Consider the following 56,379-nt stretch of genomic DNA (forward strand, 5'->3'; position numbering starts at 1 on the left):
GGGACCGACACGCCGCCATCACTTACACCACTCCCCGGGACGTTCCCCTGGCCGATGTCGCCGAGCAGTTCCGCCACAATCACGACTTCCTCTGGAAGACATACGGAGTCGACGTCCGGCCGTACTACCGGCCGCCGTACGGCGCGCACAACGAGCACGTCGACAAGGTGGCGGGTGAACTGGGCTATACCGCCACCACGCTGTGGTCGGGCGACCTGAAGGACCACGCGTGGATCCCCGCCGACGAAGTCCTCCGGCTGGCCGAGCGGTTCTTCACCCCGCAGACCATCGTGGTCGGCCACCTCAACCACGAACCCGTCACGCAGGTCTACGACCAGCTCGTCGAACTCATCCGCGGGCGTCGCCTGCGCACCGTGACGCTGGACGACGTCTTCCTGAGGCCCTGACCCCGATGGGCTAACGTCGATCGGGTGGCGGAGCCGGATCCGAAAGCACTCGACGAACTGTTCACCCGCGTGTTGAACACCGAAGACGCGGCGCTGACCGCGGCGCGCGAGTCGGCCGCCGCCGCAGGCATGCCCGCGATCGAGGTGTCGGCCCAACACGGCAAGCTGCTCAACGTGCTCGCGATGGCGACGCGGGCGTCTCGTGTGCTGGAGATCGGAACCCTCGCCGGCTACAGCACCATCAACCTGGCGCGCGGTGTCGGGCCGACCGGTCGCATCGTCACGCTCGAGTACGAGCCGGCGCACGCCGAGGTGGCACGCGAAAACCTGGCCCGCGCAGGCGTGGCGGATCGAGTCGAGATCGTCGTCGGCGCCGCGCTCGACACGCTGCCCACGCTGGCCGACCGCGACGAGAAGTTCGACATGGTGTTCATCGACGCCGACAAGGAGAACAACGTCGCCTACGTCGAATGGGCGATCGAGCTCAGCAACGCCGGCGCAATCATCGTGGTGGACAACATCGCTCGCTTCGGCCGCGTACTGGAACCCGCTCCGGACGACCATCAGGCCAAGGCCGTGCGCGACATGCTGGAGATGATGGGCGGCCACCCACGGCTGGAGACGGCCGCGATCCAGACCGTCGGGACCAAGGGCTGGGACGGCTTCGCGATCGCGATCGTGACGTAGTGGGTACACCGCCGGAATGTGGACGGTGAGCAGAGACATCCCGGCGCCCGCGGACACCGTGTGGCAGATCCTCGTCGACCTCGACGCCTGGCCGCGCTGGGGTCCGACGGTGTCCGGCGCTGCGCTGGACGGGCCGGGCTTCGAACTCGGGGCCACCGGGCGGGTGTGGACGCCGGTCGGGGTTCCGTTGCCGTTCACCATCAGCGATTTGGATCCGGGACGGATGTGGGGGTGGCGGGTGGCCGGAGTGCCGGCCACCCGGCACGGAGTCGAACCCGGCGATCAGCGCTGCCGGGCCTGGATGAGCGCGCCGCTGTGGGCGCCGGCCTATCTGCCGGTGCTGGCCGAGGCGCTGCGGCGGATCGAACGCCTCGCCGTCGCGGCGGCCGGTCAGGACAGCGCGCCGTCGCCGCCCGCGGGTGGACGCCCGTGAGTGCGCGTTTCGACCCGCCGACGGCGGGCTAATCGCCGACATGGCCATCACCGAGTCCCGCGAGATCGTCATCGAGGCGACGCCGGAGGAGATCCTCGCCGTGCTCTACGATCTCGAGACGCTGCCGGATTGGTCCTCGGCCCACGAGCGGGTCGAAATCCTCGAACGCGACGAGCAGGGCCGGCCGAAGCGATCGCGCCAGGTGGTCAAGATCGTCGGCATCAGCGACGAACAGATACTCGACTATAAGGTGCACGACGACGGCGTCAGCTGGACGCTGGTCACTGCCTCGCAACAGAAGGCGCAGGACGGTCGCTACACCCTGACCCCGGACGGAGACCGCACCCGCGTGCGACTGGAGCTGACGGTCGAGACGACGGTTCCGCTGCCCGGATTCCTGGTCCGCAAGGGGGCGCAGGGGTTGATGGACACCGCGACCAAGGGTCTGCGCAAGAGGGTGCTCGCGGTGCGCAGCCGCTGACGGGCTCAGTTCAGGTCGAAAGTCGTTGTCTCCGCGACGGATCGTCGGTCGACCGGCGGCAGTGGGTCATCGGCGGCGGACATACCGACCCGGATCAACGCCTGCGGGTGGGCCTCGGCGTCGAACACCTCGCAGGCCAGCGCCAGGCGGTTGCGCGTGTCGCGCAGGGGTTCGGTCAGTGGACACGAGGCCAGCCCCAGAGCGGCCGCCGCCAGCGTCAGATCGCTGAGCGCCTCGCCGGCACGCAGCCGCGCCGCGTCGCCGTCGGAATCGGTGGCCAGCACCAGCATCACGGCGTCGTCACCGGCATGCCCAGCAGCGTCGCCACCGTAGCGCAGCGCGAACTCGGCCTCGCCGAGTCGGGCCCACCGAATGCCGGGCACTGCGGCCACCCGCACGGCGAAGCGCTCCGCTCGCAGCGTCAGCAGTTCGAGCGTGCCGGCGGGCAACTCACCGCGGTAAGGCCGCCGGTCGGCGCGGCGGCGCCCGATTGCCTCGGCCAGCTCGAGGCTGCCGCTCCCCGGGGTCCGCTGTCCGAGCGCGAGGGTGGCAAGCAATCCGTCTTCGGGAAAACGGTGGATCCGGCTCGACCAGCCCGCGGCGAAGAACGCCACCGCGTAGTGGTGCAAGGACGGCGCCGCAGCTGAGCACCACATCGCGTCGGTCGGCGTCGCTGGTGCCGAGACTGCGCTCCCAGTCGGCGAACAGCTGGACACCGTGGCGGTCGACGTGCCACCGCCACGGCTGCGTGTTTCGGACCGACGGGGCACGCGCGGCCAGGTCCAGCGCGTGCTCGAGCACCGCGGCGTCGGGGAACGCCGGGGACAAACCCCTCACCTCCTGCTGCCGCAATCCGCCGGTACGGCGCCATTGTAGGAGGTGGGGGCGGTCAGGAAAGTGACGTCACGGGCGGGCCGAGGTCACCGGGGGCTCGGCGAGGTGACGCACCCCGCGGCGGTGCAACAGCCAGCCGACTCCGATCAGCAGGACCCCGGACAGCAGGAACCCGATGTCCCAGGACAGCGGGGCCCCGAGGTCGTCGCGGACGTGGTGCACGTTCAGCAGATGATGGTTGATCAGGCCCTCGACCAGATTGAAGATGCCCCAGCCCGCGAGAAGCAGCCCGACGTGGAACGACCAGTTCGGCGCCAGCTCACCGCGCCGCCAAGACCGCAGGGTCAGGAGCGAGCCGGTCATCACCAGCAGCCAGGTGCCGACATGGAAGAAGCCGTCCGCCACCACGTTGAGCTGCAGACCGGCCAGGGTGTCCGGTGACTCGGCGTGGCTGATCATGTGATGCCACTGCAGGATCTCGTGCAGCACGATCCCGTCGATGAAGCCGCCGAAGCCCAGTCCGAACAACAGACCCGGCCAGATGCCCGGCGTGCGCTTTGCCATGCAGGTGCAATGCCCGGCGGCGGCCCGGTTAAACCTCGCCGCAGTTCCTAAGTGCAAACGGCGCCGACGGCGGCCGAACCGACCAGCTTGGTGTACTTGGCCAGCACCCCGGTGGTGTATCGCGGCGGCAGCGGCACGAAACCTGCCTTGCGCGCCTCGAATTCGGCAGGATCCACGAGCACGTCGAGCGAGCCCTTGGCGACGTCGAGCCGGACGCGGTCACCGTCCCGCAGGAACGCGATCGGGCCGCCGTCGACCGCCTCGGGGGCGATGTGGCCGACGCACAATCCGGTGGTGCCGCCGGAGAACCGGCCGTCGGTCATCAGCAGCACGTCCTTGCCGAGACCGGCGCCCTTGATCGCGCCGGTGATCGCGAGCATCTCGCGCATGCCCGGTCCGCCCTTGGGACCCTCGTAGCGGATGACCACCACATCGCCCGGCTGAATCGTGCCGTCCTCCAACGCATCCAGCGCCGCGCGTTCGCGCTCGAACACGCGGGCGGTGCCCTCGAACACGTCGGAGTCGAAGCCCGCCGACTTCACCACCGCGCCCTCCGGCGCCAGCGAGCCGTGCAGGATCGTGATGCCGCCGGTGGGATGGATCGGATCAGTCAGCGCCCGAAGCACTTTGCCGTCCGGGTCCGGCGGCGTGATGTGGGCGAGGTTCTGCGCCATCGTCTCACCGGTCACCGTCAGGCAATCACCGTGCAGCAGACCGGCATCCAGCAGCGCCTTCATCACCACCGGGACCCCGCCGATGTTGTCGACGTCGGTCATCACGTGGCGGCCGAACGGTTTCACGTCGGCCAGGTGCGGCACCTTGTTGCCGATGCGGGTGAAGTCGTCCAGTGACAGCTTGACATTGGCCTCGTGGGCGATGGCCAGCAGGTGCAACACCGCGTTGGTCGACCCGCCGAAGGCCATCACCACCGCGATCGCGTTCTCGAACGCCTCCTTGGTGAGGATGTCGCGGGCGGTGATGCCTCGGCGCAGCATCTCGACGACGGCGGCGCCGCTGCGCCTGGCGAACCCGTCGCGGCGACGGTCGGTGGCCGGCGGCGCCGCGCTGCCCGGCAGCGACATGCCCAGCGCCTCGGCGGCGCTGGCCATGGTGTTCGCGGTGTACATCCCGCCGCAGGCGCCTTCGCCCGGACAGATCGCGCGCTCGATCGCGTCGACGTCCTCGCGGGGCATCAGGCCACGCGCGCACGCGCCCACCGCCTCGAACGCGTCGATGATCGTGACCTCGCGCTCGGTGCCGTCCGACAGCTTGGCGCGGCCCGGCAGGATCGACCCGGCGTAGAGGAACACCGACGCCAGATCCAGCCGCGCGGCGGCCATCAACATTCCGGGCAGCGACTTGTCGCAGCCGGCCAACAGCACCGAGCCGTCGAGGCGTTCGGCCTGCATGACGGTCTCCACGCTGTCGGCGATCACCTCGCGCGACACCAGCGAGAAGTGCATGCCTTCATGGCCCATGGAGATGCCGTCGGACACCGAGATCGTGCCGAACTCGAGCGGATACCCGCCCGCGGCGTGCACCCCGTCCTTGACGGCCTTGGCCAGCCGGTCCAGCGACAGGTTGCACGGGGTGATCTCGTTCCAGGACGAGCCGACGCCGATCTGGGGCTTGGCGAAGTCGTCGTCGCCCATGCCCACTGCCCGCAGCATCCCGCGGGCGGCCGCCTTCTCGAGACCGTCGGTGACGTCGCGACTGCGCGGCTTGATGTCGGGCTCGGTGGCTTCGGTGACGTGGTCAGGACCTGTGGGCATGTCCTTAAGTATGCCTTCGGTCCGCATCCTGCCAAAACCACCTGATACCCCGAGGGGGTATCAGGTACCCTGGCCGCATGACGTCTTTCGCAACCAGGATCTTCGCCGTTCTCGTCGCGCTCGCCGCCGCGCTGTTCGTGTCCGCGTGTGCCCGGTCGGAGACCTCCGATGGGCACACCGACCATCAGTCGCCGGACACCCCCGCCATCACCGGGCAGCCCGCAGGCTACAACGCCGACGACGTCGCGTTCGCCACCAACATGATTCCGCACCACGAGCAGGCCGTCGAGATGTCGGCGCTGGTTCCCGACCGTTCGACCAACCCGGAACTGATCGCGCTGGCCGAGCAGATCTCGGCCGCGCAGCAACCCGAGATCAAGGCGCTTCGGGTCTTCCTGGTGCAGTGGAACGAGAACCCCGACGCCGCCACCGACGAGGGGCACGCGCACCACGGCGGCATGCAGGGCATGGTCGACGAGGCCACCATGGCGAAGCTGCGCGAACTCAACGGCGAGGAGTTCGACACCCTGTGGTTGGAGTCGATGATCAGCCACCACGAAGGCGCCGTCGAGATGGCCAAGGCCGAGATCGCCAACGGCGAGAACGTCGACGCCAAGCGCATGGCCCAGACGATGATCGACACCCAGCAGGCCGAGATCGATCAGATGCAGCAGATGCTGAGGGGGCCCAATGGCTGACCAGACCACACAATTCGCTGCGCACGGCTACTCCGCGCAGAAAGACAATTACGCCAAGCGTCTGCGCCGCATCGAGGGCCAGGTCCGCGGGATCGCCAAGATGATCGACGAGGACAAGTACTGCATCGACGTGCTGACCCAGATCAGCGCCGTCAACAGCGCCCTGCAGTCCGTGGCGCTGGGTCTGCTCGACGAGCACCTCGGGCACTGCGTCGCCCAGGCGGTGGCCGAGGGCGGCGACCAGGCCGACGCCAAGCTGGCCGAGGCTTCGGCGGCGATCGCCCGCCTGGTGAGGTCCTGAGCACCGGGTCGTAACGTTCGGCGCCGGGAACCGATGAACCCTGCAGGTCAGCGCGATGTATTCGGCCATTCGCGCTGGTCCGGCGACCCCCCGACGGCCGGGGTGGATGTCGGCGCTGTGCCACACTGGACAGAAGTTCTGCGACTGGGAGGTCACGTATGCCGCAGCCGATGTTGAATCGACTGCTCACCGCGATTTTCGCGGCCGGGTTGGTCGGCGGAATGGTCTTGAGCAGCCCCGCCGCGCTGGCCCAGCCCGATGTTCCACCGCCGCCTGCGCCGGTTGACCCGGCCGCCGCGCCTGTTCCGCCGCCCCCGCCGCCACCCGCGGATCCGGTGGCTTTCCCGCCGCCTCCGCCGGGCCCGGCACCCGGGCCGGCGCCGGTGCCCGCGGCCGAAGCGGCACCGGCCCCCGAGCCGGCGCCCGCGCCGAACCCCTTCCTGCCGGCGGATCCGCTGGCCGCCCCGCAGCAGATTCCCGAGGGCACCCCCGCGGGCCAGAACCCGCTGCCCTACACGGGCCCGCCGGTGTTCGCGCCGCCGAGCTTCAACCCGGTCAACGGCTCCATCGTGGGGGCCGCCAAGCCGATCTACATCAACTTCCAGCGGCCGATCGCCAACCGCAAGATGGCCGAGGACGCGATCCACATCTCGTCCAATCCGCCGGTGCCGGGGCGGTTCTACTGGACCAGCGACACGCAGGTGCGCTGGCGTCCGCAGGATTTCTGGCCGGCAGGCACCGTCGTCCACATCGACGCGGGCGGCGCCAAGTCGAGCTTCAGCGTGCCCGAGCAGTTGGTGGCCACCATCGACGACAAGACCAAGCAGATGGAGATCATGCGCGACGGCGAGTTGGTGAAGACCTTCCCGGTGTCGATGGGCAAGAAGGGCTACGAAACCAGAAACGGCACGTACTACGTGCTGGAGAAGTTCAGCGAGATCGTGATGGACTCCTCCACCTACGGGGTGCCCACCGACGACCCCGAGGGCTACAAGCTCAAGGTCAAGGACGCGGTCCGGATCGACAACCAGGGCATCTTCGTGCACAGCGCGCCGTGGTCGGTCGGCGCCCAGGGCAACAGCAATGTCAGCCACGGGTGCATCAACCTCGCGCCGGCAGACGCCAAGTGGTTCTTCGACAACTTCGGCAGCGGCGACCCGATCGTCATCAAGAACACCAGCGGCGGGTGGTACAACCAGCCTGACGGCGGATCCGACTGGCAGATGTTCTAACGCCGAGCAGACGTGAAAACCCCATTCCGGAAGGGAAATGGGGGTTTTCGCGTCTTCTCGCGGGTGAGGCTAGGGCTAGTTCCAGATCCGCACCCGGTGTTCGGGCGCCAGGTACAGCTCGTCGTCCTCGGTGACGTCGAACGCCTCGTAGAACGCGTCCATGTTGCGGATCACGCCGTTGCAGCGGAACTCCGGCGGTGAGTGCGGGTCGATCGCGAGGCGCCGGATCGCTTCGGCGTCACGTGATTTCGTCCGCCACACCTGAGCCCAGCCGAAGAAGACCCGCTGCTCGCCGGTCAGCCCGTCGATCACCGGGGCCTTTTTGCCCTTCAGCGACAACCGGTAGGCCAGCAGCGCGATCGACAGCCCGCCGAGGTCACCGATGTTCTCACCGACGGTGAACGCACCGTTGACGCGGTGCCCGTCGCTGAGCTGTCGCGGCACGTACTCGTCGTACTGCTCGATCAGCTTCTTGGTGCGCGCGCCGAACTCGGTGCGGTCCTGATCGGTCCACCAGTCGACCAGGTTGCCGTCGCCGTCGTACTTGGCGCCCTGATCGTCGAACCCGTGCCCGATCTCGTGGCCGATCACCGCACCGATGCCGCCGTAGTTGGCCGCGTCGTCGGCGTCGGCGTCGAAGAACGGCGGCTGCAGAATCGCTGCGGGGAACACGATTTCGTTCATGCCCGGGTTGTAGTAGGCGTTGACGGTCTGCGGGGTCATGAACCACTCGTCGCGGTCGACCGGCCCGCCCAGCTTGGCCATCTCGCGGTCGTACTCGACGGCGTAGCCGCGCTGATAGTTGCCGTACAGATCGTCGCGGGTGATCACCAGCGCCGAATAGTCGCGCCACTTCTTGGGGTAGCCGATCTTCGGGGTGAACTTGTCGAGCTTGGCCAGCGCCTTCTCGCGGGTCTGCGGGGTCATCCAGTCCAGCGAGTTGATGCTCACCCGGTAGGCCTCGCGGATGTTGGCCACCAGCTCGTCCATCCGCTCCTTGGCGTGCGGCGGGAAATGCCGTGCCACGTAGAGCTTTCCGACCGCGTCACCCATCAGGCTCTCCACCACCGACACGGCGCGCTTCCACCGGTCCCGGATCTGCTCGGTGCCCGAGAGCAGGCGGCCGTAGAACGCGAAGTCCTCGGCGACCAGGTCGTCGGTCAGCAGGAACGCGCGGGCGTGGATGACCCGCCACCGCAGCCAATCCTTCCAGTCGTCGAGATCGCCGCCCGACCACTCGGCGGCGAACGCCGTCAGGTAGTCGGGTTGGCGCACAACGACTTCGGCGGCCCGCTCAGGGATCGTGCCCAGCGCGGCGACCCAGCCGGCCCAGTCGAATCCGGGCGCCTCCTCGGGCAGGTCGGCGAACCGGCGCAGGTTGTAGGTCAGGTCGGCGTCGCGCCGCTTGACGACGTCCCAGTGCGCGGCGGCCAGTTTGGTCTCCAGCGCCACGATCCGCGCGGCAGTGTCATCGCCGTCGCCGTCGCCGTACACCAGCGCGAACATCGCCGCGATGTGCTTGGGGTAGGCGGCCAGGATCTCGGCGTGCTGCTCCTCGCGGTAGTAGGACTCGTCGGGCAATCCCAGCCCGGACTGGTTCATGTGCACCAGGTATCGGGTGGAGTCCTTGGCGTCGGTGTTGACGTAGACGCCGACACCGCCGCCCACGCCGGTGCGCTGCAGCGCGCCGAGCACCCGGCCCAGCGCCTCGGGGCTGTCGGCGGCGTCGATCGCGGCCAGTTCGGCGAGCAGCGGTTGCACCCCCCGCGCGGCGATCGTCTCCTCGTCCATGAAGCTGGCGTAGAGGTCGCCGATGCGCTGTTCATCGGTGCCCTGGGCGGCCCCCGACGCGGCCGCCTCGGTGATCAGGTCGCGAACGTGCTCCTCGGCGCGGTCGTAGAGCGAGCGGAACGCGCCGTCGGTCGCACGGTCGGCCGGCATCTCGTAATCGGCCAGCCAGCGGCCGTTCACGTGGCCGAACAGGTCGTCTTGCGGGCGGGCGTCGGTGTCGACGTGGCTCAGGTCGATGCCTGATCGAATAGCTTCAACGGTCACCCCACCAGGGTGCCAGAACGCTGGCCGGGCACCGCCAGGCCTTCTTCGCGGCGCATCCCCGGTACCCTCACGCGCATGCCCGAGGACGAGCCCACCGACACCGACGACGGTCGCGTCTTCACCGGCTACGGCGTCGCGTCAGCCGTGCTGGGAGTGATCGCTGTCGTCGCGGTCGTGCTGGCAGCCCTGATCTGGGCCCAGCATCGCGAGAACGTCGGGGAGTTGCAGTACCGCACCCGCGTTCTGGCGACCGCCGCCGACTGGACCACCACGTTGATCAACATGAACAAGGAGACCGTGGAGACCAGCATGGTCAAGCTGCGTGAAGGAACGGTCGGGCAGCTCAACGCGGACTTCGACGCCGCCGTCAAGCCCTACCGCGAGCTGGTGCAGACGCTGCAGTCCAACACCCGGGGGCAGGTCGACTCGGTGGCGGTGGAGCAAATCTACCGGCCCCCGGCCGGTTCCAACCCGGCGCCGACGCGGCCGCAGCCCGAACTGTCCGAGTTCGCGTCGCGCACCGACACCGTGCTGGTGGTGGCGACCTCGGTCAGCGAGAACGCCGGCGACGACAAGCCGCGCACGGTGCGCTGGACCCTGCGCCTGGACGTCTCCGACGTGGACGGCAACCTGCTCATCTCACGGCTGGAACCGATCCGATGAGAAACGTGTGGCGGGTGGCCGCCTTCGACGTGGCCGCCCCGATCGCGGCGATCGCGGCGCTGGTGTACGTCGGGGTCGCGCTCGCGTGGCCGCTGTGGTGGGTGTCGGTGTGCTCGATACTGTGCCTGCTGATCGTCGAGGGCGTGGTGGTCAACGTGGTGCTGGCGCGCCGCGACGGGGTGACTCTGGGCACCGACGACGACGCGCCCGGTCTTCGGCTGGCGGTGGCCGCGGTCGCCACCGCCGCGGTGGTCGCGGGGGTCGCGGTCGGATACTTCCGATGGACGGTGCCCGACCGCACCCTGCACGACGACACCACCGAGGTGGTGGGCATCGCCACCAGCATCGCCGAAGCCTCAGCGACGTTCACCCCGCAAAACCCGACCGCGTCGATCGACCGCGCGGCGGCCATGATGTCGGCACAGAGCGCCGAAGCGCTCAAGAACCAATTCGCCACGGTCGCAAAGGAATTGACCAGTAGGAATGTCTCTGCCCAGGCCAGTACCATCTCCGCGGGGGTGGAGGCGATCGGTCCCGGCGCGGCCAGCGTCGCGGTGATACTGCGCGGCACGCAGAACGCGCCGGGTAAGCCGCCGGAGAACGCGGTGCTCGCGCTGCGGGTGCAGCTGAGCAAGCACGACGGCCGCTGGCTGGTCGACGACCTGAGCCCGATCCACTCCCGCTAGCCCGCGATTTGTGTGCGTTCGGTTGCGGTCATCAGCGCGCCTGAACGCACACAAATCACCGGCGGGCATGCTCGACCTTCAGGCAACGGTCCATCACCACCTGCAGGCCGGCCGCCGCACCGTCGCGGGCCACCTGCTCGTCGCGCAGGCCCAGTTGCAGCCACAGCACCTTCGCGCCAACGGCGATGGTGTCCTCGAGCACCGAGGGCAGATGCTCACGGCGGCGAAACACATCGACGAGATCGGGTACCACGGGCAGGTCGGCAAGCGACGGATAGACCGGGGTGCCGTCGACTTCAGTGATCGTCGGGTTGACCAGATACAGCTCGTAATCGCCGGCCGACTTCAGATACGTCCACACCTCGTGGCTCGCCCTGGCCGGGTTCGCCGAGGCGCCCACGATCGCCACCGTGCGGGTCTTCCGCAGGATCTCCTCAAGATCCATCGGCCCGCGCTGACCGCATCTTGGCGAATCGATCCGCGAGCTTGCTCATCCGCACCATCAGCGACGCCGTCGGGCTGACCTCGCCGCGCAGATACGTGCTGAAATCGGCGTTGGGCACACCGATCCGCGACGCGAACTCCTGTTGACCGAGGCCGGACTTCTCCAGCAGCGCACGGATGTGGCGGGCGACCTCGGCGCGCTCGTTGGCCTCCATGTGTTCGCGGGTGCGGCTGAGCACCTCGGTGAGCGCCTTGGAAAGCCCGTAGGGGCGAGCGGTTTCGAGCACCTCCTCGACCTGGCGCGCGGTGCGGCCGAACGGGTCGCGCTTGATCGCCGCGACGATGCGCTGCCAGACGGCGAGGTCGTCGGTCTCCAACGCGGCGCGGATCGCAGCGGTCGGCCAGAACTCCACCGGCCGATCGTCGAACACCGGGCGCTGCGGACCGTCGGAGGCAGTCTCGCGGCTGTCGTCCCGGATCTCGGAAGTCACTGTCACCTCGCCTCCTCCAGCATCGCCACGGCCACCGAGAGGCAACGCTGCCTGACCCTGGCCCACTCGGCCTCTGCCTCAGGGCCCGACGCCCGGGTGTCGTCCTCATCCGAGGGTCGGGGGTCGGCCAGCCGGCGCACCAACTGGGTGGCCACCCATTGCTCTCTTGCCTGCTCTCCAGCGTAGTACCGGTCCATCTCCGCCAGCACCAGTGCGGCCGTTCGAATCTCCAACGCGTCGGCCAGTTCGGCGAACTCGGCGAAGTCACGTGCGGTGTTCCGGCACATGATCAGGTAGCCCTTCAACCGCAATGTCTCGGCGCCGGTGGGTATCTGGAGTCGATCACCGGTCGGCAGCTGAACGTTGGTGGTCTCCACCGGCCGGGACCGCTTGAGCGGAGCGCCCTCGTAATCCGAGGCCGCCTCGAGCGCGTCGAGCGCGACCGCGAGCCTGCCCCGCCACACCGTCACCGGATGCACCGGCAACGTCGCGGGCGCCAGTATCCTGGTCGCGGTCTTGGTGCCCGCGCCGTTGCGATGGCCACCGTTGAGCCCCTCGGCGGTGCGCAGTTTGGTGGTGACGGGCTCACAGCCGCTGAGCGCCAGCGGGTCGGCCACGGTAACTGCTTGGGGCGCAAGTGTTTTCAGGCGAGCCGCGGACTTGACCACCATGCGCAGGTCCGATCCGGACGGGCCGAGCGAGGAGATGTCGTCGGGGATGATGACGAGATCGGGGGCCTCGACCTTGGGCAGCGGCTTCTCGAAGTCCACCGACGGCAGGATCCGGTCCAACCAGCGGGGCAGCCACCAGTTCCACTCGTCGAACATCGCCATCAATGCGGGCACCAGAACCAGCCGCACCACGGTCGCGTCGACGGCGATGGCCACCGCGCACGCCACCCCGAGCTGGGCCACCAGCGGCATGCCGGCGAACGCGAACCCGATGAACACCGCGATCATGATCAGCGCGGCGCTGGTGATGGTGCGGGCGCTGGTGCTGACCCCGTACGCGACGGCGTCGCGGGTGTTGTGGGTCTGCAGGTACCGCTCGCGGATCCGGGTCAGCAGGAAGATCTCGTAGTCCATCGACAGGCCGAAGGCGATCGCCAACACCAGCGGCGGAATGGTGCTGTCCAGCGACGAGAGCCGCTCGAAGCCGAGCACCTCCAGCCAGCCCCACTGGAACACCGCGACCAGGCTGCCGTAGGCCGCCGCCACCGACAGCACCGTCATCAGCACGCCCTTGATGGCCAGCACCGGGGAGCGGATCGCCACCAGCAGCATCACGAACGCGATCAACGCCACGAACACGAACACCAGCGGCTGGATCGCCGACACCCGGTCGTCGAAGTCCTTGATCAGCGCCGTCGGCCCGCCCACGTCGATCCGGGCGCCGTCAAGTCCCGGCGTTCGCGGAAGCTCCGCACGCATCCAGTCGACCGCGTCGCGGGCAGCCATGTCCTCGGGGTCGACGGAAAGCACGGCCGAGAGCAGGGCATGGCGATAGTCCTCACCGAACACCGGCGCGGAAACCGATACGACGTTGGGGCCCTTCGCCATCTGCTGCCGGATGGCGTCGAGAAGCGGTTCTTTGGACGGCGCCGAAGCCGCGTTGCCGTCCGGGAAGCTCACCAGGACCCGCACCGGGCCCAGCGCGCCGGGTCCCAGCGCCTCGGCCGCGGCGTTCACGCCGCCGCGGATCTCGTGCGTCGGCTCGAACTGACGCTGCATGCTGTTGCCCAGCACCATTGAGAACGCAGGGAACGCCAAAATCAGCAGCAACGCCGAGGCCGCCAACGCCGACAGCCACGGACGTCGCATCACCGCGCCGGTCCAGCGGGTCCAGAACCGCGACTGGGTGGTCTCCGGCCTGCGGGACCAGTGCAGGTACGACGAGCGCTTGGCCGCCGCGCGCCCGAACGTCGCCAGCACGGCAGGCGTCAGCGTCGTCGAGGTCAGCACGGCCACCGCGACCGCGAGGATCGCCCCGGTGGCCATCGAGACCAGCACCGGGGTCGCGATCAGATAGATGCCCGTCACCGAGGCGATCACCGTCAGACCCGACAGCACCACGGCCAACCCGGAGGTGGCCATCGCGGCGTCGGCGGCCTGGTCGGGATCCCGGCCGGCGCGCAGTTCCTCGCGGAACCGCATGAGGATGAACAGCGAGTAGTCGATGGCCACGGCGATGCCGAACATGGACACCGTCGACGTGACGAACACCGACATCGTGGTGAACATCGACAGCAGATAGACCAGGCCCATGGTGACCACGACCGTGCAGATGCCCAGCAGCAGCGGCATGGCCGCGGCGGCCAGCGAGCCGAACACCGCGAGCAAGACGATCAGGACGATCGGAAGGTTCCACCGCTCGGCCTGAGCGATGTCGTGCTTGGTCGCCTGCGACGCTGCGGCGCCCAGTGCGCCCTGGCCGATGACGTACAGCCTGACCTTGCCGTCGGCGATCTCGCCGGGCTCCTCGCCGTCGATGCCCACCTTCTGGCGCAGCTGTTTGGCGACGTCGACGGCGCCGGTGTTGTCGAAGTCGAGTTGCAGCGTGATGACGTAGGGCCGGTCCGGCTGCGGCGGCGGCTGTTGCGGGGTGGGGGCCACGGTGACGCTGGGCACCTCGGCGGCCACCCGCTCCAGGTGGGCTACCGCGAGGTTCATGTCCTCATACGACGCGTCGGCCCGCGGGGCCGCGACCAGCGCCAACGGCGAGGCGCCCTGGTCGGGGAAGTGCTGCTCGAGCTCGCGCTGCACGCGCAGCGACTGCGAGCCTTCGACCTCGAACCCGCCGCCGGTCAGTTGACCGCCGTGGGTCAGCCCGAGATAGATCGAGGGCACCAGAAGAAGCAACCAGGCCGCGAACACCGCCCAGCGATATCTGCGCAGGGTGCTGCTCAAGCGCATCATTAACTGCTGGATGGTGAACTCCCCATTCCGCACGGCGTTTCGCTAGCGTGAGCGTACAGCAGCTTGTGGTATTGCGCGTTCGGGCGAGGAACCTGCCAGCAACGTTTTAAGGGGCTCTAATCCTGCCCTTCGGACGCCGCGGGCGAGCAGATGGCAGTATGTGCGCTGGCAGGATCGCCGCCCTTTTCGCCGCCTTTTCGGTGGCCTTGTCGTCGGGGGACACCATCGCCGCCGATCGCAGCTGTTCGCGAGGCAGCGCAAACGTTCGCGAAGCCGTTAGGAGTGCCCATGAGACCGAGCCACCGTGTGCTGCGACGCAGCCTCACCGCCGTGTTCGCAGCGACCGCCGTCGGAGGCGTCGCGGCAGCCGGGCTGACGGTGCCGTCGGCCCCGTCGGCCACGGCCGCCGCGGACCCGTGCGCCGCCAGCGAGGTCGCCAAGACCATCGGGTCGGTCGCCACCTCGATCGGCGACTATCTCGACGAGCACCCGCAGACCAACCAGGCGTTGACCACGATCTCGCAGCAGCAGGCTGGGCCGCAGTCGCTGGGGGCGGTCAAGGCGTACTTCGACGCCAACCCCAAGGTGGCCAAGGAGATGCAACAGCTGCAGCAGCCGCTGGCGTCGCTGTCCAGCCGATGCAAGCTACCGCTCACGCTGCCCCAGATGATGGGCCTGCTGCAGCAGGCACAGCAGTCCGTGCAGCAGCCGCAGGCGAGTTTGCCAGGAGCGCTGCCGACGGCGCACAACGCCGGGCTGCCCGAGACGTCGGCGGCGGTGCGATCGCCGGCGGCGTCGTCGGTCACGCCGGGATCGGGCCGGGCGCCGACCGCGCCGATCGCGGGCTTGCCGTAGCCGCAGGCGACGCGAGTGCCTGCGCAGGTGGGACCCTGAACTGCGATTTCAGACTTTCTTGCGCCCGGTTGGCCACAAGACAGGAAAGTCAGCGGACATTCTGCTTAGCTTTTTAGCGTTGGTCCATGTCGGTAACCGCCCGCGGTTACGGCCACCCCACTTCCGATGAAGGAGCTTGCCCATGTTGCTCTCGGCCCGTTCTGCGCGACGTGCAGTAGCTGGCGCGGTCGGCACCGGCGCGATCGCCGGTGCGATGTTGTTCGGTGCTGCGACCGTGGCGCCGTCGGCACTGGCCGACGCACCGCCGAACTGCACCGCGGCCGATCTGGCCGGGGTGGCCTCCGGCGTCTCGGCCGCGACGTCGGCGTACCTGTTCACGCATCCCGACGTGAACTGGTTCTTCACCAGCCTCGAGGGCCTGCCGCGTGAAGAGGTCCGCCCGAAGGTCCAGGAGTACCTGAACAACAATCCGCAGGTGAAGGCCGAGCTGACCAATATCCGCCAGCCGCTGGTCGACCTGAAGAACCGTTGCGGCGACGTCGACGGTGACGGTATCGCCGACACTCCGTAATCCGCGTGCCGGCTGGGCCGCCCGCGCAGCAGGACAACGCGGGCCGCACCGTGCTGATGGTCGACGACGACCCGGATGTCCGGACGTCGGTGGCGCGCGGTCTGCGCCATTCCGGCTTCGACGTCCGGGTCGCGGCAAGCGGTAAAGAGGCGCTGCGGCTGTTGTCCGCCGAATCGCATGACGCGCTGGTTCTGGACGTGCAGATGCCGGAGCTGGATGGCGTCGCGGTGGTGACCGCGTTGCGCGCGCTGGGCAACGACATCCCGATCTGCGTGCTGTCGGCTCGCGACACCGTCAACGACCGCATCGCCGGGTTGGAGGCCGGCGCCGACGACTACCTGACCAAACCGTTCGACCTGGGTGAGTTGGTGGCGCGCCTGCACGCCCTGCTGCGCCGGTCGGGTCATTCCGAACAGGCCGCGCAGCCGATGACCTTGGGCCCGTTGACGATCGACAGCGCGCGCCGGCTGGTGTTCGTCGAGGGAGAGCGCGTCGACCTCACCAAGCGCGAGTTCGACCTGCTGGCCGTGCTGGCCGAGAACGCCGGTGTGGTGTTGAGCCGCCAACGCCTGCTCGAGCTGGTTTGGGGCTACGACTTCGAGGTCGACACCAACGTCGCCGACGTGTTCATCTCCTATCTGCGGCGCAAGCTCGAACGCGACGGGCTGCCGCGGGTCATCCAGACGGTTCGCGGGATCGGGTACGTGCTGCGGAACGAGACGTGACGGGTGCGCGCGCCGCGGTTTCTGCGTTCCACGTCCCTGCGCACCAGGGTGGCGGTGGCAGCAGCGGCCGCGGCAGCCACCGTCGTCGCCGCATTCACCGTCCTCACCTCGGTGGTGCTGGCGAACAACGATGTGGACCAGCTGGATCGGCGGCTCGACGCGATCATCGACGCGAGCATGCGGCCCGGTCAGCTCGACGACCCGCGCCGCGGTGTCCTGACGACGGGCCGGTCGGAGTCAACCGGGCAGGTCGTGTTCCAGCGCGGGTTCCAGCTGCCGCGACTGCCCCCGGGCACCGATACGGTCGACGTGAACGGCGTGGACTACCGGGTGCGGACCATCGCCGTCGAGCAGCAGGGCGGGCTGCTGATGTCGGTGGGCATCAGGGCCGACAGCATCCTGCTGAGCCCCTCGCGGATTCCGTGGTATGCCGTGGTCGGAGTGATCACCGTGCTGATCGCGGGCGGGCTGGGCTGGCTGCTCGCGGGCCCGGCGATCCGCCCGCTGCGCAAGCTGACCGAACACACCAAGCGGCTCGGCAAGGGCACCGAGAAGCTGCCCGAGGTGCACGGGGTACGCGAGGCCGAGGACCTGTCCGAGGCGATGGCGGCGATGCTGCGCCGGTTGGCCGCCGCCCAGGAGTCCACCAGCAACTCGTTGCAGGCCGCCCAGGACTTCGCCGCCAACGCCGCCCACGAACTGCGCACGCCCCTGACCGCGATGCGCGCCGACCTGGACACGCTGCGCATCCACGACCTGCCCGCCGAGGAGCGCCAGGAGGTGGTCGCCGACCTGGCCCGCGCCCAACGCCGCGTGGAGGCGATCATCACCGCCCTCGGTCAGCTGGCGTCGGGTCAGCTGGCGCAGCCCAAGGACCGCGAGCTCGTCGACGTCACCGACCTGCTCGACCGCGTCGCGCGTGAGGCCGCCCGGCCGGGTGGCGCCGTGGAGATCGCCGTGGCGGCCGACGAGCGGCTCGGCTCCGTCTGGGCCTGGCCGAGCGGGCTGCGACTGGCTGTGGACAACTTGGTGCGCAACGCGATCCGCCACGGCGAGGCGACGCGGATCGTGCTCACCGCGCACCGCGACGACGCCGTGATGACGATCGTCGTCGACGACAACGGGCGGGGCCTTCCCGCCGACGAACATCGGTCGGTGCTGGGCCGGTTCACCCGGGGCAGCACCGCCACGCCCGGCGGCTCGGGGCTCGGGCTGGCGCTCGTCGCCCAACAGGCCGGGCTGCACGGCGGGCGAATCGAGCTGTCCGACAGTCCGCTCGGCGGGTTACGCGCCACGCTGACCGTGTCGGCGTCAGCGGCGGCTGACCATGACCGCGACCATGACCCGCCAGCCGAGTAACAGAACCGCAGTCGAAATCGACGCCACCACAATGAAACTCGGCGCGATACCGGCACCTGTCAACTTGCGCAGCAGCATCCCCACCACGATCGTGCACACCCACACCACCACCCCGGTGGGCACCAGGGCGGCCGGACTGCGCCAGCCGCGCGACACCAACCAGCCCACCGCGGCGCCGGACAGGAACGGCCAGGCCGTCTCGGCGATCCCGGCGAGGTTCAGGCCCTCGGCGTGGCTGCGTCTGCCGAGGGTGCAGAACACGACGACGCAGGCGAGGTCGGTGGCCAGCGCGGTCAGCGCGGGGCGGGTCTGCTCGTCGATACGGGGCGGCATGCGGGCTCCAATCAGGCCTGGGTGGCACCGGGGATCGCGTCGGGGTCGATCTCCGACTCGGTACGGAACATGAAGAAGAACACCACCCAGCCGATGGCCGCGATGAACACCCAGCTGATCAACCGGTAGATGAGCATGGCCGAGATCGCCGAGGCCAGCGTCATCCCGCTCGAGACCAGACCGGGCACCAGCACCGCCTCCACCATCAGCAGTCCGCCGGGCATCAGCGGAATCGAGCCGACCGCGCGGGCGGCGACGTAGGCCACCACCACGCCGAGCAGCGAGGGCCGCTCACCGGCCGCATAACAGGAGAACAGCAGCGTGGCCACGCCGGTCACCAGGGTGAACATCGACCACACGAACGCGACACCCAGCTGCGGACGGGTCAGCTTCACCGACTCGAGCTGGGCCAGCGTGTCGCGCCACTTCTTCACGCCGTTGTCCGACGGCCTGGTGCGCAGGTAGTTGACCCACGACAGCACCCGCACGCCGACGCCGTGGAGAAGGTCCGGGCGGGAGGCGACCGCCTGGGCCAGCACGATCAACAGGACGAACCCGGCCAGCGTGAAGATCAGCGAGAAGGGATTCTGTCGCGCGCCGAGAAAGAACGCGCTGCCCAGGCCGAGCAGGGTCAGGCTGATCACCTGCAGCGCACCGGACATCACCAGCTGCCACGACGCGATGACCGGCGTCGCACCCCATATGCGTTGCTGCCGGTAGATGAACGTCGCCGACAGCACCGGACCGCCGGGCAGCGTGGTGCTCAGCGAGTTGCCGCCGTAGAACGCCGCCTGAGATCGCCACTGCCGCACCGGGACCCCCGCGGATCGCAGCAGCTTGCGCTGGATGTCACCGAAGAAGTGCATCGAGGCCATCGCGGTGCCCACCGCGGCTGCCACCCAGACCCACTTGGCGGTGTAGAGGCTGTGCCAGGCCTGCGCGAGCTGATCCCACACCAAACCCAGTTCGACGGCGAGGACGACGACCAAGACGGCGATGACCGCCCAGCGCACCCACCGGTACTTACCGCCGGCGGGCCGTCCTTGGCTGCGGGCCTCGCTCGCCGTCGCGTCGTGAGACACGACCTACAGGGTAGATCGTGGTGCCCCGGATTCCGGGACCGATCGCCGTTCGGCGGGTGCACGCAGTCGGCCGTTACGCTAGCGGGATGCCCGCGGGTCTATCTGTGGATGACGAGGCGGTCAGCCCGCTCGTCCGTAAAGCCGCGGCGTGGTCGTGGCGACTGCTGGTGATAGTGGCTGCACTCGTGGGCCTGCTCTGGTTGGTCAAGCAGCTCGAGATCATCGTCGTCCCCGTCGCGCTGGCGACGATCCTGGCCGCGCTGCTGCTGCCCGCCGTCGACTTCCTGCACCGGCGCGGTGCGCCCCGCGGCGGCGCGGTGGCGCTGATGCTGCTCAGCGGGTTCGCGGTCGTCGGCGGGATCATGACGTTCGTCGTCAGCCAGTTCATCGAGGGTGCTCCGGCGCTCGTCGAGCAGGTGACCCAGAGCATCGACGGCGTGGGTAACTGGCTGACCGACGGCCCGCTGGGGGTCAGCGACCAGCAGATCGACCAGATGCGCACCGCGGCGGTCGAGGCGCTGCGCAACAACCAGGAGCGGTTGACCAGCGGTGCGCTGTCGACGGCGACGACGGTGACCGAGATCGTCACCGGCGCGCTGCTGGTGCTGTTCACGTTGATCTTCCTGTTGCACGGTGGGCGCAACATCTTCGCGTTCGTTACCCAGATCTTTCCCGACCATGTGCGCGACCGGGTGCGGGACGCCGGCAAGGCCGGGTTCCGTTCGCTGATCGGCTACGTGCGGGCGACGTTCCTGGTCGCGCTGGTCGACGCGGTGGGCATCGGCACCGGTCTGGCGATCATGGGGGTGCCGCTGGCGCTGCCGTTGGCGTCGCTGGTGTTCCTCGGCGCGTTCATTCCGCTGGTCGGTGCCGTGATCACCGGCTTTCTGGCGGTGATCGTCGCGCTGATCGCGAAGGGCTGGATTTACGCGCTGATCACGCTGGGTCTGGTGATCGCCGTGCAGCAACTGGAAGGCCATGTGCTACAGCCGCTGGTGATGGGGCGCGCGGTGTCGATCCATCCGCTGGCCATCGTGCTCGCGATCGCCGGGGGAGGGGTGATGGCCGGCATCATCGGGGCGTTGCTCGCCGTGCCGGTGATGGCGTTCCTCAACAGCGCCGTGCGGGTGTTGATGGCCAGCGACCCGGCGGCCGAGGAAGCCGCGTTGGCGGCCGAGGAAGGCGTCCGGGTCGAGGCCGAACCCGACGACGTTCCGGAGTAGCGCACACCCGCGGCCCGCAGACCTTCCAGCCTCCCGGGCTTCCGGCCTTCCGCCCGAGACCGACGAAATGGCGGAATCCTCTCGCGCTTTCCCGCCCGAATGTCCGTTTGGGCGGGCCCGGCGCGAAGCGGCCAGGCGCTAGAGGCGGCCTTCGCGACGCAACAGGTCCTGGGCGCTCACGCCGCCGCCGCGGCGCTTGGGCGTCTCGTCCTCACGGGTGTCGATCTTCTCGGTGGCCTCGGGATCGCCGCCCTCCCGCGAGGTCTCCGGCTGCGGCGTGCGCAGCGCCGTCGTGGCGTCCTCGACGTCCTGCGACGCGTTGGGCTGCACCGGGATCGCGGTGGTGGGCTCGTTGCCGGGCTCCTCGCGCGGTGACCGCGGCATCGCGCGGGTGGCCTCGGCCGACGGCCGTCCACCGCCCGTGGGCGGTGCCGGTTTCGCCGGCGGCGGGCCGGGAGGTGTTGCGGTACCCCGCAATTCGCCCAGCCACGACTCGATCTCGCGGTCCTCTCGCGGCGCCTGTGGGGCGGGCGGTCGCGGAGCCGGCGGTTTGGCGGCCTGGCGAGTGGCGGCGGCCGCGCTGTTGACCACGTTGCGCACGGCGTTGCGGGCCATCGCGATTCGCGTGGTCGGCGGCTCGTCGGCCTTCTGCGCGCCGGGAATCCGCGTGGTGCCCGCGCCCGACGGAACCGGGCGCGGCGCGGCGATCCGGGTCGTCGCCCCCGGACGCGACGGGCCCTCCGGCGCAGGATGTGTCGGGTCGTGCGGTGGCCGCGGCCGCACGGGCGGGCGAGGTGGAACCGGCGCGCCGGCACCCACCAGCGCCTCGGGGCTCTCCGCGCTCTCGCGGACCGCCGGCCGTTTCCGTTCGTCGGGCAGATCGGTCTCACCCAGCCCGAGGCGCTCCTGGATCCGCTTCATCCACCGCGGCGCCCACCAGCAGTCGTCGCCGAGCAGCTTCATCACCGAGGGCACCAGGAACATCCGGACCACGGTGGCGTCCAGCAGCAGCGCGATCAGCAGCCCGAACGCCAGATACTTCATCATCACCAGGTCGGAGAACACGAACGCGCCCGCGACGACGGCCAGCACCAGCGCGGCGCCGGTGATCAACCGGCCGGTGGTCGCGGTGCCGATCCGAATCGCCTCGGCGGTGGACATGCCGCGCTCGCGGGCCTCCACCATGCGCGACACCAGGAACACCTCGTAGTCGGTGGACAGGCCCCAGATCACCGCGATGATCAGGCCGATCATCGGTGCCATCAACGGCTGCGGGGTGTAGTTCATCAGCCCGGAGCCGTGCCCGTCGACGAACATCCAGGTGAGCACACCCATCGTCGAGCCGAGCGTCAACGCGCTCATCACCGCGGCCTTGATCGGCAGCACCACCGATCCGAACGCCAGGAACATCAGGATCGTCGTGGTGACGATCAGCAGGGTGACCATCAGCGGCAGTTTGTCGAACAGGCTGTGAATGCTGTCCTGCTCCAAAGCCGGTGTGCCACCGATGGATACATCGATGCCCCGCGGCGGTGACAACGCCCGCAATTCGTTGATCTTCTTCGCCGCGTCGTTGCGGTTCTCCAGGCCGTTCTGGATCACCCGCACCGACGCGTCCTTCGATCCGCCCTCCTGAACGGCGCGCTCCTGCCACATCTTGGCCGGGTCGCCGTCCGGGGCGATGAACCCGGGCACCGTCATCGCCTTGTTGCGCACCTCGGCGATCTGCTGATCGGTGATCGGTTCACCGTCCTGGCGTTGCATCACGATCGTCAACGGCTCGGTGCGGAAGCCCGGGAAGTTCGAGTCGAACTCCTCCTGAGCCAGGCGCACCGAGTTGTCGGGTGGCAGGTACTTCTCGCTGATGCCGCCGAGCGACAGGCTGCCCAGCGGGATGATCAACAGGATCATCGCGATCACGATCGGTGCGGCGAACGCGATCGGCCGCTTCATCACCCGGTTGACCAGCTTGCCCCAGAAGCCCTTCTCGACCTCGGCACGTGTCTTGGTCTTCTGCGTCTTCTCAGCCAGCCACTCCAGGTAGACGCGCATCGGCTTCCAGTTGCGGAAGAACGGCACCCGCAGCAGCGTGCGCACCCCGAGCGCGTCGACGTTGGCGCCGAGGATGCCCAGCGCGGCGGCCAGCACGGTGACCGACAGGATCGCGGCCAGCATCACCGAGGCGATGATCGCGTAGGTGATCGACTTGAGGAAGCCCTGCGGGAACAACAGCAGCGGCACCGACGACGCCACCAGGATCACCGCGGAGAACATGACGGTGCGTCCGGAGGTCATCACCGTGCGGCGCACCGCGGCTTCGGTGTCATAGCCCTCGGCGAGCTCCTCGCGGAACCGGCTCACCATGAACAGCCCGTAGTCCACCGCGATGCCGAGGCCCATCAGCGTCACCACCGGCTGGGCGAAGAAGTGCACGGGCATGAACTCGGCGAGCAGGCGCACGATGCCGAGCGCGCCGGCGATCGTCAGACCGCCGATGAACCCGGGCAGCGCGGCGGCCACCACACCGCCGAACACAAAGAACAACACCACGCACACCAGCGGGATGGCCGCGACCTCCGCGCGGCGCTGGTCCTGGCCGATGCTGCCGGTCAGCTCGCTGGCCAGCGGGTTGAGCCCGGCCAGCTTGATCCGGCCGTCGTTGACCTGCTGCAGGTCGGGTTCGACGGCCTGATAGTTCTTGAGGATGTCGTCGTCGGTGTCGCCCTTGAGCGGGATGGACACGAACGTCTTCGACAGATCGCTGGTCTTCATCTGCTGGACGGTCTCGCTGGCGGCGTCGGGCGCCTTCAGCCAGCCGACCCAGCCCACCACCTGGTCCGGGTGGTCCTCGACGAAACTGTCCAGCTCACCGACGACATCGCGCTGCCAGTCCGGGTTGTCGACCTTCTCCCCGTCCGGCGGGGCGAGGATCGCCACCACGTGGCTGGTCCGGTCGCGGCCGTAGGTCTCGTCGCCGACCACCGACGCGTGCACCGATTCGCTGCCGTCGTCGTAGAAGCCGCTCTGGGTGACGTGGTCGCCCAGGCTGATGCCGAACAGACCGCCACCGAGACACAGCGTGACCATGACGCCGATGACGATGTATCGGTATCGGTACACCGTTCGACCCCACCAGGCGAACACGTGAGCTCCTTACATTGACAAGTTCTTGTAGACGACGCGGCGCATTTCAGTTGTGTACGCGCGAGGTCAGCAGCGAGGACAGCGGCCGGAAAGGCTGCAGCCAAGCCCCCTGCTCGGGCAGCGAATCAAGGCCGATTCGCGGTAGCGGCTCCCGGAACACACCAGGTATGTCCTCCAGGTCGACGAATTCCAAGGTATCCGACGCTAGCGCCCAGCTGGCATGTTCGCGAAATCCGAGCACCGTCACCGGGATGCCGTCGCGCGAGATCTCCTCCAACGGTTGTCTGAACGCCTGCCCGTCGGCGGAGGCCACCAGAACACCGGCCAGACCCTCGCTGCGGCGCAGCGCGATGTGGCTGAGCATGTCGACGTCGACATCGCTGTCCTCGTCGATCTTCGGCTTGGCGAAGACCGCGAAGCCAACGTTACGCAACGCCTCCACCCACGGTCGAACAACATCGGCACTACCTGGGGCGATGTTGGTGAACACGGTGGCTTCCGGCTCCAGCGAGACCTCGGGGCGCCCGGCCGACAGCTCGGCCGTCTGCGCCAGCAGCCACCGCCCGAGCGCGTCGAACCGGGGCCGGTGCGCGGCCGTCGGCCTGCCGCCGAGGATGGAGCCCAGGCCCATGTCCAGGTTGGGGGCGTCCCAGACCAGCAGGACGCGCACGGTGGACTGCGCCGACTGGGTCGCTTCGGGCGGCGCTGCGGCTTCGATCTGCCGGATGTCTTCGGTGAGGCTCATCACCTCTTCTCCCAGATCAGTTCGGCGACGTCGCTTCCGGCATGCTGCGCCTTGTTCTCGTACTTGGTGACCGGGCGCTCGACGGAGATGGGCAGGGTGTCGGTGTCGGTGACTCGGCGCAGCCGGGGTTCGGCGTCCCCGACCTCGGCGATGTGCTCGGCGTAGCCGGCGTGGTCGGTGGCGACGTGCAGCACCCCGCCGGGCCGCAGCCGGTCGGCGATCAGGGCCACGGTCGCCGGTTGCAGCAGTCGACGCTTGTGGTGCCGCGCCTTGGGCCAGGGGTCGGGAAAGAACACCCGCACCCCGGTCAGGGAGCCGGGGCCGAACATGTGGGTCAGGACGTCGACGCCGTCACCGCGCACCAGTCGGATGTTGGTCACGCCCTCCCGGTCGATCGCCGACAGCAGCTGCGCCAGCCCGCGCCGGTAGACCTCAACGGCCACCACGTCCAGGTCGGGCTCCGCCTTGGCCATCGCCAACGTCGAGGTGCCCGCGCCGCACCCGATCTCCACCACCACCGGTGCGCTGCGTTTGAACCACGCCTCGGTGTCCAGCCGCGGGGCCGGCCCGTCCACGTCGCGCGCATGGACGCCGAGCTCCGGCCACAGCCTTTCCCAGGTCGCCTGCTGAGCTGCGGAGAGCGCCGTGCGCCGGGTGCGGAAGCTCGTGACCCGGGGATACCGATGCTGCGCATCGGCGACATCGGGCGCCGGAGCCGAGGCGTGCGCGACGTCGGGCGCCGGAGCCGAGGCGTCGGCGACATCGGGCAGATGCATCCGTCCATGGTCGCTCATGTCCGCCCGAGTACCCGCATCGTGGTACAGATTGATACCCAACAGTTGCCTTCGGCTGGTATGCGGCCCGCTGTCCACAGCCTCGGCAACTGCCGCTCAACCCCGTGCCCGTGGCAGTGTCACGATCATCAGTGGGAAAGGGCCCGCCGCAGCGGCGCCTGCCGACCGGAACAGGGAAGGCCGCCAGATTTTCGTCGACGCGCTGACAGAGCTCGCCGAGGCCAGCCGCAATCCGCGGCTGCGGTCGATCCTGAAGCCGTTGACCGCGCCGCTGACGGTTGCCGTGCGGGGCCGCGCCGGTGTCGGCTGCACGACGGTGGGTGCGGCGTTGACGGCGGCCGGCGTCCCCGTCACCGACGCGTCCGCCGCCGACGTCGACGTCGCGGTGATCGCCGAGGCGCTCAAACCCGAGGACACGACGCTGATCGGCGCGTCGCAGCGGCCCACGGTGGTGGTGCTCAACAAGGCCGACCTGGCCGGGTTCGGCGCCGGCGCACCGCTGGCGACGGCGCATCGCCGCGCCGCGGACTGCCGCGCGCTGACCGGCGTGCCGACCGTGCCGATGGTCGGGCTGCTGGCCGTCGTCACGCTCGAGGACGACATGCTCGCCGCGCTGTCGGCCCTTGTGCACGAACCCGCCGACCTGACGTCGACCGACGCGTTCGTGCAGTGCGCCCATCCGGTCGCGGTGTCGGTGCGACGACGGCTGCTCGACGCGCTCGACCGGTTCGGCATCGTGTACGCGGTGCAGGCGCTCGCGGACGGCGCCGAGCCCGCCGCGCTGCCGGGGGTGCTGCGCCTGCACAGCCTGGTCGATCGCGTCGTCGCGCAGATCGACGCGGCCTGCGCGCCGCTTCGGTACCAGCGCCTCCGGACGGCGGTCGTCGAGTTGCGGGCGCTGGCCGCCCGGTCCGGCGATGAACGGTTGGCGGCGTTCCTGACCGGCGACGACGCGGTACTCGGCGCCATGGCGGCCGCGGTCGACGTGGTCGAGGCCGCAGGTGTGCCCGTCGACCGGGGAGACGACGCGGGCGCGCATCTGCGCCGCGCCGTGCACTGGCGCCGCTACGGCCGCGGCCCGGTCGCCGCCCTGCACCGCCAGTGCGCCGCCGACATCACCCGGGGCTCGCTGCGTCTGCTGGAGCGGTGCGGTGAGTGATCCGGCCGCGTCGGCCGACGCCGTGGTCGCCGAGATCGAACCCGGCCTGAGCCCACCCGCGGTGCGGCGCCGCGACGTGGTGCTGGTGACCGGCCCGTGGCTGGCGGGCACCACCAGGCTGGTCGCGGCGCTGCGGGAACGCCTGCCCGAACACACGTTCGTCGAAGCCGGCGAGCTGGGCCAGGCCGAGGCCCCGGCCGCGGTGGTGTTCGTGGTCTCAGCGGTGGCGCCGCTGACCGAATCCGACTGTGCGCTGCTCGAATTGGCGACCCGCCACACCGACCTGGTGGTGGGTGTGGTGTCGAAGATCGACGCGCACCGCAACTGGCGTGACGTGCTTGCCGCCGACCGTGCCGCGCTCGCCGGCCGGGCACCGCGCTACGCCGACGTGTCATGGGTGGGTGTGGCGGCCGCACCCGACCTGGGGGAGCCACGCCTCGACGAACTGGTGGACCTGCTGCGCCGACAGCTCGCCGACCCCGACCTCGAACGCCGAAACCGGTTGCGCGCGTGGGAGACCCGGCTGCTCGCGCTGATCGACCGGCACCGTGCCGACGGCGACGGTCTGGACCGGCAGGCCCGTGTCGAGACGTTGCGCGCCCAACGGGACGAGGTGGTGCGCGCCCGGCGGCTGGCGCGGTCCGAACACACCATCGCGCTGCGCAGCCAACTGCAGCAGGCCCGCCTGCAGCTCGGCTACTTCGCGCGCAACCGCTGCACCTCGGTGCGCGCCGAGCTGGCCGAGGACGCGTCGCAGACCGGCCGCCGCGGGCTCGGCGACTTTCAGTCCTACGTGCGCAGGCGCGCGGACGACGTCGTCGCCGAGGTCGACGAGGGGATCACCGCTCACCTGCGCGACATGGCCGCCGGGCTGAACCTGCCCGCCCCGCCACTGCCGAGCCCGTCGTCGACCCCCGACATCGCGGCGCCGCCGCTGAAGTCCCGGCGGCTGGAGACGCAGCTGATGACGATCCTCGGGGCGGGGTTCGGGCTGGGTGTGGCGCTGATGGTGATCCGGCTGTTTGCCGGGCTGGCGCCGGGCCTGACCGTCGTCGGCCTGCTGGTCGGCGGGCTGGTGGGGCTGGTGGTGACGGTGTGGGTGGTGGGGATTCGGGGGCTGCTGCAGGACCGCGCCGTGATGGACCGCTGGGTCACCGAGGTCACCAACACGCTGCGTTCGGCGGTCGAGGAACGGGTCGGCAGCCGCGTACTGGCGGCCGAAACGGCGTTGACGTCGGAACTGAGCGCCCGCGAGCAGGCGGAGAGCGCCGCGGCCGAGGGCCGGATGGCCGAGATCAACGTCGAGCTGCGCGAACACGCCCTGCAGACCGCCCGCGCCGCCGCCGTGCGCGACCAGCGGCTGCCGACGCTGCAGCAAGCCCTCGATGCGGTCCGCGCCGAATTGGTGGTGGACAAAACTCACGAGGACGTCGACTGAATCGGCAAAACCGCCGAAAAGGCCTTTCTGAATCGTTCCTGTGAGTGATCGGACATCCTCCCGATTCACCACTGCCACGTCACGGACGATAACCTCGTATAGGAGGACAACCGATTTCCCCGGCCCTTCCTGTTGGCCGGCGCTCTCGGTGCCTGGGTCCTGGCAGAAACCGTACACAGGAGATTTTGATGACCGCAGCGACTATTCCGGGTCTGGATACCGCACCGACGAAGCACAAGGGGCTGCTCGCCTGGGTCCAGGAGGTCGCCGAGTTGACGCAGCCCGATCGGGTGGTCTTCACCGACGGCTCCGAAGAGGAGAACGCGCGGCTGTGCCAGCAACTCGTGGAGGCGGGCACCTTCACGCGTCTTGACGACAAGAAGAAGCCGAACTCCTACCTCGCGTTGTCAGACCCCTCCGACGTGGCGCGCGTGGAGTCGCGCACCTTCATCTGTACCGAGCGCGAAATCGACGCCGGTCCGACCAACAACTGGATGGACCCCGCCGAGATGCGCGGCATCATGACCGATCTCTACCGGGGCTGCATGCGGGGCCGCACCATGTACGTGGTGCCGTTCTGCATGGGCCCGCTCGGCGCCGAGGACCCCAAGTTGGGCGTCGAGATCACCGACTCCGAGTACGTCGTCGTCTCGATGCGCACGATGACCCGGATGGGTACGGCCGCGCTGGACAAGATCGGCGACGACGGCTTCTTCGTCAAGGCGCTGCACTCCGTCGGCGCCCCGCTCGAGCCCGGCCAGAAAGACGTGCCGTGGCCGTGCAACGACACCAAGTACATCACCCACTTCCCCGAGACCCGCGAGATCTGGAGCTACGGTTCGGGTTACGGCGGCAACGCGCTGCTGGGCAAGAAGTGCTACGCGCTGCGGATCGCCTCCGCGATCGCCCATGACGAGGGCTGGCTCGCCGAGCACATGTTGATCCTCAAGCTGATCAGCCCGGAGGACAAGGCCTACTACATCGCGGCGGCGTTCCCGTCGGCGTGCGGCAAGACCAACCTCGCGATGATCCGGCCGACGATCCCGGGCTGGCGCGCGGAAACCCTCGGCGACGACATCGCCTGGATGCGGTTCGGCAAGGACGGCCGGTTGTACGCGGTCAACCCCGAGGCCGGTTTCTTCGGTGTCGCGCCCGGCACCAACTGGAAGACCAACCCGAACGCGATGAAGACCATCGAGGCCGGCAACACCGTGTTCACCAACGTCGCGCTGACCGACGACGGCGACGTGTGGTGGGAAGGCCTGGAGGGCGACCCGCAACACCTCATCGACTGGAAGGGCCGCGACTGGACGCCCGCCTCCGACGAGAAGGCCGCCCACCCGAACTCGCGCTACTGCACGCCGATGTCGCAGTGCCCGATCCTGGCGCCCGAGTGGGACGACCCGCAGGGCGTGCCGATCTCGGCGATCCTGTTCGGCGCCCGGCGCAAGACGACGGTGCCGCTGGTGACCCAGGCCCGCGACTGGAAGCACGGCGTGTTCATCGGCGCGACGATGGGCTCCGAGCAGACCGCCGCCGCGGAGGGCAAGGTCGGCACGGTGCGGCGTGACCCGATGGCGATGCTGCCGTTCCTCGGCTACAACGTCGGCGACTACTTCGCCCACTGGATCGACATCGGCAAGCAGTCCGACGAGTCGAAGCTGCCGAAGATCTTCTTCGTCAACTGGTTCCGCAGGGACGCCGACGGCGGCTTCCTGTGGCCGGGCTTCGGCGAGAACAGCCGCGTGCTGAAGTGGGCCATCGACCGTATCGAAGGCCGCGCGGAGGGACGCACCACGCCGATCGGCATCGTGCCCAGCGCCGGGGACCTGGACCTGACGGGTCTGGACGTCGACCCGGCCGACGTCGACGCCGCGCTGGCGATCAACGTCGACGAGTGGCGCGAAGAGATCCCGCTGATCGAGGAGTGGTTCGAGTTCGTCGGCGAGAAACTGCCCACGGGCATCAAGGACGAGTTCGAGGCCCTCAAGCAGCGCCTCTCCGAAGCGGAGTAACGCACAGTCTGCTTGCCGAGCTGGGCCCATCCCGCAGGTAGCGGAACGCAAAAACCCCCAAATCCCCAGTGGTTTGGGGGTTTTCGCGTCTTCTCGCGGGCTAGCCGCCGTCGAGGATGAACTCGGCCGCGCGGCCCGCCCACGCCATCGTCGGGCCCATCAGGTTGCCGGAGATCATCGTGGGCTGGCTGGCGCAGTCGACGATGCGCAGGCCTTCGATACCCCGCACGCGGCAGCGGTCGTCGACGATGTCGTCGTCGTGGGGCCCCATCGCACACGTGGCGACGGCGTGGCTGCCGGTCGCGCCGGTCGCGGTGATGCCCGCCAGGATCTCGTCGTCGGACTGCCTGTCGGGCCCTGGCCGGCTCTCGGTCTTGACCTTCTCGGCGATCGGCGACTGCTCGAACCACTGCCGCATCCAGCGCAGCAACGCGACGCTGGTCTCGCGGTCGTATTCGGTGGCAAGGTAATTCGCGTCGACGGTCAACGGGGCGTCCGGGTCGGGCGAGGTGATCCACACGCTGCCCTCCGACGTCGAACGCAGCACCTCACCCATGCACGACACCCCGCCGACGTCCTCGACACCCGCCGGGGCGTCGGGCCGGACCGAACCCACCGACATCATCCGCACCAGCACCTGGCCGTCGACGCGGTCCACGCCGGGTGTCGTCTTGAAGATCGCCATCACGTCGCCGGTCGGGGTGGCCAGCGGCCCCTTGCGGTTGGCCAGGTACTTCAGCGCGGTCAGGCCCTTGGCCTTGGTGTCGCGCAGCAACCGGTTGTAGCCGATGTCCTCGGCGAGCTGGTAGGTGTTGATGACGCAGAAGTGCTCGAGCATGCGGCGGCCGACGTTGTCGCGCTCGAGATACACCGGGACGCCCGCGGCGTCGAGCACCTCGCGTGGGCCAACACCGGAGAGCTGCAACAACTTCGGCGACTCCAGCGCGCCCAGCGCCATGATCAGCTCGCGCCGCGGCCGCAGCTGGCTGACATTGCCCTCGGTGCGCACCTCCACGCCCGCCGCGCGACCCTGCTCGAAGACCAGCCGGAGTGCCTTGGTGTTGAGCGCCAGGTGCAGGTTGGGCCGCTTGAGCACGGGCCGCAGAAACGCCTTGGCGGCGGTGACGCGGGCGCCGCGCGAAATCGTCGCCATGGCGGGGCCGACGCGCTCGTCGTCGAACTCGTTGTAGTCCTGCACGCTGCGCAACCCGAGTTTCACGCCGGCGTCGATCAGGTCGAACACCAACTGGTCGGGGTCGCGCGGGGTGGTGATCGGCAGCTCGCCCCCGGCCCCGCGGGTCGGTGAAGCCCCGAACTGGTTGTCCTCGAACGCCTTGTACACGGGCAGGATGTCGTCCCAGCCCCAACCGCTGTTGCCGCGGCGCACCAACTCGTCGTAGTCCTCGCGGTCGCCGCGGTTGTAGACCAGGCCGTTGATCGCGGTGGACCCGCCGAGGACTTTGCCGCGCGGCCACGTCTCGGTGCGGCCCTCGGGCCCGAACGGCTGCAGCTGGTAGCCCCAGGAGTACTTGTCGTTGCCGAACAGCGCGGCGCTGATCATCGGCACGTGGATGTAGGGATTGCGGTCGCGCCCACCGGCTTCGACCAGCAGCACCTCGTTGTTGGGATCCGCCGACAGCCGGTTCGCCAGCACACAGCCTGCCGCGCCTGCCCCCAGGATCACGTAGTCGTACTCGGCCATGGGTGGGCTGTCCTTTCCTCGTTTGCTCCGCGCCAGCAAACAGGTTACGGCAGCGCGCCGGGGCGGGCGGCCGAGGCCTCTTGACACCTGTCAAAATCGTTCGTCGTAAGGTCATTACATGCAGATCCGCGAACATGCTGAGGCCACGCCAGACAAGCCTGCCGTCATCATGCACCCGGCAGGAACCGTGGTGACGTTCGGTGAGCTGGAGGCACGCGCGAACCGGTTGGCACACCATTTCCGGCAAGCGGGGCTGGTGGAGGGCGACGCCGTCGCGGTGCTGATGGAGAACAACGAGCACCTCCACGCCGTGATGTGGGCGGCCCGCCGCTGCGGGCTGTACTACGCGGTGATCAACACGCACCTCACCCCGGCCGAGGCGGCCTACATCATCGACAACTGCGGCGCCAAGGCGATCATCGGCTCGCAGGCGCTGCGGACCCTCTGTGAGGGCTTGGCGCCGCACCTGCCGGCGGAACTGCCTGGCCTGCTGATGATCGCCGACGGTGATCTCGAGGGCTGGCAGCGTTACCCCGAATGCGTCGCCGACCACCCATCCGCGCCGATCGACGACGAGATCGAGGGTGACCTTCTGCAGTACTCGTCGGGAACCACCGGGCGGCCCAAGGGAATTCGGCGCGAACTGCCTCACGTCCACCCGTCGGAGGCGCCGAACATGTTGTCGGCGCTCTTGATGGCGATTCAAATGGACAGCGACTCGGTGTATCTGAGCCCGGCGCCGCTGTACCACACCGCGCCGTGCCTGTGGACCATGGCCGCACAGGCGATGGGTGTGACCACCGTCGTGATGTCGAAATTCGATCCCGAGTCGGCACTGCAGGCCATCGAGAAGTACCGGGTCACGAGCGGACAGTTCGTCCCGGCGATGTTCGTCCGGATGCTCAAACTGCCCGAGTCGGTCCGCAATTCGTACGATGTGTCCAGCATCAAGCGGGTGGTGCACGCGGCGGCCCCGTGCCCGGTGGACATCAAGATGCAGATGATCGACTGGTGGGGCCCCGTCATCGACGAGTACTACTCGTCGTCCGAAGGTGCGGGCATCACGTTCATCACCGCGGAGGAGTGGCTCAAGCGGCCGGGTTCGGTCGGCAGGCCGCTGCTCGGCGAGGCCCATGTGCTCGACGAGAACGGCGACGAGCTGCCGCCAGGCCAGGAGGGCCAGATCTATTTCGCCATGAACGGCATGGAGTTCGTCTACCACAAGGATCCGGAGAAGACGGCCGAGTCCCGTGACCGGCACGGCTGGGTCACCGTCGGCGACGTCGGCTATGTCGACGAGGACGGGTACATGTTCCTCACCGACCGCAAGCACCACATGATCATCTCCGGCGGGGTGAACATCTACCCTCAGGAGGCGGAGAACCTCCTGGTGACCCACCCGAAGGTGTTGGATGCCGCGGTGTTCGGCATTCCCGACGAGGAGATGGGCCAGGCCGTCAAGGCGGTGGTGCAGACCGTCGACCCGGCCGACGCCACCGAGGAGTTCGGCGAAGAACTGCTCGCCTGGCTACGGGATCGCCTGGCGCACTACAAATGCCCACGGTCCATCTCGTTCGAGGCGCAGCTGCCGCGCACCGAGACCGGCAAGATGCTCAAGCGGGAGCTGGCCGAAAAGTACTTGTGACCCCCATCGAGCTCGCTGACGGTGTCGTCGTCGCGGTCGGATCACCCTGTGACGACGCGACTCTCACCCTGTCTGAGGACGATGGTGATGACCGCCGGGTGATCACCGTGCCGTCGGTGTCCGACGCGCTCGACGAGCTGCGGGAGCGGTGTGCGCGATGGCCTCAGGCCGCCGCCGTGTGCGACGACGTGCTGCGCGCCCTCGACCCGGCCGCGCCGGTATACGGCGGCGTCATCACCGAATCGCTGGCCTACTCGACGCTGCAGTCGGGTCGGGAGTTCGCCCGTTGGCTCGCCGAACGCGGACCCGCCGCGCCGGTGGTCATCCCCGAACCGGTTCAGGCCGAGCGCGTCGACGACATCCTGTACGTGCGGTTCAACCGCCCGCAACGGCACAACGCCTTCTCCACCGATGCCCGCGCCGCGCTGCTGGAGGCACTCGAGGTCGCCCGGCTCGACTCGTCGGTGCGCGAGGTGGTGCTCTCGGGCAACGGCCCGTCGTTCTGCAGCGGCGGCGATCTCGCCGAGTTCGGCACGTTCGACGACCCCGCCAGCGCGCATCTGGCGCGGACCCGTCACAGCCCGGCACTGGTGCTGGCCGAACTGACGGCGCGTCTCGGCAAGCGGTGCCGCGCCGAGGTGCACGGTCAGGTGCTCGGTAGCGGGCTGGAGATGGCGGCGTTCTGCGGCGAGGTGCGGTGTCGCGGCGACGCCGCATTCGGGCTTCCGGAGCTGAGCCTCGGGCTGATTCCCGGAGCGGGCGGCACCGTGAGCATCACCCGGCGCATCGGCCGGTGGCGCACCGCGTATCTGGTGCTATCGGGTCGTCGCATCGACTCGCCGACCGCGCTGCGGTGGGGCCTGATCGACGCCATCGTGTGATTTCGGCGTGCTTCGTCGTGCTGAACGTGACAAAACACACCGAAATCACTCAGCGGGAGCGGCGCAGCGTGACGCGGTAGGTGTACTGCTCGGGCAGGAAGTGGCTGACCGACAATTCCACGGGTCTGCCGCCGGCGTCGGTGTACAGCCGATCGACCCGAAGCATGGGATGCCCCGGCGCGCAGTCCACCGCGGCGGCGACCACGTCGTCGGCGGGTGCGACGGTGATCCATTGCGCGGCTTCGGCGATCGGCTCGGCCAGATGCGGCTCGAGCAGGCCGATCACGGTCTGGGTGCCCACCGCGCCGTCGGCCAGCTCGGGCTCGTCGGTCAGCGCGGCAGCGGCCGACGGCACCAGGTGCACGGTCGTCGACACGAACGGCACCCCGGGGTCGGCCCCGTGCAATCGCCGAAACACCACCGAGAACACCACGTCGTCGTCGAGCCGCAGCCGGCTGGCGGCGTCGACGTCGACCCGCCTGCGCAGCCCGGACAGCACCTCCATGGTGGTGTCGTCGGACAGGCTCATCAGGTCTTCGATCGACCCGAGCTGGCGCAGGTACCGACGACTGGGGTCGCTGGCGTAGGTGCCCTTGCCGGGCACTCGGTACACCATTCCCTCGGCGACCAGGTCCTGAAACGCCCGTCGCACCGTCTGTCGCGACAAGCCGTGCGCGGCAACCAGTTCCGACTCCGTCGGCAGCCGAGCACCGTCACGGTAGCGGCCGGCGGCGATCTCGTCGCGCAACTTCTCGCGCAGGCTCTGATACGCCGGAAGCGGCTTCACCTATATCCCGCCCCTGGCGACGAGCTGCCCCGCGATCACATTGCGCTGGATCTCGTTGGTCCCTTCGCCGACGATCATCAGCGGCGCGTCGCGGAAATACCGCTCGACGTCGAACTCGGTGGAATAGCCGTAACCGCCGTGGATCCGCACGGCGTTCAACGCGATCTCCATGGCGACCTCGGAAGCGAACAACTTGGCCATGCCCGCCTCCATGTCGCAACGGTCGCCGCTGTCGTACCGTTCGGCGGCATAGCGGGTGAGCTGACGGGCGGCCGTCAGCTTGGTCGCCATGTCGGCCAGATAGTGGCCGATGGCCTGGTGCTTCCAGATCGGCTGGCCGAAGCTCTCCCGCTCCTGCGCGTAGCGCAACGCGTCCTCCAGCGCCGCCGTCGCCACCCCGAGTGCGCGCGAGGCCACCTGAATCCGGCCCGTCTCAAGGCCTTTCATCATCTGCGCGAAGCCCTTGCCCGGCTCACCGCCGAGGACGGCCGAGGCGGGCACGCGACAGTCCTCGAACGTCAGCTCGCAGGACTCCACCCCCTTGTAGCCGAGCTTGGGCAGATCACGCGAGACGATCAGACCCGTCGTCCCCGACTCGACCAGCACGACCGAGATGCCCTTGTGTTTGGGCTCGGCGCCGGGATCGGTCTTGCACAGCAGCGCGATCAGCCCGGACCGGCGGGCGTTGCTGATCCACGTCTTGGACCCGTTGATCGCCAACCCCTCGCCGGGTGAGGGCAGCGCCGTGGTCTTCATGTTCTGCAGGTCCGAGCCGCCGCCGGGTTCGGTGAGCGCCATCGTCGCCCGCAGTTCACCGGTGGCCATCGGGGGCAGGTAGCGCCGCTTCTGCTCCTCGGTGCCGAACAGGGTGAGCAGCTTGGCCACCACGGTGTGCCCGCCCATGGCGCCGGCCAGGCTCATCCAGCCGCGCGACAGTTCCTGCGTCACCTCGACGTAGCACGGCATCGACACCGGCGAACCGCCGTACTCCTCGGGGATCGCCAGCCCGTAGATGCCGATGCGCTTCATCTGCTCGATCCACGCCTCGGGATAGGCGTTGGCGTGTTCGACCTCGCGGACCTGTGGTTTGACGTCACGGTCGATGAATGTCCGCACAGTTTCGACCAGCATCGTTTCTTCGGCGTTCATGTACGGCCATATTGACACTTTGTGCGGCCCAATGACAACATGTGCAGCCGTGAGCGGGCCCTTCTTCGACGATCTTCACGTCGGTCAGGTCTTCGACACCGCGCCCTCGATGACGTTGACGCCGGGTGCGGCGGCCGTGCACCAGTCGATCGTCGGCGATCGCCTGCGGCTGGCCCTGGACGCCGAGCTGGCCACGGCGGTGATCGGCGCGTCCGCCCCGCTGGCCCATCCGGCGCTGGTCTGCGACGTGGCCATCGGTCAGACCACGCTGGTCACCCAGCGGGTGAAGGCCAACCTGTTCTACCGCGGGCTGAGGTTTCACCGGTTCCCTGTCATCGGCGACACGTTGTTCACCCGCACCGAGGTGGTGGGGCTGAAGCAGAACTCCGCCAAGCCCGGCCGCGCCCCGACGGGGCTGGCGGCGCTGCGGATGACCACGGTCGACCACGTCGGCCGCCTGGTGCTCGACTTCTACCGCTGCGCGATGCTGCCGTTGCGCGACGGCGCCCCCGACACCGGCCACGCCGACGACCTGTCGACGATCGGCACCGTCGAACCGCAACTGCCCGACCCCACGGCCGACTGGGACGCCGACGCCTACCGCGCCAAGGTGCCGGGCGCCCACTTCGACCCGGGCGTCGCGGGCACGGTGTTGCACAGCTCGGCCGACGTGGTCAGCAGCGCGCCGGAACTCGCCCGGCTGACGTTGAACATCGCTGCCACACACCATGACTCGAGAGTGGCCGGCAAACGGCTGGTGTACGGCGGGCACACCATCGGCCTGGCCCTGGCTCAAATCACCCGGCTGCTGCCCAATCTCGTGACCGTGCTCGGCTGGCAGTCGTGCGATCACACCGGCCCGGTGCACGAGGGCGACACCCTCTACAGCGAGCTGCACATCGAGGGCGCAGAACCGTTGCCCGCCGGCCGGGGCGGGGTGCTGAGACTGCGCTCGCTGGTCTATGCCGCCGGTGAGCCGGACCAGCAGGTGCTGGACTGGCGGTTCACTGCGCTGCAGTTTTAGCCCGAACCGCGCCCCCGCGTGGGCGACGGATGAGCCGCAACCACAATGGGGTTATGGCCTCTCTGGTCGTCCCGCTCGCCTTGCTGTCCCGGGCACGGCGGGTGGCCGAGGCGTTCGGTGCGCTCACCGGTGTCGGGGTCGACGCCGGCGAGCTTGTCGCGGGCCGGGCCACGATGCTCGGTCTCGCGCCGAAGGGCCGCGTCTCCGCGGGCGGCGCGACGCACCTGATGCCCAGCCGCGACGACGGCTGGTGCGCGCTGACCCTGTCGCGTCCCGACGACGTCGAGGCCGTTCCCGCGCTGCTGCAGCGCGACACCGTCGACGACGACCCGTGGCCGGCCGTGCACCGGTGGGTCGCGGCGAACGACGCCGCCGACGTCACCGAACGTGCCCGGCTCCTGGGCCTGCCGGTCGCCGCGCTCGGCGAGACGCCCGCCGGACCGCCGCGGCGCTATCCGTTCGGCGCGGCCACGACGCCCCGCGGCCCGGCGGGCCTGCTGGTCGCAGACCTGTCGTCGATGTGGGCGGGCCCGCTGTGCGGACAGTTGTTGGCGCGGGCCGGCGCCACCGTCGTCAAGGTCGAGAGCGTCGCCCGGCCCGACGGCGCCCGGTCCGGCCCGTCCGCCTTCTTCGACTGGATGAACCACGGAAAGCTTTCCTACGCCGCCGATTTCGACCGACCGGGCCCGCTGAAGGCGTTGCTGTCGGCCGCGGACGTCGTGATCGAGTCGTCGCGCCCGGCCGCGCTGGCCCGACGCGGGCTCGGGCCGACCGATGTGCAGCCGCGGGACGGTCGGGTGTGGCTGCGGATCACCGGACACGGTACCGAGGGCGACCGGGCGAACTGGGTGGCGTTCGGCGACGATGCCGCGGTGTCGGGATGTCTGATCGGCGGGACACCCGCGGACCCGGTGTTCTGCGGTGACGCCATCGCCGATCCCCTGACCGGTTTGCAGGCCGCGCTCACCGTCGCCGAATCGCTGCGCGACGGCGGCGGTGAGCTGATCGAGATGTCCATGGCCGCCGTCGCCGCGAGCTACGCCGAACTGCCCGATGACGGTGAAACCCAGTGCACGGCAACGCCTCAGCCGAGCGGGCCGGCGGCACCCCTGGGCGCCGACAACGCCGCCGTCGAGCAGATGCTGGCCGACTGGGGGCTCGCCTCGTGCTGATCCAGCGGGCCGCGTTGCTGAACGGGGACATCGTCGACATCCGAGTCACCGACCGCATCGTCGCCCTCGACGAGCAGTTGGATCCCCGCGCGGGCGAACAGGTTTACGATGCCGCGGGCGGAACCGTCATCCCCGGTCTGCACGACCATCACGTCCATCTGCGGTCGGCGGCCGCGGCGCTGACGTCGATCCGGGTCGGTCCCGGCGACGTGCACAGCCCCGCGGACCTGGCCCGGGTACTGGCCGAAGCCGACGTCGGCGCCGACGGATGGATCAGGGCCGTTGGCTACCACGAGGCGGTCGCGGGGCCGCTGGACCGCACGCTGCTCGACGAGCTTTCCCCGGCGGTTCCGGTACGCGTCCAACACCGCAGCGGGGTGCTGTGGACGTTGAACTCGGCGGGTCTCGCCCGTGTCGGGCAGCCCGACCACCCCGACGGCCGGTTGCGAAGTTCCGATCCGACCTGGTCGGAAACGTTGCAGCGCAAGGAAACCGGATTGGCGGAGGTCAGCGCGCAGCTGTGCGCCCGCGGTGTCACGGGCGTCACCGACGCCACGCCGGATCTCGACGCCGAGGACGTCGTGAAGCTGGTGCTCGCACACCGCCGCGGCGAGCTGCGCCAGCGGGTGCACTGCCTGACCCCCGGCAAGCGGATCCTGCACGACACCGATCTCGACCTCGACGAGCTCACAGCCTGGATCGCCGCACGGCACGCCGACGACGTCGCGATCGCCGTGCACTGCGTGACCGCGCCACAACTGGTGGTCACCCTGTCTGCGCTGCAGACGGCGGGCACGCACCCGCGCGACCGCATCGAGCACGCGGCGGTGGTGCCCGACGAGACCCTGCCGCAGCTCGCCGAGTGCGGGGTCACGGTCGTGACGCAACCGAACTTCGTCGTCGAGCGCGGCGACCAGTACCTCGACGACGTGCCCGCCGCCGAACATCACGAGCTGTGGCGGGTCGCCTCGCTGCTGCACGCCGGCGTGCCGGTGGCGCTGTCCACCGACATGCCGTTCGGCGACGGCGACCCGTGGCGGGCCATGCGCGCCGCGGTACACCGCACGACGGGCAGCGGCGCGGTGCTCGGCGCGGACGAACGCGTCTCCGCCGAGGCCGCGCTGAGCATGTTCTTCGGCACGCCGCAGCGTCCGACGGCGCCCAGGACCGTCGACGTGGGCCAACCGGCCGACCTGGTGGTGCTGTCCGCGCCGCCCGGCGAGGTGCGAGGCGAACTCGACGCCGACCTGGTGGCCGCCACGCTGATCGCGGGCGAGATGGTTTACGAGCGCGGCTGAGCCACCGTCACGTCAGGACCGCTTCGAAAGCCACCCGGTCGCCGCGAAACAGGGCACGCACCAACTCGATTGGGACGCCGCCGGTATCGACCGAGCGGCGGTTCAACAACAGCATCGGCATGGCGGTCGTCGTTTCGAGCAGCGCGGCCTCGCGGGGCGACGGCAGAACCGTTTCGATGCGCTCCACCGCGGAACCGAACTCCACACCCGCGGCGTTGATGGCGGCGTACAGAGAGGTGGCGGGGTCGAAGGTGTCGGCAAACCCCGCGAAGCGGCACTTCGGGAGATAGGTGCTTTCCAGGCCGATCCGCTTTCCGTCGGCGAGCAACACCCGTTCCAGGTGCATCACAGGTGCGCCGATCGAAATCGCCAGCGCGTCGGCCATATCCGGCGATGCCGCGATGTCCTCCCATGTCACCAGCAGCCTGCCGGGGGTGCGTCCCCGCTCGCGGGCGCCTTCGGTGTATGACCGCAGCGACAGCGGCTGGACGAGTTTCGGCTGCGCGACCACCGTCCCGCGTCCGCGGCGTTCGATGCGACCTTCCACCAGCAGCTCGTGCAGCGCCTGGCGGACGGTCTCCCGCGACACCGCGAACCGCACGGCGAGTTCGCGCTCCGAAGGAACGGCGTCGCCCTCGGCGAGTTCAGCCAGGATGGCGTCGATACCCGTGCGCACCAAGTACGGCTTCGGCGGCCGCTGCGGAGCGCTCATCGTGAACAACGTTTCGCCAGAACACGTTCCGCGACGCCGAGCACGTCCCGAATCGACACGGCCACACCATGGGGGTCCTTGGCCGCGTCGTCATAGCGACGTAGCCGCAATGCGTCCGACCACCAGGGGTGACCGACGAGAACGGGGTCGGCGCCCGGGCCGCCCTGGTGCTGCAGGGTGTCGGCCGAGACCTCCGAAAGTGTGGCCGCGTAACCGGGCACCGTGGCGGCCAGAAACCGCTTCGCGGCGACGTGCGCGCCCGCCAGCCAGCCGACGCGTTCACCGAACCTCGGCGACAGCCAGTCGCGGGCGACGCGGTCGTGGTGTGTGGCGGCCACATCGCCGAACAGCGGACTGTGTGCCAGGTCGTGCAACGCCGCAGCGAGCACCAACTCGTCGTCGGCGCCGTCGGCGAACGCCTGCGTCGCCGACTGCAGGGCGTGATCGAGTTCGTCGACCGCGTCCTCGTCCCAGACACCGCGCAGGGAACGTAGCAGTGCGTGCACCTCGTCGAGAGTGTTCACGCCCGGCACAGTACCCGAAATTGGTCTATACCAATTCTTAACCTGTTGTTCTGCAAGGTAACACTCACGCGTCGGACCCGGGTTCCCCCGAGCCGGAAGGGTTCGCGCTATGCGGGTGATCATCGTCGGGGGCGGCATTGTCGGTACCACGCACGCTCTGGAGGCGATCCGCCGCGGCCATCGCGTCGTGCAGTTGGAACGCGAAGTCGAGGCCCGCGGCGCGACCGTGCGCAACTTCGGCCTGATCTGGGTGTCCGGTCGTGCCCGTGGTGAGCTCAGCACCGCGCTGCGGTCCAGGGAACTGTGGGAAGCATTGGCCGCGGAGGTACCGGGCGTCGGCTTTCGTCCTGCCGGATCGTTGACGTTGCTGCGCACCCCCGGTGAAGTCGCGGTGGCAGCGGAAGTGGCCGCCCGTGGCGATGCCGCCGACCGGGGCTTCGCCCTCCTGGAAGCCGATCAGGTGCGCACGCTGAACCCGGCGCTTCGCGGCAAGTACCTTGCGGGCCTGTACTGTTCGCGTGACGGCGTCGTGGAGTCGAGGCAGGCGCTACCCGCGATACGCGAACACCTCGCGGCCACCGGCCGCTACGAGTTTCTTCCCGGGACCGAGGCACGCTCGCTCGACCGCACCGGTATTCGCGACGACCGCGGGACCCGCCATGACGGCGATCTGGTGCTGCTCTGCGCCGGGGCCGTCCACAGCGGCCTGGTTCGGGAGATCGCCGGTGAGCTGCCCGTCCGCCGGGTCCGGCTGCAGATGATGCAGACCGCGCCGCTGGGTGAGCAGCTGACCACGGCCATCGCTGACGGCGACAGCTTCCGCTACTACCCCGGATACGCCGGTGCAGCGCTGAACGCCTTACAGCACAGCGAATCCCAGGACAAGATGGCATCCGAGCATCGGATGCAGCTGCTGTGCGTGCAGCGGCTGCACGGCGGCCTCACGATCGGCGACACCCACGAGTACGACGAGCCGTTCGGATTCGACGTGTCCGAGGCGCCGTACGAGTATCTGGTCGACGTCGTCGAGCAGTTCCTCGGCCGCCCGCTGCCGCCGATCCGTCGACGCTGGGCGGGGGTCTACAGCCAGTGCCTGGACCCGGACCAGTTGATCTGTCGAACCTCTCCGGAGAAGAACGTCTGGATCATCACCGGTTCAGGCGGGCGGGGCATGACGATGGCTCCGGCGTTCGCCGAGCAGACCGCCGACCTCATCGGCCTGTGACAAAGGAAACACTATGCAACACAGACGCATCCAGCTGGCTGTCCTCGACATGGCCGGAACCACGGTGGCCGACGACGGTCTGGTGCTTCGCGCGTTCGACGCGGCCGCGACCGCCGTCGGTGTGCCAGCCGACGGTCCCGAACGCGAGGCGGCGCGCCACTACGTCCTCGACACCATGGGACAAGCCAAGATCGAGGTGTTCAGGGCGCTGTTCGGATCCGAAGACCGGGCTCAAACCGCCAATCTCGCGTTCGAGGAGGCCTACGCGCGCTACGTAGCCGACGGCGTGGTACCGATTCCCGGTGCCGCCGAGACCATTTGCAAGCTGCGCGACGAAGCCGTCAAGGTGGTGCTGACAACCGGCTTCAGCCGCTCAACCCGGGACCAGATCCTCGAGGCGCTCGGGTGGAACGACATCGCCGACCTGTCGCTGTGCCCGGCCGACGCCGGACGCGGTCGCCCCTTTCCCGATCTGATCCTGACCGCGCTGTTGCGCACAGGCATAGACGACGTCGCGAAGGTCGCCGTCGTCGGCGACACCACCAGCGACATCCTCGCAGGACGCCGCGCCGGCGCCGCCGTCGTCGCGGGCGTGCTCACCGGAGCGCACACCGAAAAGGACCTGTGGGCGGCAGGCGCGACACACGTCCTGCCTTCCGTCACAGAGCTTTCCGAGCTCGTCCTGTCCAGCTGACCGTCGAACCGATACGAAAAGGATCACCCGCCATGAGCTTTGGTCGCCATGCACGCAACATCGGGGCCGCCGTCGCCGGCCTCGCGCTGGCCGTGTCCGGATGTTCGAGCACCGGATCCGGCTCGCGGTCCACAACCGAGCAGGGCTTCCCTGAAACCCTGACATTGGCCGCCGTTCCGGCCGAGAACTCGGCCGACCTCAAAGCCAGCTACGACCCGCTGATCAAGCTGCTCGAGAAGGAAACCGGAGCCGAGGTCGAGTTCATGCAGGCGTCCGACTACGCGGGGGTCATCGAGGGGATGATCGCCGACAACGTCGACCTGGCGTTCTTCGGCCCGTTCTCCTATGTGGTCGCCACGATCAACGGCGCCAAGATCACCCCTTTGGGCGCGGTGGTCGGCGACAAGGGCGAGGAACCCGGTTACCAGTCCTACGGATTGGCCCGAGCCGACAATGCGGCCGTCAACGGACTCGAAGACTTCGCAGGCCAGACGGTGTGCTTCGTCGACCCCAGCTCGACGTCGGGCTTCCTGTATCCCTCGGCCGGGCTGATCGAGGCCGGCGTGGCCAGGTCCGGCTCCGAGGCCGACATCTCAGCCGCGCTGACACCCGTTTACGCCGGAAGTCATGACGCCTCGGCGTTGGCCATCGCCTCCGGTGACTGTGACGCTGGATTCGCCTTCGACACCATGGTGGACAAGACCATGATCGAGAAGGGCGATCTGCAACCAGGCCAGCTCAAAACCGTCTGGAAGTCGGAGACCATCGCCGGTTCGGTCTTCGTCGCCAACGACGCGCTCGGCACCGAAACCGTCGACAGGCTCAAGACACTGTTCACCGAGAAGGCCAACGCCGACGTGCTCGAGGCCGAAGGCTTCTGCGAAGGCGACGCCTGCCTGATCACCGACGAACGGGTCTGGGGTGTGGTCGACGCCTCCGACTCCGACTATGACGGCGTCCGCAAGGTCTGCGAGGTCACCGGCTCGGACAAGTGCAAAGGCTGACGATGGCCGTCCCGGATCTGCAGCACCCGGCGGTCGCAGGTGACGACCTCGTCGTCTCGGTCCGTGACGTCACCAAGAAGTTCGGTGACACCACCGCGCTGGACGCCGTCTCTCTCGACGTGCACCGCAGTGAAATGGTTGTGCTGCTGGGGCTTTCAGGATCCGGCAAGTCAACCCTGCTGCGCTGCCTCAACGGACTGCACGAGGTCACCTCGGGCAGCGTCGAGGTGGGCGGCGTGCGCGTCGATGGGGCCTCAGGCGCACAGGTCCGAAAGCTGCGCCGCAACGTCGGGTTCGTGTTCCAGCACTTCAACCTCGTCGGGCGGCTGAGCTGCCTGGAGAACGTGCTCATCGGCGGGCTCGGCCGGCTGACGTTTCCGCGGTACGGCGCGCTGACCTTTCCCAAGGCCATGCGCCGTGACGCGATGACCCACCTCGACCGGGTCGGTCTGGCGGATTTCGCGCAGCGCCGTACCGACACACTGTCGGGAGGTCAGCAGCAGCGCGTCGCGATCGCCCGCACGCTGATGCAACGCCCGGGCCTGCTGCTCGCCGACGAACCGGTCGCTTCACTGGATCCCGAAAACTCCGGCGTCGTCATGGATCTGCTGTTCCGGGTGTGCATCGAAGAAAAGCTCACCGTGGTGTGCACGCTGCACCAGGTCGATCTCGCGTTGGGCTGGGCACACCGGCTGATCGGCCTGCGTGGCGGCCGCAAGATCCTCGACCGACCCGCGGTGGGGATGACGCGTGACGACGTGATGGAGGTCTACCAGCGCGTCGACCCCAACATCACCACGTCGGCCCGGGTTCCGGGTGGGCCTTGAGTAGCACGCTGGAGGACCGCCCGACCACGTCGCAGACCGGACGTCGACCGGGCGGACCACCGCTTCCGGGGCTGCTGCCGCTGCTCACCGTGGCCGCCCTCGTCGGCACCCTGGTGTCGGCCTGGTCGATCGACTTCGCGCCCGCCACCCTCGTGAACGGCCTCGACGAGATCTGGGCCCTGCTGAATCGGATGCTGCCGCCCCGGCTCGACGATCCGGGGCGGATCGGGGTGCTGGCGATCGAGACGCTGTTGATGGCGTTGCTCGGCACGGTGCTCGCGGCGATCGCGTCAGTGCCGGTGGCGTTCATGGCGGCTCGCAACACCACGCCACACCCCGCGGTGTACGCGATCGCCAGGGCGGTGATCACGTTCTGCCGGGCCATGCCCGATCTACTGTTCGCGGTGCTGTTCGTCCGCGCGCTGGGGATCGGGGTATTGCCGGGGATCCTCGCGCTGGCGCTGCATTCCATCGGGATGCTGGGCAAGGTGTTCGCCGACGCAATCGAGCATACCGACCCAGGCCCGCGCGAGGCGGTGCGGAGCACCGGCGCCGGGTATCTGCGCGAAATGATCAATGCCGTGGTGCCGCAGGCCATTCCGTCATGGATCGGCACCTTCATCTACCGCATCGACATCAACCTGCGCATGTCGGTCGTCCTCGGCTTCGTCGGCGCCGGCGGTATCGGCTTCGCACTGCAGGACGCGCTGCGCGGCCTGATCTACCCACGGGCACTGGGAATCGTGCTCGTCATCCTTGCCGTCATCGCGGCGATGGAACTGGTCGCGATCGGGGTACGGCGCACACTGCTCGCGCCGACGATGTCCCACCCACAACGCGACCGCGTCATGCGATTCGTGTTCTCCGGACTTCTCATCGGCCTGACCGTCGTGGCGCTGGTGGTCTTGCAGATCAACCCGCTGTCCCTGCTGACCTGGGTGGGCCCCTCGATCGAGGTCTTCGCGAGGATGATCCCGCCGAACTTCGCGACGCTCGGAAGTGCCCTGTTCGAGGCGACGGTCCAGACCGTCGCGATCGGGGTGGTCGCGACGGCGATCGGGATCGTGCTGTCGATCCCGGTCGGCATCCTGGCGGCGCGCAACATCACGCCGAACGCGGGCGTGTACTGGTTGGCGCGCGGCTGGATCCTTCTCGTGCGCGCGGTCCCGGAACTGATCCTGGCGGTGATCTTTGTCGCCGCACTTGGCCTCGGACCGGTCGCGGGAACATGCGCCCTGGCCATCGGGTCGATCGGGTTCCTGGCCAAGCTCGTCGCCGATTCGATCGAGGAGATCGATACCGGTCCCGTCGAGGCCGTCAAGTCGGTCGGCGGCGGCTGGTGGAAGACGTTGTTCTCCGCCGTCATCCCGCAGGCGATGCCCGCGTTGGTCGGATCGAGCCTGTACATGTTCGACGTGAACATCCGCACCTCAACGGTTTTGGGCATCGTCGGCGCCGGCGGAATCGGTTTCCTGCTGTTCGAATCGATCCGCACACTGAACTTCGATGTGGCGGGGGCCATCGTGATCGTCATCTTCGTTGTCGTCTACGCGATCGAAAGGCTCTCGGGTTGGATCCGTTCTCGCCTCGTGTGACCCGGGCAGCCGTGTGGACGGGGCCAGGTGTCCACATCAGGAGCGTCGCGATACCGGATCTCCGCGACGGTGAAACGCTCGTGCGGGTCCGGCTGGCCACCGTATGCGGCAGCGACCTGCACACCGTCGGCGGTCGTCGTCCCGCGCCGTGCCCGTCGGTGCTGGGGCATGAGGCGGTCGGCGACGTCGTCGCGGCGGGGCACAACGCACCGGCGACCGTCGGGCAACGCGTCGTCTGGTCGGTGACGGTCGCCTGCGGCGAGTGCACCCGCTGCCGGTCGGGGAGGACCGCAAAATGCCTTTCGGTCCGCAAGATCGGGCACGAACCGTTCGACGGCGACTGGGCGCTGTCCGGCGCCTACGCCGAGCACATCGTGTTGCCGGCGGGCGCCACCGTCGTCCCCGTGCCTGCGCGGCTTCCCGACGCCGTCGCCGCGCCCGCCGCATGCGCGACCGCCACGGTGATGGCGGCGCTGGAGCCCGCGGGGAACCTGACCGGGCGTCGGGTGCTGATCTGTGGCGCGGGCATGCTCGGGGTCACCGCGGCAGCGGCCTGCACCGACGCGGGCGCGCAGGTGTCGATCACCGATGTCGACATTCGACGGCTGCACTCGGCTCGGCATTTCGGGGCAGCGCCCGACCGCGGCGACCCGGTCGACGTGGCCATCGACTTCTCCGGCTCGTCAGATGCGGTCAGCGACGCGTTGGCACGCCTGGACATCGGCGGGGTCCTCGTTGTGGCCGGATCGGTGCTGCCGTCACCGCCGGTGCCGGTGGATCCGGAAACCGTTGTGCGCCGGTGGCTGACGATCACCGGCGTGCACAACTACGAACCACGCCACCTTCGCGCCGCGGTCTACTTCCTCGACCGGACAAGCGACGTCTACCCATGGTCCGCGGCGGTGGCGGAACCGCTCCCGTTCGACGCGGTCGCCGATGCGCTGGCGTCCACCCCGACGGGCAAGCTGCGCGCGTCGGTCGCCCCTTGAACGGTGAGCTAGGCCGCAGCGGGCGCGAGCGCTTGACGCAGCATTGCGCATTGGCTGTTGAAAAACTCTTGGGACACAGTGGCTTTGGGGACGATCCCGTCGAAGCCGTGAAACGCGCCGTCGACGACTTCGACCTCGCACGGCACACCGGCGGCCTTCAACCGTTCGGCGTACGCCAGGTCCTCGTCGTGAAAGAGGTCCAGCGACCCGACGCCGATCCAGGCGGGCGGCAACCCGCTGAGGTCCTCTCGGCGCGCGGGCACCGCCACATCGGGGTCCGCGTCGCCCAGGTAGGCCGACCACCCGAACTTGTTGCTCGACTGGTTCCAAAGCCGGTGGCCGGGATTGTCCAGATCGCGCCGCTCGGTGGTGCGGTCGTCAAGCATCGGATACACCAGCAACTGCGCCGCCAACGGCACCTCGCCGCGGTCGTGGGCCAGCAGCGCCAACGCCGCAGCCAACCCGCCGCCCGCGCTGGCCCCACCGATGGCCACCCGCGCCGGATCCACCGAGGGCAGGGCGGCCAGCCAGGTCAACGCCGAATAGCAGTCCTGTAGCGCGGCGGGATACGGATGCTCGGGCGCCAACCGGTAGTCCACCGAGGCGACGGTGGCGCCCAACTCACGGGCGAACCTGCGGCACAACACGTCGTCCTGGGCCGGATGGCCGATGACGTACCCGCCGCCGTGGATCCACAACAGCGCCGGCCCCGCCTCGGACCCGCCGGTGGGCCGGAACAGCCGCACCCCGACCCCGGACCACAGGGTCAGCGCCTCGATGTCGCGCGGAACCCGCCGCCACATCGCCCGCGTCGCCATCCGGATCATGGGCAACGTGACGGGGTTGATGAGGTGTTTGGGAGCGAGCCGCGCGGCGCGGCGCAGCTCGGGATGAAAGTTCGGGCGGGGACGAGAGGATCGCGACACCTGATCAGTAAAGCCTCGACATCGGCAATCCGGCCTAGGATCATCGAAATCGATGGTGTCCGGCAACGCCGCTGCGAGCCGCCTCGTGGAACGGGTGGCCCGCATCTGTGTCAGGGCCCAAGACCCGCTGGATCTGCTCACCGAGGTCGCCGCTGCGGTGCGGGTGGAGATTCCCTACGCCGCGGCGGGCTGGCTGCTCACCGACCCGGACACCTTGCTTGTGAACGGTGTCTACGCCGAAAACGTCACTCGGGAGCAACATCTGCAGCGTGCACTGGCGCCGGATCTACGAGCCGAACGGATACGGTGACGAGATCCGCGGGGTGTTCCGCTCCGGCGGAGCGACGTGGGGACATGCCTGCCTGACCCGCGCCGGCGGCGAACCGTGGTTCTCCCCGGCCGAGGTCGATGTCGTCGCCCGGCTGTGCCCGCACATCGGCAACGGGATCCGGGCCTGCCTGCTGCTCGCGCAACCGGCGAGCGACGGTGACACCGCGTCGCCGGCGTTGGTGGTGCTCACCGATGACGGCAGCGTCGACGCCGTCACGCCGCAGGCCGCCGAGCTTCTCGGCCCGCTCGACGACGAACGGCTGCAGCGCACCGTCGTGCTGCACCAGGTGGCCCAGCGCGCCCGCGCGCTGGCAGGCAAGGGGCGGGGTCCGGCGGCGATGGCCAGGGTGCAGGGCGCCTCGGGGAACTGGCTCGTGGTTCGCGGCGCGCGGCTACAGCACGACGACGGCCGGCCCGGCCGGATGGCGCTGGTGATGGAGCCCGCCAGCCGCTCCGACATCGCGCCGTTGCTGCTGCAACTGCAAGCCCTCACACCGCGGGAGAAGGAGATCACCGGCTGCTGTTGACCGGCATGCCGACCGCGGAGATCGCGCGGCGGCTCTGGATCACCACCGAGACCCTCCGCGGCCACGTCAAGTCGGTCTTCGCGAAGCTGGCGGTGAGCAGTCGTCCGGAACTGGCGGCGCTGTTGTCCAAGGAACCCGACGTGCGGCCGCGGCTGGCCGACCGGTGACGGGCTGCGCGGCCACCTCCCTGGCCACCCGCCGGGCGCAGTGCCCGACGAAACGCGGAAGACCCGGCCGGAAGACGAAGCCCACGAAGCGTAAGCCCGGCAGTACCTCGGCGCCTTGGCCGTCGCGCGGCATTCCCCGGTCATCGAGGACACCGAGGTGCCCGACGAGTTCCGGCAACCCGGTGCGGTAGCCGGTCGCCGCGATCACCGAATCGGCCGTCACCTCGGTACCGTCGGCCAGCACCGCCCCGTCCCGCGCGAGCCGGTCGACCGCCGCGACGACGCGGATCGACCCGTCGCGGATGGCATCGACGACTTCCCGGTCGACGATCGCCGTGCCCGCACCGCGACGCTTCAGGCCGGCGAGCGGCCCCTCGACCGGTCTGCGCAGACCATGGGCGCTCAGATCCCCGACCACCGAGCCCTGCAGCGCCATCAACACGCGGTCGACCATCGCGGACGGCAGCCGAAGGAACAGCGGCAACGGCAGGTCCCCCGGCAGTCCACCCACGACACGCAGCAGGATGTTGGGTGGCGTGCGCACCGCCAGCATCACGCGCGACGCACCGCCGCGGGCAAGCTGGTATACGATCTCCATGCCCGTCGAACCCGCGCCGACCACCAGTACCCGCTGCCCGACGAACGGATCGGAATCGCGGTAGCGGGCCGCATGAATGATGTTGTGTCGGAACTCGTCTCGGCCTTGCCACGCCGGGACGACGGGAGTATGGAACACCCCGGTGGCGACGATGACGTGCCGCGCGGCCAGCGGTCCCCGATTGGTGGCCAGTGTCCAGCCGCCCGACGGCACCGGATCGAGATGCGACATCGCCGTGTCGTGCCGCACCGGCACGTGCCTGCGGTCGGCGTAGTCCTGCAGGTAGCCCACGTATGGCGCGTTCGAAACGCTCGGCCCCCGTTGTGGGTCGAACGCGCCCGTGCGGAACTCGCGCGCACCAACGTCGGCACCAACAACACCGTCGACCTGACACCCTCGGAACAACGCGTGGCCGAGTTGGCGGCGGCGGGCATGACGAACCGCGACATCGCCGCCAAGCTGTTCATCAGCGTCAAGACGGTCGAGGCGAACCTGACCCAGATCTATCGCAAGCCCGGGGTCAGGTCACGCGCCGCCCTCGGCAGGACGATGGCTCCCCCGGCGTGACTGCCCTTGCCGGTCAGCCTATTTCAGCAGCGGATCGCGTGGCAGGCCGAGGATGCGCTCGGCGATGGTGTTGCGGGTGATCTCGGAGGTGCCGCCGGCGATGGTCATCGCCCGGTTGCCGAGATAGGCCAGCGTCAGCGTCGGCGCCTGCCCGACGACCGGCGCCGGCCCGGCCAGTTCCATGGCCAGCTCCGTCAGCCGCTGACCCGACTCGGCGACAAGCAGCTTGGTGACGTTGCCCTCCGGTCCGGGCTCGGAGCCCGCGATCGCGCGGGTGACGCGGCGCAGGTTGAGCAGCCGCAGGGTGTGGGTCTCCGCGATCACCTCCCCCGCCCTGTGCAGGTAATGCGCCGCGGTCTCGGCCGGCGCGTCATCCAGCAGCTTGACGAGATCCTCCACCGCGAAACCGGTTGTGCCGCCCGAACCCCCGCCGATCGAGATCCGCTCGTTGCCCAGCGTCGCGCGGGCCACCAGCCAGCCCTTGTTGACGTCGCCCACCACATCGGAGTCCGGCACGAAGACGTCGTCGAAGAAGACCTCGTTGAAGTGGGAGTGCCCGGTGAGGCCCTTCAACGGGTTGACGGTCACGCCAGGGGCATTCATGTCGATCGCCATCATGGTCACCCCCGCGTGCTTGGGCGCGTCGGGATCGGTGCGCACGGTGGCCAACCCCCACTGGCACATGTGCGCCAGGCTGGTCCACACTTTCTGCCCGGTGACGCGCCAGCCGCCGTCGACCTTCTTCGCCGACGTCTTCACCGCTGCCGCGTCCGAGCCCGCGTTCGGTTCGGAGAACAACTGGCACCACATCACCTGACCGCGCAACACCGGCTCGACCCAGCGCTCCCGCTGCTCGTCGGTGCCGGCCTGCGCGATGGTCAGCGTGACCCACCCCGTGATGCCGAGGTCCGGGCGCTCCACACCGCGGAACTCCTCTTCGATGACCAGCTGCTCGAGCACGTCGGCCGCGCGTCCCCACGGCTTCGGCCAGTGGGGCACAAGGTATCCGGAGTCGACGAGGAAGTCGCGCTGCTGCTCGGCGGGCAGCGACTGCAACGTCTTGACGGCCTCGCGGGCCTGCTCGCGGTGCTGCTCCGCCTCGGCGGGAAGCGTAAACGAGGCGCCGTGCGCCTGACCGCTGCGCTGGGCGTCGACGACGTCGAGCAGCGGGTCACCCGCCTCGGCCATCAGCGCCGCCAGGGTGCGGGCCCTGCGCAGATAGAGGTGCGCGTCGTGCTCCCACGTGAAGCCGATTCCGCCGTGCAGTTGAATGTTGTTCTGCGCATTGAAGATCTGTGTGCGAATGGCGTGTGACGCGGCCACCGCGGCGGCGAACCAGGCGCCGTCGAGGTCGTCGGCGCGTGCCGCATCCCAAGTGGCCGCGGTGGTCACCTCGGCGTTCACCAGCATGTTGGCGGCGTGGTGTTTGACGGCCTGGAAGGTGCCGATGGTGCGCCCGAATTGTTCACGCACCTTGGCGTACTCGACCGCCATGTTCAGGCTGGCCCAGCTGACCCCGACCGCCTCGGCCGAGGCCAGGATCCGAAACACGGTGCGCGCCTTGCGCGCGGCGCCGCGCAGCAGCCGATCCTCGGCCACCGAAACACCCTGCAAGGCCACCGTGCCGACACTGCGCGTGGTGTCGAGCGACTCCAGCGCGGTGACGGTCACTCCGTGGGCGGTCGCGTCGACCACCGCGACGTCCTCACCCGCGACGATCACCAGCAGATTCGCGTCGGGAGCACCCAGCACGGCGGGGCACTCACCGGTCGCCGCGCCGTCGGAGCCGACCGTCACCTTCCCCGACACGGCGAGCGCACCCACCCGTGAGCCGTCGACCAGGCCCGGAAGGAGTTGAGCCCGAACGGATTCCGGTGCGCAACGATCGATCACCACCGCTGCCGCGACGCTCGGCAGGAACGGCCCGGGACACAGTTCGTGGCCCTGGGCCTCCAGCACCACCGCCAACTCGGCCAGGCCGAACCCCGAACCGCCATGATCCTCGGCGACGGCCAGGCCGAGCCAGCCGCCCCCGGCGGCCGCCGACCAGACATCGGCGGGATGTGCCGACCCGTCCTCCAGCGTCGCGCGCGCGGCCGCTCGGCTGTTCAGGCGGTTGAGCTGGCCAAACGTCGAGTCGGCCAGGTCGTTGTGTTCCTCGGTGATGGCAAGGGCTGACTTACTCACGGTGGAATTCCTCGGTTGATCGCGGTTTACATTCGACGCTCGTCGAGTAACGCTAACGCTATTGCGCAGCTCAGCGTATGCGTGATGCGGGTCACACCCGATTGTGACAGAACCGGGCGGTCGGCATGTTCGTCATGTCGCCGTTTACGGATGGGGCTGCGGGGTACAGTTCCGCAATGGCGGTACGGCCGGAGACCCGGTATCCCGGAGCGACGATGTGGACACGTGCCAGGTGGTTGCTCAACGCCGGACCGTCGGACTACCTGCTCGCGATGAGCGTCGCGTCGGCCTCGCTGCCTGTCATCGGGAAACAACTTGAGCCGCTTGGGGCCGCCACCGCGATGGGAGTGTGGGGGTCACGTCATCTGCCGGACTTCCTCGGTGCGACGGCCAAGTCGTGGTTCAGCCCGGGCAACGCGGAGCTGAGGCGTTCGGAGCGCGAAAGCACGACGGCGGTCACCATGGCCGCGTTGCGTGACATCGTCAACGCCAAGGACCTCGACATCGACTGGCCGGCGCCGCAGCGGATGCCGCCGCTGTGGAACCTGCTCGAACAGCGTCGCAGCGTCTACCGGACCTCGGTGCGGTACGGGCCGAGGCCGTCGCAGTTGCTCGATGTGTGGCGCCCCAAAGAGCTGCCGACCGAGCCGGTGCCGGTGATAATCTTCGTGCCGGGCGGCGCGTGGGTGCACGGCAGCCGGATGCTGCAGGGCTATGCGTTGATGTCGCATCTGGCCGAGAACGGCTGGGTGTGCCTGTCCATCGACTACCGGGTCGCGCCGCACCATCGCTGGCCGGCGCACATCCTCGACGTGAAGACCGCGATCGCGTGGGCGCGCGCCAACGTCGACAAGTTCGGCGGCGACCGCGACTTCGTGACCATCGCGGGCACCTCGGCGGGCGGGCACCTCTCGGCGCTTGCCGGCCTGACCGCCAACGACGCCGAGATGCAGGACGAGCTGCCCGAGGGGTCCGACACGTCGGTGGACGCCGTGGTCGGCATCTACGGCCGCTACGACTGGGAGGACCGTTCGACGGCCGAGCGGGCGCGGTTCGTCGACTTCCTGGAGCGCGTGGTCGTCAAGCGCAAGATCACCAAGCATCCCGAGATCTTCCGTCAGGCGTCACCGATCGCGCGGGTGCATCCCGACGCGCCGCCGTTTCTGCTGATCCACGGGACCGGCGACACGGTGATCCCAGTGGCGCAGGCCCGCGCGTTCGCCGAGCGGCTCCGTGCGGTGTCACGGTCACCCGTGAGCTATCTGGAACTGCCGGGGGCGGGCCACGGGTTCGACATGACCGACGGGGCGAGGACAGGCGCGACGGCCACCGCGATCTCGTTGTTCCTCAACCACATCCACCGAAACCGGTCACTGATCGGTGCCAAAGAAGTCATCTAGGGTGTCGCTGCTCCGGAAAGGGGGTGGCTCTTGAAGAGGCTGAGCGGCTGGGACGCGGTACTGCTGTACAGCGAGACGCCGGCGGTACACATGCACACCCTCAAGTTGGCCGTCATCGACCTTTCCGAACTCAAGGGCCGCGCGTTCGGAATCGAGGACTTCCGCAAGGTCATCCATGGCCGGCTCTACAAGCTCGACCCGTTCCGCTACGAGCTCCTCGACATCCCGTTCAAGTTCCACCACCCGATGTGGCGGGAGAACTGCGAGGTCGACCTCGAGTACCACGTGCGCCCCTGCCGGGTGGCCGGCCCCGGCGGCCGGCGCGAACTCGACAACGCTGTCGGCGAGATCGCCAGCACCCCGTTGGATCGCAGTAAACCGTTGTGGGAGATGTACTTCATCGAAGGACTGGCCAACGGCCGGATCGCGGTGCTCGGCAAGATTCACCACGCCCTCGCCGACGGTGTGGCGTCGGCCAACCTGCTGGCGCGGGGGATGGACCTGCAGGCTGGACCGGACCGGGATTCCTACGCGACCGATCCGGCACCGTCGCGCGCGGAACTGGTGCGCACCGCGTTCGGGGACCACATGCGTCAGATCGGGCGGCTGCCCGGGGTGATGCGTTACACCGCACAGGGTTTGCGCCGGGTACGCAAGAGCACCTACAAGTTGTCGCCGGAGCTGACGCGGCCGTTCACGCCGCCGCCGTCGTTCATGAATCACCGCGTCGACGCGCAGCGCCGGTTCGCGACCGCCACGCTGTCGCTGGCGGATGTCAAGGAGATCAGCAAGCACCTCGGCGTCACGATCAACGACATGGTGCTGGCCATCTCGGCGGGCGGGCTGCGCCGGCTCTCGCTGAAGTACGACGGGCACGCCGATCATCCGCTGTTGGCCTCGGTGCCAGTCAGTTTCGACTTCTCACCCGAGCGCATCTCGGGTAACCGGTTCACCGGCGTGATGATGACGGTGCCGATCCAGCTCGCCGACCCGCTCGAGCGGGTTCAGGCCGTGCACGACGCCGCGGTGAGCGCCAAGGAGACTCACCACCTGCTCGGCCCCGAGCTCGTCAGCAGATGGTCGGCCTATTTCCCACCCGCGCCCGCCGAGCGGCTGTTTCACTGGCTGGCCGAAAAGGACGGCCAGAACAAGGTTCTCAACATCCCGATCTCGAATGTGCCCGGCCCGCGCGAGCACGGCCGGGTCGGCGGCGCGCTGGTGACCGAGATCTACTCCGTCGGACCCCTGACGACCGGAAGCGGTCTGAACATCACGGTGTGGAGCTACGTCGACCAGCTCAACATCTCGGTGCTGTCCGACGGCGCCACGTTGTCCGACGCGCATGAACTCAGCGACGCGATGATCGACGACTTCGTCGAGATCCGGCGCGCGGCAGGGCTTCCCGAGGAGCTGACGGTCGTCGAGTCCGCGATGGTTTGATTGTCGGCTCGGCCGACGGTGGCGTGATTGTCTTTCCGCGAGCAGACGCGAACACCCCCAAAATTCGGGGTTTCAGGGGGTTTTAGCGTCTGCTCGGCGCGGGGATGCTGTGTGTTTGGCGTGCACCCAGGACAGGAACGTCTCGACCGCCTGCGCGGTGTAGTGCGCGCGCGGCGAGCCGTAGAAGTCGAACGCGTGCTGGGCGTGGGGGATCTCGGCGTAGACGACGGTGGAGGTCGAGACGCTGCGCATGGCCTCGGCGAAATCGCGACCCTCCTGCACGGGGATGATCGAGTCGTCCCGGCCGTGCAGGATGAAAAACGGTGGCGCATCGGGACGTACCCGCCGGATGGACGATGCGTCGACGTAGACCTGTTTGTGCTCGGTGATGCGCTTCTTCACCACGAACTTCTGCAGGAACACGATGAACTCGCGTCGTCCCGGGCCGCGCGCGGACACCCAGTCGTAGCGGCCGTAGATCGGCACCGCCGCCACGACCGAGGTGTCGACGTGCTCGAAACCCGGTTGCCACTGCGGATCGTCGAAGGTGAGCGCCGCCAGCGACGACAGATGCCCGCCCGCCGAACCGCCGGTGATCGCCACGAAGTCCGGGTCACCGCCATAATCGGCGATGTTCGCCTTGATCCAGGCCAGTGCGCGCTTGACGTCGACGATGTGGTCCGGCCAGGTGTGGCGCGGGCTCACCCGGTAGTCGATCGACACGCACACCCACCCGCGTTCGGCGAGGTAGCTCAGCAGTGGGTAGGCCTGCGGACGTCGCATACCGATCGACCATGCGCCGCCGGGCACCTGCAGCAGCACCGGCGCCTTGCCGTCGCGGGGCAGGTCGGCGCGTCGCCAGATGTCGGCGCGGTTCACCCTGGCATGCGGGCCGTACTGCAC

Annotated in this window: 53 protein-coding genes and 2 pseudogenes (1 of these 55 only partly in view); 34 read left to right on the forward strand and 21 right to left on the reverse strand. The window is 69.0% G+C overall.

Going from position 1 to position 56,379, the window contains the following annotated elements; translation table 11 throughout:
- The 4 genes from MELE44368_RS21625 to MELE44368_RS21640 form a co-directional block, all read left to right on the forward strand.
- A partial coding sequence (locus MELE44368_RS21625) for a polysaccharide deacetylase family protein (RefSeq protein ID WP_164890196.1) occupies positions 1-407 on the forward strand: 407 nt, incomplete at its 5' end.
- 24 nt (positions 408-431) lie between these two features.
- The gene (locus MELE44368_RS21630; RefSeq protein WP_128110392.1) at positions 432-1,094 is read left to right on the forward strand and encodes an O-methyltransferase; all 663 of its coding nucleotides are present in this window, start codon (positions 432-434) and stop codon (positions 1,092-1,094) included.
- Between the two features lie 16 nt (positions 1,095-1,110).
- Positions 1,111-1,527: an SRPBCC family protein gene (locus MELE44368_RS21635; protein WP_128110393.1), complete on the forward strand. Its 417-nt coding sequence runs from the start codon at positions 1,111-1,113 to the stop codon at positions 1,525-1,527.
- Between the two features lie 40 nt (positions 1,528-1,567).
- On the forward strand, positions 1,568-2,008 hold the full coding sequence (locus MELE44368_RS21640; RefSeq protein WP_128110394.1) for an SRPBCC family protein: 441 nt from the start codon (positions 1,568-1,570) through the stop codon (positions 2,006-2,008).
- A 5-nt stretch (positions 2,009-2,013) separates the two neighbouring features.
- On the opposite strand, the gene MELE44368_RS21645 is transcribed toward MELE44368_RS21640, so the two are convergent.
- The 3 genes from MELE44368_RS21645 to ilvD all read right to left on the reverse strand — a co-directional run bounded on the left by MELE44368_RS21645 (position 2,014) and on the right by ilvD (position 5,178).
- Complete coding sequence (locus tag MELE44368_RS21645; protein ID WP_241566721.1) at positions 2,014-2,664, reverse strand: nitroreductase family protein; 651 nt, start codon at positions 2,662-2,664, stop codon at positions 2,014-2,016.
- Positions 2,665-2,911: 247 nt separating this feature from the next.
- The gene (locus tag MELE44368_RS21650) at positions 2,912-3,406 is read right to left on the reverse strand and encodes a DUF2243 domain-containing protein (RefSeq protein ID WP_128110395.1); all 495 of its coding nucleotides are present in this window, start codon (positions 3,404-3,406) and stop codon (positions 2,912-2,914) included.
- Between the two features lie 47 nt (positions 3,407-3,453).
- On the reverse strand, positions 3,454-5,178 hold the full coding sequence (ilvD, locus tag MELE44368_RS21655) for a dihydroxy-acid dehydratase (protein ID WP_128110396.1): 1,725 nt from the start codon (positions 5,176-5,178) through the stop codon (positions 3,454-3,456).
- A gap of 77 nt (positions 5,179-5,255) precedes the next feature.
- Between ilvD and MELE44368_RS21660 the strand changes: the two genes are divergently transcribed.
- The 3 genes from MELE44368_RS21660 to MELE44368_RS21670 all read left to right on the forward strand — a co-directional run bounded on the left by MELE44368_RS21660 (position 5,256) and on the right by MELE44368_RS21670 (position 7,409).
- Positions 5,256-5,876, forward strand: coding sequence for a DUF305 domain-containing protein (locus tag MELE44368_RS21660; RefSeq protein ID WP_128110397.1), 621 nt, complete (start codon positions 5,256-5,258; stop codon positions 5,874-5,876).
- The gene (gene ricR / locus MELE44368_RS21665; protein ID WP_128110398.1) at positions 5,869-6,177 is read left to right on the forward strand and encodes a copper-sensing transcriptional repressor RicR; all 309 of its coding nucleotides are present in this window, start codon (positions 5,869-5,871) and stop codon (positions 6,175-6,177) included. Before MELE44368_RS21660 ends, ricR begins: the two co-directional genes overlap by 8 nt.
- Before the next feature lie 158 nt (positions 6,178-6,335).
- Complete coding sequence (locus MELE44368_RS21670) at positions 6,336-7,409, forward strand: L,D-transpeptidase (RefSeq protein WP_128110399.1); 1,074 nt, start codon at positions 6,336-6,338, stop codon at positions 7,407-7,409.
- A gap of 75 nt (positions 7,410-7,484) precedes the next feature.
- Here MELE44368_RS21670 and MELE44368_RS21675 read toward each other — a convergent pair whose 3' ends face one another.
- Positions 7,485-9,464, reverse strand: coding sequence for a M13 family metallopeptidase (locus MELE44368_RS21675; protein WP_128110400.1), 1,980 nt, complete (start codon positions 9,462-9,464; stop codon positions 7,485-7,487).
- Between the two features lie 75 nt (positions 9,465-9,539).
- Between MELE44368_RS21675 and MELE44368_RS21680 the strand changes: the two genes are divergently transcribed.
- Together MELE44368_RS21680 and MELE44368_RS21685 are read left to right on the forward strand one after the other, a co-directional pair.
- Complete coding sequence (locus MELE44368_RS21680) at positions 9,540-10,127, forward strand: hypothetical protein (RefSeq protein ID WP_128110401.1); 588 nt, start codon at positions 9,540-9,542, stop codon at positions 10,125-10,127.
- Positions 10,124-10,813, forward strand: a complete 690-nt coding sequence (locus tag MELE44368_RS21685) for a hypothetical protein (RefSeq protein WP_128110402.1) — start codon at positions 10,124-10,126, stop codon at positions 10,811-10,813. Before MELE44368_RS21680 ends, MELE44368_RS21685 begins: the two co-directional genes overlap by 4 nt.
- Before the next feature lie 55 nt (positions 10,814-10,868).
- On the opposite strand, the gene MELE44368_RS21690 is transcribed toward MELE44368_RS21685, so the two are convergent.
- From MELE44368_RS21690 to MELE44368_RS21700, 3 genes are read right to left on the reverse strand one after another with little or no spacing between them, the layout of a single operon-like run.
- Positions 10,869-11,258, reverse strand: a complete 390-nt coding sequence (locus tag MELE44368_RS21690) for a CoA-binding protein (RefSeq protein ID WP_128110403.1) — start codon at positions 11,256-11,258, stop codon at positions 10,869-10,871.
- Entirely contained in the window at positions 11,248-11,754 is a 507-nt protein-coding gene (locus MELE44368_RS21695) for a helix-turn-helix domain-containing protein (RefSeq protein WP_128110404.1), read from the reverse strand. The genes MELE44368_RS21690 and MELE44368_RS21695 overlap by 11 nt, the downstream gene beginning before the upstream one ends.
- Positions 11,751-14,663: an MMPL family transporter gene (locus tag MELE44368_RS21700; protein WP_128110530.1), complete on the reverse strand. Its 2,913-nt coding sequence runs from the start codon at positions 14,661-14,663 to the stop codon at positions 11,751-11,753. The genes MELE44368_RS21695 and MELE44368_RS21700 overlap by 4 nt, the downstream gene beginning before the upstream one ends.
- A gap of 288 nt (positions 14,664-14,951) precedes the next feature.
- On the opposite strand from MELE44368_RS21700, the gene MELE44368_RS21705 reads away from it, so the two are divergent.
- The 4 genes from MELE44368_RS21705 (at position 14,952) to MELE44368_RS21720 (ending at position 18,173) form a co-directional block, all read left to right on the forward strand.
- Positions 14,952-15,518, forward strand: coding sequence for a hemophore (locus MELE44368_RS21705; RefSeq protein WP_128110405.1), 567 nt, complete (start codon positions 14,952-14,954; stop codon positions 15,516-15,518).
- Positions 15,519-15,699: 181 nt separating this feature from the next.
- Positions 15,700-16,089, forward strand: coding sequence for a heme-binding protein (locus tag MELE44368_RS21710; RefSeq protein WP_128110406.1), 390 nt, complete (start codon positions 15,700-15,702; stop codon positions 16,087-16,089).
- Between the two features lie 56 nt (positions 16,090-16,145).
- On the forward strand, positions 16,146-16,814 hold the full coding sequence (locus MELE44368_RS21715) for a response regulator transcription factor (RefSeq protein ID WP_206613836.1): 669 nt from the start codon (positions 16,146-16,148) through the stop codon (positions 16,812-16,814).
- 3 nt (positions 16,815-16,817) lie between these two features.
- Complete coding sequence (locus MELE44368_RS21720) at positions 16,818-18,173, forward strand: sensor histidine kinase (RefSeq protein WP_128110408.1); 1,356 nt, start codon at positions 16,818-16,820, stop codon at positions 18,171-18,173.
- Here MELE44368_RS21720 and MELE44368_RS21725 read toward each other — a convergent pair.
- The gene (locus tag MELE44368_RS21725; protein WP_128110409.1) at positions 18,126-18,506 is read right to left on the reverse strand and encodes a DUF3054 domain-containing protein; all 381 of its coding nucleotides are present in this window, start codon (positions 18,504-18,506) and stop codon (positions 18,126-18,128) included. The genes MELE44368_RS21720 and MELE44368_RS21725 overlap by 48 nt on opposite strands.
- 11 nt (positions 18,507-18,517) lie before the next feature.
- Positions 18,518-19,588, reverse strand: a complete 1,071-nt coding sequence (locus MELE44368_RS21730; RefSeq protein WP_128110410.1) for a lysylphosphatidylglycerol synthase transmembrane domain-containing protein — start codon at positions 19,586-19,588, stop codon at positions 18,518-18,520.
- 86 nt (positions 19,589-19,674) lie between these two features.
- Between MELE44368_RS21730 and MELE44368_RS21735 the strand changes: the two genes are divergently transcribed.
- Positions 19,675-20,811: an AI-2E family transporter gene (locus MELE44368_RS21735; RefSeq protein ID WP_128110411.1), complete on the forward strand. Its 1,137-nt coding sequence runs from the start codon at positions 19,675-19,677 to the stop codon at positions 20,809-20,811.
- Positions 20,812-20,949: 138 nt separating this feature from the next.
- On the opposite strand, the gene MELE44368_RS21740 is transcribed toward MELE44368_RS21735, so the two are convergent.
- The 3 genes from MELE44368_RS21740 to trmB are packed head-to-tail and all read right to left on the reverse strand — an operon-like array spanning position 20,950 to position 25,494.
- Positions 20,950-23,955, reverse strand: coding sequence for a trehalose monomycolate exporter MmpL3 (locus tag MELE44368_RS21740; protein WP_128110412.1), 3,006 nt, complete (start codon positions 23,953-23,955; stop codon positions 20,950-20,952).
- 46 nt (positions 23,956-24,001) lie between these two features.
- Positions 24,002-24,700: an NYN domain-containing protein gene (locus tag MELE44368_RS21745; protein ID WP_128110413.1), complete on the reverse strand. Its 699-nt coding sequence runs from the start codon at positions 24,698-24,700 to the stop codon at positions 24,002-24,004.
- Positions 24,700-25,494, reverse strand: coding sequence for a tRNA (guanosine(46)-N7)-methyltransferase TrmB (gene trmB, locus MELE44368_RS21750; protein ID WP_128110414.1), 795 nt, complete (start codon positions 25,492-25,494; stop codon positions 24,700-24,702). Before trmB ends, MELE44368_RS21745 begins: the two co-directional genes overlap by 1 nt.
- 259 nt (positions 25,495-25,753) lie before the next feature.
- Between trmB and MELE44368_RS21755 the strand changes: the two genes are divergently transcribed.
- The 3 genes from MELE44368_RS21755 to MELE44368_RS21765 all read left to right on the forward strand — a co-directional run bounded on the left by MELE44368_RS21755 (position 25,754) and on the right by MELE44368_RS21765 (position 30,106).
- Positions 25,754-26,653, forward strand: coding sequence for a hypothetical protein (locus MELE44368_RS21755; protein WP_241566722.1), 900 nt, complete (start codon positions 25,754-25,756; stop codon positions 26,651-26,653).
- Positions 26,646-28,091 carry a hypothetical protein gene (locus MELE44368_RS21760; protein WP_128110415.1) on the forward strand — a complete coding sequence of 482 codons (1,446 nt, stop codon included), beginning with the start codon at positions 26,646-26,648 and terminating at the stop codon, positions 28,089-28,091. Before MELE44368_RS21755 ends, MELE44368_RS21760 begins: the two co-directional genes overlap by 8 nt.
- A gap of 188 nt (positions 28,092-28,279) precedes the next feature.
- Positions 28,280-30,106: a phosphoenolpyruvate carboxykinase (GTP) gene (locus tag MELE44368_RS21765; RefSeq protein WP_128110416.1), complete on the forward strand. Its 1,827-nt coding sequence runs from the start codon at positions 28,280-28,282 to the stop codon at positions 30,104-30,106.
- Between the two features lie 100 nt (positions 30,107-30,206).
- Here MELE44368_RS21765 and MELE44368_RS21770 read toward each other — a convergent pair whose 3' ends face one another.
- Positions 30,207-31,808 carry a GMC family oxidoreductase gene (locus MELE44368_RS21770; protein WP_128110417.1) on the reverse strand — a complete coding sequence of 534 codons (1,602 nt, stop codon included), beginning with the start codon at positions 31,806-31,808 and terminating at the stop codon, positions 30,207-30,209.
- A 118-nt stretch (positions 31,809-31,926) separates the two neighbouring features.
- On the opposite strand from MELE44368_RS21770, the gene fadD4 reads away from it, so the two are divergent.
- Together fadD4 and MELE44368_RS21780 are read left to right on the forward strand one after the other, a co-directional pair.
- Complete coding sequence (gene fadD4, locus MELE44368_RS21775; protein WP_128110418.1) at positions 31,927-33,453, forward strand: fatty-acid--CoA ligase FadD4; 1,527 nt, start codon at positions 31,927-31,929, stop codon at positions 33,451-33,453.
- Positions 33,450-34,334 (forward strand): enoyl-CoA hydratase/isomerase family protein, encoded by an 885-nt coding sequence (locus MELE44368_RS21780; protein ID WP_128110419.1) that lies wholly within the window; start codon positions 33,450-33,452, stop codon positions 34,332-34,334. The genes fadD4 and MELE44368_RS21780 overlap by 4 nt, the downstream gene beginning before the upstream one ends.
- Before the next feature lie 49 nt (positions 34,335-34,383).
- Here MELE44368_RS21780 and MELE44368_RS21785 read toward each other — a convergent pair whose 3' ends face one another.
- Positions 34,384-35,121 carry a GntR family transcriptional regulator gene (locus MELE44368_RS21785; protein ID WP_128110420.1) on the reverse strand — a complete coding sequence of 246 codons (738 nt, stop codon included), beginning with the start codon at positions 35,119-35,121 and terminating at the stop codon, positions 34,384-34,386.
- Entirely contained in the window at positions 35,122-36,270 is a 1,149-nt protein-coding gene (locus tag MELE44368_RS21790) for an acyl-CoA dehydrogenase family protein (protein WP_128110421.1), read from the reverse strand.
- Positions 36,271-36,301: 31 nt separating this feature from the next.
- Between MELE44368_RS21790 and MELE44368_RS21795 the strand changes: the two genes are divergently transcribed.
- Genes MELE44368_RS21795 through MELE44368_RS21805 form a run of 3 tightly spaced genes read left to right on the forward strand, consistent with a single transcriptional unit; the run spans position 36,302 to position 39,764 of the window.
- Positions 36,302-37,294 (forward strand): MaoC family dehydratase, encoded by a 993-nt coding sequence (locus tag MELE44368_RS21795; RefSeq protein ID WP_206613831.1) that lies wholly within the window; start codon positions 36,302-36,304, stop codon positions 37,292-37,294.
- Between the two features lie 53 nt (positions 37,295-37,347).
- A complete protein-coding gene (locus MELE44368_RS21800) occupies positions 37,348-38,466 on the forward strand; it encodes a CoA transferase (protein ID WP_128110423.1) in 1,119 nt (372 codons plus the stop codon).
- A complete protein-coding gene (locus MELE44368_RS21805) occupies positions 38,460-39,764 on the forward strand; it encodes an amidohydrolase family protein (protein ID WP_128110424.1) in 1,305 nt (434 codons plus the stop codon). Before MELE44368_RS21800 ends, MELE44368_RS21805 begins: the two co-directional genes overlap by 7 nt.
- Positions 39,765-39,771: 7 nt before the next feature.
- On the opposite strand, the gene MELE44368_RS21810 is transcribed toward MELE44368_RS21805, so the two are convergent.
- Both MELE44368_RS21810 and MELE44368_RS21815 read right to left on the reverse strand, forming a co-directional pair.
- On the reverse strand, positions 39,772-40,476 hold the full coding sequence (locus MELE44368_RS21810) for a GntR family transcriptional regulator (protein ID WP_128110425.1): 705 nt from the start codon (positions 40,474-40,476) through the stop codon (positions 39,772-39,774).
- A complete protein-coding gene (locus tag MELE44368_RS21815) occupies positions 40,473-41,000 on the reverse strand; it encodes an HD family phosphohydrolase (RefSeq protein WP_128110426.1) in 528 nt (175 codons plus the stop codon). The genes MELE44368_RS21810 and MELE44368_RS21815 overlap by 4 nt, the downstream gene beginning before the upstream one ends.
- Before the next feature lie 109 nt (positions 41,001-41,109).
- Between MELE44368_RS21815 and MELE44368_RS21820 the strand changes: the two genes are divergently transcribed.
- From MELE44368_RS21820 to MELE44368_RS21845, 6 genes are read left to right on the forward strand one after another with little or no spacing between them, the layout of a single operon-like run.
- Complete coding sequence (locus MELE44368_RS21820; RefSeq protein WP_128110427.1) at positions 41,110-42,225, forward strand: TIGR03364 family FAD-dependent oxidoreductase; 1,116 nt, start codon at positions 41,110-41,112, stop codon at positions 42,223-42,225.
- A 13-nt stretch (positions 42,226-42,238) separates the two neighbouring features.
- Positions 42,239-42,919: a phosphonatase-like hydrolase gene (locus MELE44368_RS21825; protein ID WP_128110428.1), complete on the forward strand. Its 681-nt coding sequence runs from the start codon at positions 42,239-42,241 to the stop codon at positions 42,917-42,919.
- Positions 42,920-42,951: 32 nt separating this feature from the next.
- A complete protein-coding gene (locus MELE44368_RS21830; RefSeq protein WP_128110429.1) occupies positions 42,952-43,923 on the forward strand; it encodes a phosphate/phosphite/phosphonate ABC transporter substrate-binding protein in 972 nt (323 codons plus the stop codon).
- Between the two features lie 2 nt (positions 43,924-43,925).
- Entirely contained in the window at positions 43,926-44,750 is an 825-nt protein-coding gene (gene phnC, locus MELE44368_RS21835; protein ID WP_128110430.1) for a phosphonate ABC transporter ATP-binding protein, read from the forward strand.
- The gene (gene phnE, locus MELE44368_RS21840) at positions 44,747-46,345 is read left to right on the forward strand and encodes a phosphonate ABC transporter, permease protein PhnE (RefSeq protein ID WP_128110431.1); all 1,599 of its coding nucleotides are present in this window, start codon (positions 44,747-44,749) and stop codon (positions 46,343-46,345) included. Before phnC ends, phnE begins: the two co-directional genes overlap by 4 nt.
- On the forward strand, positions 46,321-47,334 hold the full coding sequence (locus tag MELE44368_RS21845; RefSeq protein WP_128110432.1) for a zinc-binding dehydrogenase: 1,014 nt from the start codon (positions 46,321-46,323) through the stop codon (positions 47,332-47,334). The genes phnE and MELE44368_RS21845 overlap by 25 nt, the downstream gene beginning before the upstream one ends.
- Positions 47,335-47,342: 8 nt before the next feature.
- Here MELE44368_RS21845 and MELE44368_RS21850 read toward each other — a convergent pair whose 3' ends face one another.
- A complete protein-coding gene (locus tag MELE44368_RS21850) occupies positions 47,343-48,260 on the reverse strand; it encodes an alpha/beta hydrolase (protein WP_241566723.1) in 918 nt (305 codons plus the stop codon).
- A gap of 55 nt (positions 48,261-48,315) precedes the next feature.
- Between MELE44368_RS21850 and MELE44368_RS21855 the strand changes: the two genes are divergently transcribed.
- The 3 genes and pseudogenes from MELE44368_RS21855 to MELE44368_RS27535 all read left to right on the forward strand — a co-directional run.
- Positions 48,316-48,570 carry a hypothetical protein gene (locus MELE44368_RS21855; protein ID WP_206613839.1) on the forward strand — a complete coding sequence of 85 codons (255 nt, stop codon included), beginning with the start codon at positions 48,316-48,318 and terminating at the stop codon, positions 48,568-48,570.
- Entirely contained in the window at positions 48,530-49,117 is a 588-nt protein-coding gene (locus tag MELE44368_RS21860) for a hypothetical protein (RefSeq protein ID WP_128110435.1), read from the forward strand. Before MELE44368_RS21855 ends, MELE44368_RS21860 begins: the two co-directional genes overlap by 41 nt.
- 5 nt (positions 49,118-49,122) lie before the next feature.
- Positions 49,123-49,176: pseudogene (locus MELE44368_RS27535) on the forward strand (hypothetical protein); the annotation flags it as partial.
- A 7-nt stretch (positions 49,177-49,183) separates the two neighbouring features.
- Here the strand turns inward: MELE44368_RS27535 and MELE44368_RS21870 are convergent.
- Positions 49,184-50,173, reverse strand: coding sequence for an NAD(P)-binding domain-containing protein (locus MELE44368_RS21870; protein WP_241566724.1), 990 nt, complete (start codon positions 50,171-50,173; stop codon positions 49,184-49,186).
- 27 nt (positions 50,174-50,200) lie between these two features.
- On the opposite strand from MELE44368_RS21870, the pseudogene MELE44368_RS21875 reads away from it, so the two are divergent.
- Positions 50,201-50,449, forward strand: a pseudogene (locus tag MELE44368_RS21875) (helix-turn-helix domain-containing protein); the annotation flags it as partial.
- Between the two features lie 18 nt (positions 50,450-50,467).
- Here the strand turns inward: MELE44368_RS21875 and MELE44368_RS21880 are convergent.
- Complete coding sequence (locus MELE44368_RS21880) at positions 50,468-52,636, reverse strand: acyl-CoA dehydrogenase family protein (RefSeq protein ID WP_128110439.1); 2,169 nt, start codon at positions 52,634-52,636, stop codon at positions 50,468-50,470.
- A 176-nt stretch (positions 52,637-52,812) separates the two neighbouring features.
- Between MELE44368_RS21880 and MELE44368_RS21885 the strand changes: the two genes are divergently transcribed.
- Positions 52,813-54,036: an alpha/beta hydrolase gene (locus MELE44368_RS21885; RefSeq protein WP_128110440.1), complete on the forward strand. Its 1,224-nt coding sequence runs from the start codon at positions 52,813-52,815 to the stop codon at positions 54,034-54,036.
- Positions 54,037-54,066: 30 nt separating this feature from the next.
- Entirely contained in the window at positions 54,067-55,476 is a 1,410-nt protein-coding gene (locus tag MELE44368_RS21890) for a WS/DGAT/MGAT family O-acyltransferase (RefSeq protein WP_128110441.1), read from the forward strand.
- Positions 55,477-55,548: 72 nt separating this feature from the next.
- Here the strand turns inward: MELE44368_RS21890 and MELE44368_RS21895 are convergent, their stop codons facing one another.
- On the reverse strand, positions 55,549-56,379 hold the 3' portion of the coding sequence (locus MELE44368_RS21895; protein ID WP_128110442.1) for an alpha/beta hydrolase. 438 nt of this gene lie beyond the right edge of the window; only the last 831 of its 1,269 coding nucleotides appear in the window; its start codon lies beyond the right edge, outside the window; the stop codon is at positions 55,549-55,551.

This window comes from Mycolicibacterium elephantis DSM 44368 (assembly GCF_004014805.1).
GTDB classification, from domain to species: domain Bacteria; phylum Actinomycetota; class Actinomycetes; order Mycobacteriales; family Mycobacteriaceae; genus Mycobacterium; species Mycobacterium elephantis.

Excerpts from the sequence above, each read along its gene's own strand:
- MELE44368_RS21635 (WP_128110393.1), top strand. The coding sequence starts at position 1,111 with ATGTGGACGGTGAGCAGAGACATCCCGGCGCCCGCGGACACCGTGTGG.
- MELE44368_RS21640 (WP_128110394.1), top strand. The coding sequence starts at position 1,568 with ATGGCCATCACCGAGTCCCGCGAGATCGTCATCGAGGCGACGCCGGAG.
- MELE44368_RS21645 (WP_241566721.1), bottom strand. The coding sequence starts at position 2,664 with ATGTGGTGCTCAGCTGCGGCGCCGTCCTTGCACCACTACGCGGTGGCG.
- MELE44368_RS21650 (WP_128110395.1), bottom strand. The coding sequence starts at position 3,406 with ATGGCAAAGCGCACGCCGGGCATCTGGCCGGGTCTGTTGTTCGGACTG.
- ilvD (WP_128110396.1), bottom strand. The coding sequence starts at position 5,178 with ATGCCCACAGGTCCTGACCACGTCACCGAAGCCACCGAGCCCGACATC.
- MELE44368_RS21660 (WP_128110397.1), top strand. The coding sequence starts at position 5,256 with ATGACGTCTTTCGCAACCAGGATCTTCGCCGTTCTCGTCGCGCTCGCC.
- ricR (WP_128110398.1), top strand. The coding sequence starts at position 5,869 with ATGGCTGACCAGACCACACAATTCGCTGCGCACGGCTACTCCGCGCAG.
- MELE44368_RS21670 (WP_128110399.1), top strand. The coding sequence starts at position 6,336 with ATGCCGCAGCCGATGTTGAATCGACTGCTCACCGCGATTTTCGCGGCC.
- MELE44368_RS21680 (WP_128110401.1), top strand. The coding sequence starts at position 9,540 with ATGCCCGAGGACGAGCCCACCGACACCGACGACGGTCGCGTCTTCACC.
- MELE44368_RS21685 (WP_128110402.1), top strand. The coding sequence starts at position 10,124 with ATGAGAAACGTGTGGCGGGTGGCCGCCTTCGACGTGGCCGCCCCGATC.
- MELE44368_RS21690 (WP_128110403.1), bottom strand. The coding sequence starts at position 11,258 with ATGGATCTTGAGGAGATCCTGCGGAAGACCCGCACGGTGGCGATCGTG.
- MELE44368_RS21700 (WP_128110530.1), bottom strand. The coding sequence starts at position 14,663 with ATGATGCGCTTGAGCAGCACCCTGCGCAGATATCGCTGGGCGGTGTTC.
- MELE44368_RS21705 (WP_128110405.1), top strand. The coding sequence starts at position 14,952 with ATGAGACCGAGCCACCGTGTGCTGCGACGCAGCCTCACCGCCGTGTTC.
- MELE44368_RS21710 (WP_128110406.1), top strand. The coding sequence starts at position 15,700 with ATGTTGCTCTCGGCCCGTTCTGCGCGACGTGCAGTAGCTGGCGCGGTC.
- MELE44368_RS21715 (WP_206613836.1), top strand. The coding sequence starts at position 16,146 with ATGGTCGACGACGACCCGGATGTCCGGACGTCGGTGGCGCGCGGTCTG.
- MELE44368_RS21725 (WP_128110409.1), bottom strand. The coding sequence starts at position 18,506 with ATGCCGCCCCGTATCGACGAGCAGACCCGCCCCGCGCTGACCGCGCTG.
- MELE44368_RS21735 (WP_128110411.1), top strand. The coding sequence starts at position 19,675 with ATGCCCGCGGGTCTATCTGTGGATGACGAGGCGGTCAGCCCGCTCGTC.
- MELE44368_RS21745 (WP_128110413.1), bottom strand. The coding sequence starts at position 24,700 with ATGAGCCTCACCGAAGACATCCGGCAGATCGAAGCCGCAGCGCCGCCC.
- trmB (WP_128110414.1), bottom strand. The coding sequence starts at position 25,494 with ATGAGCGACCATGGACGGATGCATCTGCCCGATGTCGCCGACGCCTCG.
- MELE44368_RS21765 (WP_128110416.1), top strand. The coding sequence starts at position 28,280 with ATGACCGCAGCGACTATTCCGGGTCTGGATACCGCACCGACGAAGCAC.
- MELE44368_RS21770 (WP_128110417.1), bottom strand. The coding sequence starts at position 31,808 with ATGGCCGAGTACGACTACGTGATCCTGGGGGCAGGCGCGGCAGGCTGT.
- fadD4 (WP_128110418.1), top strand. The coding sequence starts at position 31,927 with ATGCAGATCCGCGAACATGCTGAGGCCACGCCAGACAAGCCTGCCGTC.
- MELE44368_RS21790 (WP_128110421.1), bottom strand. The coding sequence starts at position 36,270 with ATGAACGCCGAAGAAACGATGCTGGTCGAAACTGTGCGGACATTCATC.
- MELE44368_RS21795 (WP_206613831.1), top strand. The coding sequence starts at position 36,302 with ATGACAACATGTGCAGCCGTGAGCGGGCCCTTCTTCGACGATCTTCAC.
- MELE44368_RS21800 (WP_128110423.1), top strand. The coding sequence starts at position 37,348 with ATGGCCTCTCTGGTCGTCCCGCTCGCCTTGCTGTCCCGGGCACGGCGG.
- MELE44368_RS21810 (WP_128110425.1), bottom strand. The coding sequence starts at position 40,476 with ATGAGCGCTCCGCAGCGGCCGCCGAAGCCGTACTTGGTGCGCACGGGT.
- MELE44368_RS21820 (WP_128110427.1), top strand. The coding sequence starts at position 41,110 with ATGCGGGTGATCATCGTCGGGGGCGGCATTGTCGGTACCACGCACGCT.
- MELE44368_RS21825 (WP_128110428.1), top strand. The coding sequence starts at position 42,239 with ATGCAACACAGACGCATCCAGCTGGCTGTCCTCGACATGGCCGGAACC.
- MELE44368_RS21830 (WP_128110429.1), top strand. The coding sequence starts at position 42,952 with ATGAGCTTTGGTCGCCATGCACGCAACATCGGGGCCGCCGTCGCCGGC.
- phnC (WP_128110430.1), top strand. The coding sequence starts at position 43,926 with ATGGCCGTCCCGGATCTGCAGCACCCGGCGGTCGCAGGTGACGACCTC.
- MELE44368_RS21885 (WP_128110440.1), top strand. The coding sequence starts at position 52,813 with ATGGCGGTACGGCCGGAGACCCGGTATCCCGGAGCGACGATGTGGACA.